General features: G+C 48.2%; 54 protein-coding genes (1 of these 54 running past the window's edge). 37 read left to right on the top strand and 17 right to left on the bottom strand.

Annotated features, from left to right (window positions below):
- The 5 genes from C504_RS0106455 to C504_RS0106435 form a co-directional block, all read left to right on the top strand.
- Positions 1-29: the 3' portion of an acetyl/propionyl/methylcrotonyl-CoA carboxylase subunit alpha gene (locus C504_RS0106455; protein WP_018688501.1), read on the top strand. Its footprint begins 1,942 nt before the window's first position; only the last 29 of its 1,971 coding nucleotides appear in the window; the start codon falls outside the window, past its left edge; the stop codon is at positions 27-29.
- The gene (locus C504_RS0106450) at positions 26-889 is read left to right on the top strand and encodes a hydroxymethylglutaryl-CoA lyase (protein ID WP_018688500.1); all 864 of its coding nucleotides are present in this window, start codon (positions 26-28) and stop codon (positions 887-889) included. The genes C504_RS0106455 and C504_RS0106450 overlap by 4 nt, the downstream gene beginning before the upstream one ends.
- Positions 879-1,664 (top strand): crotonase/enoyl-CoA hydratase family protein, encoded by a 786-nt coding sequence (locus C504_RS0106445; RefSeq protein WP_018688499.1) that lies wholly within the window; start codon positions 879-881, stop codon positions 1,662-1,664. The genes C504_RS0106450 and C504_RS0106445 overlap by 11 nt, the downstream gene beginning before the upstream one ends.
- A gap of 286 nt (positions 1,665-1,950) precedes the next feature.
- Positions 1,951-2,865 carry an MYG1 family protein gene (locus C504_RS0106440; RefSeq protein ID WP_018688498.1) on the top strand — a complete coding sequence of 305 codons (915 nt, stop codon included), beginning with the start codon at positions 1,951-1,953 and terminating at the stop codon, positions 2,863-2,865.
- A gap of 36 nt (positions 2,866-2,901) precedes the next feature.
- A complete protein-coding gene (locus C504_RS0106435; protein WP_018688497.1) occupies positions 2,902-3,651 on the top strand; it encodes a ZIP family metal transporter in 750 nt (249 codons plus the stop codon).
- Between the two features lie 15 nt (positions 3,652-3,666).
- On the opposite strand, the gene C504_RS0106430 is transcribed toward C504_RS0106435, so the two are convergent.
- The 3 genes from C504_RS0106430 to C504_RS0106420 form a co-directional block, all read right to left on the bottom strand.
- Positions 3,667-4,410, bottom strand: coding sequence for a sulfite exporter TauE/SafE family protein (locus C504_RS0106430; RefSeq protein WP_018688496.1), 744 nt, complete (start codon positions 4,408-4,410; stop codon positions 3,667-3,669).
- Positions 4,411-4,619: 209 nt separating this feature from the next.
- Positions 4,620-5,393: a siderophore-interacting protein gene (locus C504_RS0106425; RefSeq protein ID WP_018688495.1), complete on the bottom strand. Its 774-nt coding sequence runs from the start codon at positions 5,391-5,393 to the stop codon at positions 4,620-4,622.
- Positions 5,394-5,562: 169 nt separating this feature from the next.
- The gene (locus tag C504_RS0106420; RefSeq protein WP_018688494.1) at positions 5,563-6,579 is read right to left on the bottom strand and encodes an Ldh family oxidoreductase; all 1,017 of its coding nucleotides are present in this window, start codon (positions 6,577-6,579) and stop codon (positions 5,563-5,565) included.
- A gap of 112 nt (positions 6,580-6,691) precedes the next feature.
- Between C504_RS0106420 and C504_RS0106415 the strand changes: the two genes are divergently transcribed.
- The 23 genes from C504_RS0106415 (at position 6,692) to C504_RS0106305 (ending at position 33,996) form a co-directional block, all read left to right on the top strand.
- Positions 6,692-8,206 carry an aldehyde dehydrogenase (NADP(+)) gene (locus C504_RS0106415; RefSeq protein ID WP_026317275.1) on the top strand — a complete coding sequence of 505 codons (1,515 nt, stop codon included), beginning with the start codon at positions 6,692-6,694 and terminating at the stop codon, positions 8,204-8,206.
- A gap of 169 nt (positions 8,207-8,375) precedes the next feature.
- Positions 8,376-9,182: an ABC transporter substrate-binding protein gene (locus tag C504_RS0106410; protein WP_018688492.1), complete on the top strand. Its 807-nt coding sequence runs from the start codon at positions 8,376-8,378 to the stop codon at positions 9,180-9,182.
- Positions 9,183-9,254: 72 nt separating this feature from the next.
- Positions 9,255-9,920 (top strand): amino acid ABC transporter permease, encoded by a 666-nt coding sequence (locus C504_RS0106405; RefSeq protein WP_018688491.1) that lies wholly within the window; start codon positions 9,255-9,257, stop codon positions 9,918-9,920.
- Positions 9,921-9,931: 11 nt separating this feature from the next.
- Entirely contained in the window at positions 9,932-10,585 is a 654-nt protein-coding gene (locus tag C504_RS0106400) for an amino acid ABC transporter permease (RefSeq protein ID WP_018688490.1), read from the top strand.
- The gene (locus tag C504_RS0106395) at positions 10,578-11,300 is read left to right on the top strand and encodes an amino acid ABC transporter ATP-binding protein (protein ID WP_018688489.1); all 723 of its coding nucleotides are present in this window, start codon (positions 10,578-10,580) and stop codon (positions 11,298-11,300) included. The genes C504_RS0106400 and C504_RS0106395 overlap by 8 nt, the downstream gene beginning before the upstream one ends.
- A gap of 72 nt (positions 11,301-11,372) precedes the next feature.
- Positions 11,373-12,608 carry an NAD(P)/FAD-dependent oxidoreductase gene (locus C504_RS0106390; RefSeq protein ID WP_018688488.1) on the top strand — a complete coding sequence of 412 codons (1,236 nt, stop codon included), beginning with the start codon at positions 11,373-11,375 and terminating at the stop codon, positions 12,606-12,608.
- Positions 12,605-13,606 carry a 4-hydroxyproline epimerase gene (locus C504_RS0106385; RefSeq protein WP_026317274.1) on the top strand — a complete coding sequence of 334 codons (1,002 nt, stop codon included), beginning with the start codon at positions 12,605-12,607 and terminating at the stop codon, positions 13,604-13,606. Before C504_RS0106390 ends, C504_RS0106385 begins: the two co-directional genes overlap by 4 nt.
- The gene (gene lhpI / locus C504_RS0106380; RefSeq protein ID WP_018688486.1) at positions 13,603-15,285 is read left to right on the top strand and encodes a cis-3-hydroxy-L-proline dehydratase; all 1,683 of its coding nucleotides are present in this window, start codon (positions 13,603-13,605) and stop codon (positions 15,283-15,285) included. Before C504_RS0106385 ends, lhpI begins: the two co-directional genes overlap by 4 nt.
- Positions 15,286-15,421: 136 nt before the next feature.
- Entirely contained in the window at positions 15,422-16,483 is a 1,062-nt protein-coding gene (gene dctP / locus C504_RS0106375) for a TRAP transporter substrate-binding protein DctP (RefSeq protein WP_018688485.1), read from the top strand.
- A 17-nt stretch (positions 16,484-16,500) separates the two neighbouring features.
- Positions 16,501-17,022: a TRAP transporter small permease subunit gene (locus C504_RS0106370; RefSeq protein ID WP_018688484.1), complete on the top strand. Its 522-nt coding sequence runs from the start codon at positions 16,501-16,503 to the stop codon at positions 17,020-17,022.
- A 1-nt stretch (position 17,023) separates the two neighbouring features.
- Positions 17,024-18,337 carry a TRAP transporter large permease gene (locus C504_RS0106365; protein ID WP_018688483.1) on the top strand — a complete coding sequence of 438 codons (1,314 nt, stop codon included), beginning with the start codon at positions 17,024-17,026 and terminating at the stop codon, positions 18,335-18,337.
- Between the two features lie 18 nt (positions 18,338-18,355).
- The gene (locus tag C504_RS0106360; RefSeq protein ID WP_018688482.1) at positions 18,356-19,384 is read left to right on the top strand and encodes a trans-3-hydroxy-L-proline dehydratase; all 1,029 of its coding nucleotides are present in this window, start codon (positions 18,356-18,358) and stop codon (positions 19,382-19,384) included.
- A 69-nt stretch (positions 19,385-19,453) separates the two neighbouring features.
- Positions 19,454-20,158: a GntR family transcriptional regulator gene (locus tag C504_RS0106355; RefSeq protein ID WP_018688481.1), complete on the top strand. Its 705-nt coding sequence runs from the start codon at positions 19,454-19,456 to the stop codon at positions 20,156-20,158.
- A gap of 176 nt (positions 20,159-20,334) precedes the next feature.
- Positions 20,335-21,297 carry a dihydrodipicolinate synthase family protein gene (locus C504_RS0106350; RefSeq protein WP_018688480.1) on the top strand — a complete coding sequence of 321 codons (963 nt, stop codon included), beginning with the start codon at positions 20,335-20,337 and terminating at the stop codon, positions 21,295-21,297.
- Between the two features lie 232 nt (positions 21,298-21,529).
- Positions 21,530-22,420 (top strand): LysR family transcriptional regulator, encoded by an 891-nt coding sequence (locus C504_RS0106345; RefSeq protein WP_018688479.1) that lies wholly within the window; start codon positions 21,530-21,532, stop codon positions 22,418-22,420.
- A gap of 89 nt (positions 22,421-22,509) precedes the next feature.
- Positions 22,510-22,986, top strand: a complete 477-nt coding sequence (locus tag C504_RS0106340; protein ID WP_018688478.1) for a formate dehydrogenase subunit gamma — start codon at positions 22,510-22,512, stop codon at positions 22,984-22,986.
- Positions 22,983-24,500 (top strand): formate dehydrogenase beta subunit, encoded by a 1,518-nt coding sequence (locus C504_RS0106335; protein WP_018688477.1) that lies wholly within the window; start codon positions 22,983-22,985, stop codon positions 24,498-24,500. Before C504_RS0106340 ends, C504_RS0106335 begins: the two co-directional genes overlap by 4 nt.
- On the top strand, positions 24,497-27,418 hold the full coding sequence (gene fdhF, locus C504_RS0106330) for a formate dehydrogenase subunit alpha (protein WP_018688476.1): 2,922 nt from the start codon (positions 24,497-24,499) through the stop codon (positions 27,416-27,418). The genes C504_RS0106335 and fdhF overlap by 4 nt, the downstream gene beginning before the upstream one ends.
- 2 nt (positions 27,419-27,420) lie before the next feature.
- Positions 27,421-28,242, top strand: a complete 822-nt coding sequence (gene fdhD, locus C504_RS0106325; RefSeq protein WP_018688475.1) for a formate dehydrogenase accessory sulfurtransferase FdhD — start codon at positions 27,421-27,423, stop codon at positions 28,240-28,242.
- Positions 28,232-28,450 carry a formate dehydrogenase subunit delta gene (locus C504_RS0106320; protein WP_018688474.1) on the top strand — a complete coding sequence of 73 codons (219 nt, stop codon included), beginning with the start codon at positions 28,232-28,234 and terminating at the stop codon, positions 28,448-28,450. The genes fdhD and C504_RS0106320 overlap by 11 nt, the downstream gene beginning before the upstream one ends.
- 229 nt (positions 28,451-28,679) lie before the next feature.
- Positions 28,680-30,044 (top strand): sigma-54-dependent transcriptional regulator, encoded by a 1,365-nt coding sequence (locus C504_RS0106315; protein ID WP_018688473.1) that lies wholly within the window; start codon positions 28,680-28,682, stop codon positions 30,042-30,044.
- 3 nt (positions 30,045-30,047) lie between these two features.
- Positions 30,048-32,021, top strand: a complete 1,974-nt coding sequence (locus tag C504_RS0106310; protein ID WP_018688472.1) for a sensor histidine kinase — start codon at positions 30,048-30,050, stop codon at positions 32,019-32,021.
- Between the two features lie 244 nt (positions 32,022-32,265).
- Positions 32,266-33,996, top strand: a complete 1,731-nt coding sequence (locus C504_RS0106305; RefSeq protein ID WP_018688471.1) for an OFA family MFS transporter — start codon at positions 32,266-32,268, stop codon at positions 33,994-33,996.
- A 160-nt stretch (positions 33,997-34,156) separates the two neighbouring features.
- Here C504_RS0106305 and ccoS read toward each other — a convergent pair whose 3' ends face one another.
- The 8 genes from ccoS to ccoN all read right to left on the bottom strand — a co-directional run bounded on the left by ccoS (position 34,157) and on the right by ccoN (position 42,109).
- Complete coding sequence (gene ccoS, locus C504_RS0106300) at positions 34,157-34,297, bottom strand: cbb3-type cytochrome oxidase assembly protein CcoS (protein WP_018688470.1); 141 nt, start codon at positions 34,295-34,297, stop codon at positions 34,157-34,159.
- Positions 34,294-36,546, bottom strand: a complete 2,253-nt coding sequence (locus C504_RS0106295) for a heavy metal translocating P-type ATPase (RefSeq protein WP_018688469.1) — start codon at positions 36,544-36,546, stop codon at positions 34,294-34,296. The genes ccoS and C504_RS0106295 overlap by 4 nt, the downstream gene beginning before the upstream one ends.
- Before the next feature lie 2 nt (positions 36,547-36,548).
- Positions 36,549-37,049 (bottom strand): FixH family protein, encoded by a 501-nt coding sequence (locus tag C504_RS17345; RefSeq protein WP_018688468.1) that lies wholly within the window; start codon positions 37,047-37,049, stop codon positions 36,549-36,551.
- 4 nt (positions 37,050-37,053) lie between these two features.
- A complete protein-coding gene (ccoG, locus tag C504_RS0106285; protein ID WP_018688467.1) occupies positions 37,054-38,568 on the bottom strand; it encodes a cytochrome c oxidase accessory protein CcoG in 1,515 nt (504 codons plus the stop codon).
- A gap of 89 nt (positions 38,569-38,657) precedes the next feature.
- Positions 38,658-39,533 (bottom strand): cytochrome-c oxidase, cbb3-type subunit III, encoded by an 876-nt coding sequence (gene ccoP / locus C504_RS0106280; protein ID WP_018688466.1) that lies wholly within the window; start codon positions 39,531-39,533, stop codon positions 38,658-38,660.
- The gene (locus C504_RS0106275; protein WP_018688465.1) at positions 39,533-39,691 is read right to left on the bottom strand and encodes a cbb3-type cytochrome c oxidase subunit 3; all 159 of its coding nucleotides are present in this window, start codon (positions 39,689-39,691) and stop codon (positions 39,533-39,535) included. The genes ccoP and C504_RS0106275 overlap by 1 nt, the downstream gene beginning before the upstream one ends.
- 10 nt (positions 39,692-39,701) lie before the next feature.
- Positions 39,702-40,448, bottom strand: a complete 747-nt coding sequence (gene ccoO / locus C504_RS0106270) for a cytochrome-c oxidase, cbb3-type subunit II (protein ID WP_018688464.1) — start codon at positions 40,446-40,448, stop codon at positions 39,702-39,704.
- Positions 40,449-40,459: 11 nt separating this feature from the next.
- The gene (gene ccoN / locus C504_RS17340) at positions 40,460-42,109 is read right to left on the bottom strand and encodes a cytochrome-c oxidase, cbb3-type subunit I (protein ID WP_018688463.1); all 1,650 of its coding nucleotides are present in this window, start codon (positions 42,107-42,109) and stop codon (positions 40,460-40,462) included.
- 149 nt (positions 42,110-42,258) lie between these two features.
- Here ccoN and C504_RS17335 point away from each other — a divergent pair, with 149 nt between their 5' ends.
- Both C504_RS17335 and hemN read left to right on the top strand, forming a co-directional pair.
- Positions 42,259-42,723, top strand: coding sequence for a hemerythrin domain-containing protein (locus C504_RS17335; protein ID WP_018688462.1), 465 nt, complete (start codon positions 42,259-42,261; stop codon positions 42,721-42,723).
- Entirely contained in the window at positions 42,720-44,090 is a 1,371-nt protein-coding gene (hemN, locus tag C504_RS17330; RefSeq protein ID WP_018688461.1) for an oxygen-independent coproporphyrinogen III oxidase, read from the top strand. Before C504_RS17335 ends, hemN begins: the two co-directional genes overlap by 4 nt.
- A gap of 3 nt (positions 44,091-44,093) precedes the next feature.
- On the opposite strand, the gene C504_RS0106250 is transcribed toward hemN, so the two are convergent.
- Complete coding sequence (locus C504_RS0106250; RefSeq protein ID WP_018688460.1) at positions 44,094-44,825, bottom strand: Crp/Fnr family transcriptional regulator; 732 nt, start codon at positions 44,823-44,825, stop codon at positions 44,094-44,096.
- Positions 44,826-45,238: 413 nt separating this feature from the next.
- Between C504_RS0106250 and C504_RS17325 the strand changes: the two genes are divergently transcribed.
- On the top strand, positions 45,239-46,453 hold the full coding sequence (locus C504_RS17325; protein WP_018688459.1) for an efflux RND transporter periplasmic adaptor subunit: 1,215 nt from the start codon (positions 45,239-45,241) through the stop codon (positions 46,451-46,453).
- Positions 46,450-49,563 carry an efflux RND transporter permease subunit gene (locus tag C504_RS0106240; RefSeq protein ID WP_018688458.1) on the top strand — a complete coding sequence of 1,038 codons (3,114 nt, stop codon included), beginning with the start codon at positions 46,450-46,452 and terminating at the stop codon, positions 49,561-49,563. Before C504_RS17325 ends, C504_RS0106240 begins: the two co-directional genes overlap by 4 nt.
- A gap of 120 nt (positions 49,564-49,683) precedes the next feature.
- Here C504_RS0106240 and C504_RS0106235 read toward each other — a convergent pair whose 3' ends face one another.
- The 5 genes from C504_RS0106235 to C504_RS0106215 all read right to left on the bottom strand — a co-directional run bounded on the left by C504_RS0106235 (position 49,684) and on the right by C504_RS0106215 (position 52,972).
- The gene (locus C504_RS0106235; protein ID WP_245555132.1) at positions 49,684-49,893 is read right to left on the bottom strand and encodes a hypothetical protein; all 210 of its coding nucleotides are present in this window, start codon (positions 49,891-49,893) and stop codon (positions 49,684-49,686) included.
- Positions 49,890-50,198, bottom strand: a complete 309-nt coding sequence (locus tag C504_RS0106230) for a hypothetical protein (protein ID WP_018688456.1) — start codon at positions 50,196-50,198, stop codon at positions 49,890-49,892. Before C504_RS0106230 ends, C504_RS0106235 begins: the two co-directional genes overlap by 4 nt.
- 262 nt (positions 50,199-50,460) lie before the next feature.
- The gene (locus tag C504_RS18725; RefSeq protein WP_018688455.1) at positions 50,461-50,607 is read right to left on the bottom strand and encodes a hypothetical protein; all 147 of its coding nucleotides are present in this window, start codon (positions 50,605-50,607) and stop codon (positions 50,461-50,463) included.
- Positions 50,608-50,660: 53 nt separating this feature from the next.
- Positions 50,661-51,776 (bottom strand): alanine/ornithine racemase family PLP-dependent enzyme, encoded by a 1,116-nt coding sequence (locus tag C504_RS17320; protein WP_018688454.1) that lies wholly within the window; start codon positions 51,774-51,776, stop codon positions 50,661-50,663.
- On the bottom strand, positions 51,773-52,972 hold the full coding sequence (locus C504_RS0106215) for an N-acetyltransferase DgcN family protein (RefSeq protein WP_018688453.1): 1,200 nt from the start codon (positions 52,970-52,972) through the stop codon (positions 51,773-51,775). Before C504_RS0106215 ends, C504_RS17320 begins: the two co-directional genes overlap by 4 nt.
- 722 nt (positions 52,973-53,694) lie before the next feature.
- On the opposite strand from C504_RS0106215, the gene C504_RS0106210 reads away from it, so the two are divergent.
- The 5 genes from C504_RS0106210 to kduI all read left to right on the top strand — a co-directional run.
- Positions 53,695-54,675, top strand: a complete 981-nt coding sequence (locus C504_RS0106210; RefSeq protein WP_026317273.1) for a TRAP transporter substrate-binding protein — start codon at positions 53,695-53,697, stop codon at positions 54,673-54,675.
- A gap of 60 nt (positions 54,676-54,735) precedes the next feature.
- Positions 54,736-55,260: a TRAP transporter small permease gene (locus C504_RS0106205; protein WP_018688451.1), complete on the top strand. Its 525-nt coding sequence runs from the start codon at positions 54,736-54,738 to the stop codon at positions 55,258-55,260.
- A complete protein-coding gene (locus tag C504_RS0106200; protein ID WP_018688450.1) occupies positions 55,261-56,541 on the top strand; it encodes a TRAP transporter large permease in 1,281 nt (426 codons plus the stop codon).
- A gap of 9 nt (positions 56,542-56,550) precedes the next feature.
- Positions 56,551-56,868 carry a cupin domain-containing protein gene (locus C504_RS0106195; RefSeq protein ID WP_018688449.1) on the top strand — a complete coding sequence of 106 codons (318 nt, stop codon included), beginning with the start codon at positions 56,551-56,553 and terminating at the stop codon, positions 56,866-56,868.
- A 15-nt stretch (positions 56,869-56,883) separates the two neighbouring features.
- The coding region (kduI, locus tag C504_RS0106190) for a 5-dehydro-4-deoxy-D-glucuronate isomerase (RefSeq protein WP_018688448.1) at positions 56,884-57,671 on the top strand (788 nt) is incomplete at its 3' end.

Raw genomic sequence — 57,671 nt, 5'->3', positions numbered from 1 at the left:
TTCTTCTTCAGCTTGAAGAGGATGAATGATGGAGAATGTTCGCATCTATGAAGTCGGTCCGCGCGATGGCTTGCAGAACGAAAAAGCAATCGTTCCTACGCAAACCAAGATCGCTCTTATTGATCTTCTGTCCCAAGCTGGTTTTTCCCATATCGAAGCAACGTCATTTGTGCCTGCCAAATGGGTGCCGCAAATGGCAGATGCAACCGAAGTCTTGAACGGCATCAATCGGGCGCAAGGCGTATCCTATGCTGCACTAACACCGAATATTATCGGTTATGAAAAAGCACTTGCTGCCAAGGCGGATGAGGTTGCGATCTTTGGTGCGGCATCCGAGACTTTTAGTCAGAAGAATATCAATTGCACAATCGCTGAAAGTATTGAGCGTTTTATCCCTATCGTAGAACGCGCTCGCGCAGATGGTGTTCCCGTCAGAGGCTATGTGTCATGCGTTGTCGGCTGTCCCTATGAAGGCGATATTGCGCCGGAAGCGGTGGCACAAATTGCCGCAAAGCTGTTTGAGCTTGGTTGCTATGAAATCTCGCTTGGCGATACCATTGGCGCAGGCACACCGGAAAAAATTATCGCTATGCTGAACGCGGTAAAACAACATGTGCCTGTTGATAAACTGGCAGGTCATTATCATGATACAAATGGCAATGCGCTCGATAATGTAAAGGCAAGTCTAAATGAAGGTTTGCGCAATTTCGACAGTGCCATTGGCGGCCTTGGCGGATGTCCTTATGCGCCAGGCGCAAAGGGCAACGTATCGACCGTGAAGCTTGCCCATATGCTTGAGCGAGAACACTATCACACTGGCTTGAATTTTGATGTTTTGGCGAAAGCTGAAGCGCTTATATCTATGCTTGGAGAAAACCATGACCGATAGCACTCTAGCGACTTATGAAACCTTGGCGTTGACATTAGATCCACGTGGTATCGCGCATCTGGTCCTCAATAGACCCGAAAAGCATAATGCGATGGATGCGCAGATGATTGACGAGCTGCATGATGCTGCCAAACTTCTAGGTGATGATGAGCGCGTGCGGGCTGTTATCTTATCTGCCAATGGAAAGACATTTTGTGCAGGCGGCGATTTGGGCTGGATGCAAGATCAAGCTAAAAAAGATCGTGCGGGAAAAATTGCTGGTGCACGCAAACTGGCCGACATGTTGTTTGCTCTAAACATATTGCCAAAACCATTGATTGCTAAAGTACACAGCAACGCTTTTGGCGGCGGCGTTGGCTTGATGGCCGTGTGCGATATTACCATCGTCGCTGAAGGGGCAAAATTTGGTCTAACGGAAACTAAGTTGGGATTGATACCTGCCACCATTGGGCCGTTTGTTGTTGATCGAATGGGCTCTGCATTTGCACGGCAAGTGTTTTTTACAGCCAAAAGTTTTGATACGGATTTTGCTTTGCGTTCGGGCCTAGCGTCGAAAATTTCAAACAATTTGGATGATGATATAGAAGCCGAATTATCGGCAATCTTGCAAACCAAATCTGGCGCTGTTGCCAGTGCAAAAGCTCTTTGCCAAAAACTATCCGGCAGCATCACGCAAGAGACTATAGAAGAAACAATTGAGGCTCTAGCGGACCGCTGGGAAAGCGAAGAAGCACGCGATGGCATCGCCGCTTTTTTTGAAAGAAGAGCCAATTAACATAGTTTTAGAAAGCCTTTTTGCTTGGTTTGCAGCGAGAGAAATCAATTAAAATTCATGATTATACTTATATTTTCCTGTAATTACTTAGAGTAGAGAATCTATACTTAAGTTTAATTGTTTTGTTTGTTTAAGGTTTACCTTTGTTGACGGTAAGGCCGGATGAGTATTTGTTTTACTTAAAAAATGTTGATCTAAGTGTCATTTGCTGTGAATACGCGTTTGAAACATTTTTGAATAACCGTACAACTGCGCATTATGACGTGTACGATACTTGGAGCCTCCCATGACAATTACCCATCTTGTAACGCATTCTGGCGGTTTCCATGCCGATGAGTTGTTGTCCTCTGTTGTGCTCACGCGGCTTTATCCGAAGGCTGAATTGTTGCGTAGTCGTGATCGTGAGCTGCTAACACCTGCACCGAGTAAAATTATTTATGATGTAGGCGGCCACTATGATGCTGAAGCGCAGATATTTGATCACCATCAACGGCCAAGCCCTTTACGTGAAGACGGGCAGCCGTTTAGTTCTTTTGGTTTAATCTGGCATCATTATGGGCGGGAATATCTTGCTGCCCTGAATGTGCCAGCAGACGATATCGAAACAATCCACGTAGCTATTGATATAAAATTTGTGCTGCCGATAGATCTTTTGGACAATGGCGCAATAGAACCATCTGTCGCGGGGCCGCTCTCAGGTTTAACATTGCCTGCATTGTTGGAGAGCATGAAGCCGGTGTTTGACGATATGTCGCCAACGGCAAATGATGATGCGTTTTTTGAAAGTCTAACCATTGCGCGTAGCTTCGTGGAAGCGGCTGTTCGTAATAGAGCGGCTAAAGCGCGTTCGCAAAGTCTTGCTCTTGACGCTATCGCCAAAGCAGGTGCTTCTCCAATTCTCGAACTGCCTATGGGCATGCCTTATCGTTCTGCATTAGATAAAATGGAAGCTGACCACATCTTGTTTGTGGTCAATCCGCGCGGAGGTGATTGGACGCTTAATGGCATCAAGCTGTCCAATGACACATTTGAACAGCGCGCTGATTTGCCAGCCGCTTGGGCAGGGCTGACAGATAAAGCATTGGAAGAGGCGAGCGGTGTTAAAGGCGCTAAGTTTTGTCATAATGCGCGTTTTATAGCGGTTGCAGACTCACGCGAAGCCATTATGCAAATGGCTGAACTTGCAGTGAAGGCAGTTTAGCCACACAGTTGAATTGGTTAGAGCCAAGGGTAACAGATGGAATATTTATCACTTCCAGTCCAAGCAGCACTTTGGGGCTTTGTCGCTGGCGGAGCGCTGCTTCTTGGTGCGGCTATGGGCTACTTTCTAAACCTATCCAAAATGGTTAGCTCATCAATCATGGCATTCGGGATTGGCGTCCTGATTTCTGCTCTTGCTTTTAATTTAATGGACGAGGCCTTTAAAACCGCAGGAAGCATAGCCGCGACTGTTGGGTTTGTTTTTGGTGCGACACTTTATGGTTTGGCCAATGCTTTTTTGTCTCGGTCTGGCGCAGCTGGGCGCAAACAATCCAGTGCTGTTACTGCTGGCGCGGCTGCATCCATTGCTATCGCGATTGGTTCGCTTCTGGATGGTATTCCGGAATCGGCAGCTATCGGCATTTCGCTTCTTGATGGTGAAGGCGTAGCTTTTGTAACGCTGCTAGCGATTTTTATCTCCAACGTGCCCGAAGGTCTTTCAAGTTCAGTCGGCATGAAGGCCGCAGGAAAATCCGCTTCATATGTGTTTTCCATTTGGGGAAGCATTGCCGTGACATGCTCAGTTTCAGCTTTGCTTGGCTATCTGATTATTGGTCAACTCGGTCCGTTTTACATTGGTGCTGCGATTGCCTGCGCGGCTGGAGCAATATTCGTGATGCTGATTGACACGATGATACCAGAGGCCTTTGACGACATTCATGCACTGTCAGGACCAATCGCTGCGGCTGGCTTCTTATTTGCTTTTGTCGCGAGCCATGCCTTTTAATTGAAAGCTTGATAATCAAAACAGCCGATAAAAGAATATGGCGCTCATTGTAAAGCCAACGAGAGCAATAATCATACGGACGATTTTCTTTGGCAATGCACGTGCAATTGGCGCGCCAGCATAGCCGCCTAATGTTGAGGCCAGCATCATCGCCAGTGCATAGTGCCATTCAATCAAACCGCCTATTGCAAAAACGACAACAGATATTGCGGATAAAACGAATGACAGCCCGCTTTTCAAGCCGTTCATTTCATGAATGTTCGTCATCCCCCAGAGGGCGAAAAGCGCCAGCAGAACAATGCCAAGTCCGCCATTAAAATAGCCACCATAGATACTGGCGAGTAACAGCCCGACTGCGCCGAACGGCGTGACTGCCTTGTCTTTCTTTGCTGCCCAATTGCGGATTTTTTCGCCATACAAAAAAGCCAGCGTTGCCCCGAACAACAAGAACGGCACGATGAGCGAGAAAGCTTTATTGGATGAGAACAGTAATAATAGTGAACCAATTAAACCGCCGACCAGCGTTATAATAATCAGTCTGATTATTTGTTTGCGATCGAACTTACCCAGTTCATCACGAAACCCTAACGCGCCGCCTAAATAGCCTGGAAAAACGGCGACAGCGCTAGTTGCATTCGCCATTACAGGCGGAACGCCAATGAATACCAATGCGGGAAAGGTCAAGAATGTACCGCCGCCAGCAATCGTGTTTAAAATTCCTGCGAGAAAAGCAGCAATAAGAATAATTGTTATTTCCATCGTCTGCTTTCAACGGACAGGTTGATCAATTTGAGCGCAAGCAAAATGTGTCGCGAAATTAGAACCCATTGTTATAAGCATAAGATTAAGTGAGCAAGTTACGCGCGCGGCTTACGGTAATTATTAGTCAATTCCACTGAGCCAACATCTGATCTAAATCAGAGTTGGCCGCGAAGTTTTGAACGTTTCGAAGAGCTTGAAAAGCACGTTCATTCGTTGCGTTTTTCAATTTGATGCTCATCCTCGATCAGACCGATTTTCCAATAGCCAGATATATAGGCGTTTTCCTTCGGTACTTGTTTCTCGTTGACGAGGTAAACGCGGAGCGCGCGGATCACGGAGCTCTCACCAGCAATGCACGTTTGAATAGTGCCTAATGGTAAATCCAAGCCACGAATGAAATTCTCTTGAAGTGGTGAAGCTTGGTGTGGATCAGGCGAAATGAGCCAATGAATTTCAATGCCCTCTGGTGCTTGTATCGTTTGTTTATCGGCTTCAGATAGGATTTCGAAAACCGCAACACCTTTCGCATCTTCAGGCATTGCTTCAAGTGCGGCGCAGGCAACAGGCAGCGCCGTCATATCAGCGGCAATCAAATAATAATCGACATAAAATTCGGTGAGTTTCGGCATGCTTGGGCCAGCAAAACCACAAAAGTCGCCAGGCTTTGCGCGGGTTGCCCAGCGTGCAGCAGGTCCCGTGTCACCATGGGCGACAAAGTCGACATCCATTTCCAGAGGGTCTTCGCGAAATGAGCGTACCGTATAGGTGCGCGTTACCGGCTTGGGACCATTTTCCAATTGCTCAGCAAAATCTTGGCGTGATTGACCTTCGGCGGGCAGTAAAATTTTGCAATTTCCACCCGCGCGATCAGTCGGTATGCCGGCAAGTTCATCACCGGCAAAAGTGATGCGCACCATATTGGGGGTGATGTATTGCGCGCGCTCGACTGTAAGCAAGCGTCTTGATGGTCGTTTTTCCATGCGTCGAATCCTATAAGTGCAGGCTAATCGGCCTGCCAGCAATTGATGGCTTGGCCGATAATAGTCTGGTTTTTAGGCGTAAGTCGCATACATGACAAAAATACTCAAGTTTAAATTACGCTTGAGTATTTTCGTGTCAATATGAGGAAATCGACGGCAGTATCAGGGCTTATGATAAAAACGATTGCAGAGATTGCATCTCGTCGCTTGTCAGCGTTACGCCCTCACGCATAGTTTTATCGCGCATTGCAAAGCGACGTTGTGATGGCAAACGTGCGCCTTGACCCAAAATAGCATCGAAAAGCGTTTCCGCGCGATCAAACGGATTGCCGGGCCGTCCGGCGGAGAATTTTTCTGGGCTAAATGCAATGATGAGTTCGCCGTGATGCGGCGAAAGTGTTGTGTTGCCGAGGTTTTCTAAGGCTTCAGGGCTGGTCATGTCGCCAATCATCACACCCGATAAAAGCTCTATCATCGTTGATATCGCCGACCCTTTATGTGCGCCGAATGGCAACATGGCACCTGCAAGAGCTTCTTCTGGATCAATTGTTGGCTCACCATTAACATCCATTGCCCAGCCTTCTGGAATTTGTGTTCCAGCGCGGCGGTGCAATTCAATCTCGCCGCGAGCCGCAATTGATGTAGCAAAATCAAAAACATAAGGGTGCTTGGCAGGGCGTGGCCAGCCAAATGCCAGTGGGTTAGTGCCCAATAAAGGTTCTTTGCCGCCGTGCGGCGCAACACTTGCGTAGCTCGGGCAGATGGCAAGTGCAGCCAATCCCATATCCGTTAGCGTTTCAATTTCTGGCCAAAGAGCTGAAAAATGAGTGCATGAATTAATAACGAGTGTTGCAACACCCAATTCGCGTGCGCGTTCAGCAAGAGCAGGAGCGCCGAGCGCAAAGGCTGCTGGTGAAAAAGCGCCTTTGGCGTCTACACGTAAAACGGCAGATCCGTCATCTGTAAGTTCTGGCTCTGCACGTGGTTCAACTTTGCCAGCTGCAATTGTGCGAAGGCAGCCCTCGATGCGGTAAATACCATGTGACTTACAGCCGTCGCGCTCTCCAGAAACAATGACTTTAGCCGTGGCCTGAGCCTGTTGATCTGACATGCCTGCCTGTGTGAAAATCTTAACGACCAGCGCGCTCAATTCGTCGATGGATAGCGTGTTTGTTTCTTGCGTCATTTTTGGTCCCTTCTTGCCGCATGTCTGGTTGCGATATCTGTATACATAATGTATGCAAAAAGAGAAGTTCTTTTTCTTATCCCAAAAGTTCAAATATTTATTAGGAATTATAATGACTTTTACACCCCATGGAAAACATTTAATCGCCGGCGAATGGGTCAGTGGAACAGATACGTTTATGTCTGAACCTGCGCATGGGTCTGCTCATAGTTTTAGTGTGGGCACTGTTGATTTGGTTGACCGTGCGGCACAAGGCGCAGAAGAAGCTTTTTGGCAATATGGCTATTCTAGCCGCGAAACACGGGCCGCATTTTTGGATGCTATCGCTGATGAGATTGAGGCGCGCGCCGATGCCATTACGCAAATCGGCAGCCAAGAGACAGGCCTGCCAGAAGCACGCCTTCAAGGTGAGCGCGGCCGCACAACCGGTCAGCTTCGCCTATTTGCTGATCATATCCGCAAGGGTGATTATTTAGATAAGCGCATTGATGAAGCACAGCCAGAGCGCAAGCCTGCTGCTCGGCCAGAAATCCGTATGATTGAACGGCCAATTGGCCCTGTCGCTGTGTTCGGCGCATCTAATTTCCCGCTCGCATTTTCAACAGCGGGCGGTGATACGGCAGCAGCGCTGGCGGCTGGTTGTCCTGTGGTTGTTAAAGGCCATTCGGCTCACCCGGGAACAGGCGAAATCATTGCTGAAGCCGTTTTAGCTGCAATCGAAAAGACTGGCATGCCGCGCGGTGTGTTTAGCCTTATTCAAGGTGGCAAACGTGATGTAGGGCAAGGGCTAGTGCAGCATCCACTCATTAAGGCTGTCGGGTTTACCGGTAGTTTAGCTGGCGGAAGAGCGTTGTTTGATCTTTGTGCTGCTAGATCTGAACCTATCCCTTTCTTTGGCGAACTTGGCAGCGTAAACCCGATGTTTGTTCTTGCTGAAAGCGTTAAAGAACGGGCTGAAGAGATGGGACGTGGATGGGCCGGATCGCTTCTCATGGGCGCAGGCCAATTCTGTACCAATCCGGGTATCGCAGTTGTGCTAGATGGCGCAGATGCTGACCGGTTCGTTTCAGCTGCAAAAGCATCATTGGAAGAGGCTGCGCCTCAAACAATGCTGACAGATGGTATTGCAAAAGCCTATCGCGATGGTTGCGAGCGCTTTATGGATAGCGATGCAGCTAAGCCCGTTTATACAACAGAATCCAGCGGCCGATCTGCCTCTCCAAACATATTTGAAGTCAGTGCAGAAGAGTTTCTCAAGGCGCATGATTTGGGAGAAGAAGTGTTTGGTCCGCTCGGCCTTGTGGTTCGGGCAAGTTCAATGGATGAAATGTTGAAATTGGCAAAGGGTCTTGAGGGGCAGCTTACCATTACATTGCATATGGATAATGGCGATCTATCTGAAGCGAAAATGCTGGCACCTGTTCTGGAGCGCAAAGCAGGGCGTTTGTTGGTCAATGGTTTTCCAACAGGCGTAGAAGTTGTAGACTCAATGGTTCATGGTGGGCCGTACCCTGCTTCAACCAATTTTGGTGCGACATCGGTGGGAACATTGTCTATCCGACGTTTCGTGCGCCCTGTCAGCTATCAGAACTTCCCGATTGAATTGTTGCCTGAAGATCTGCGCTAAATTACTCGTGTTTACTCCCATCCCAGCATGCTGTGAACGCATATAAGGGGTGGGAGTACAACTTCTGTATACTTTTTGTATTTTTAATTTGATTTTCTCTTTTTCTAGTGGAATAAATATCAAGTGAGATCGGTTCAGAAGGCCGTGACACTCAAGGGAGAATTTAAAAATGAAAACCAAATTTTCTGTTTTGGCTTTAGCTGCCACTGCACTTATGACGTTACCTGCCTCTGCCGATAAGCTCGATGACATTATTTCATCTGGTACACTGCGTTGTGCGGTTGTGCTTGACTTCCCGCCAATGGGATCGCGCGATGCGGATAACAATCCAGTCGGTTTTGACGTTGATTATTGTAATGACTTGGCAAAGGCACTTGGTGTTGACGCTGAAATCGTTGAGACGCCGTTTCCTGAGCGTATTCCTGCTCTAATGTCTGGCCGTGTTGATGTTGGTGTTGCGTCAACGTCTGATACACTAGAGCGTGCAAAAACTGTCGGAATGTCCATCCCTTACTTTGCTTTTGAGATGGCGGTTACTGCAAATGATGAAGCTGGTATTAAGTCATATGAAGACTTGAACGGTAAAGTCGTGGGCGCTGTTGCTGGTACTTTCGAAGGTATCGCACTTGAAAACCAAGTTAAAGAGTGGGGACAAGGCGAATACCGGCCTTACCAAACTCAAGCCGATGTTTTCCTTGCGCTTAGCCAAGGCCAGATTGATGCTACTGTATCGACGTCGACTGTTGCGCAAGCCAATGTTAAATCAGGCAAATTCCCAGGCATTTCTGTTGCTGGAAAAGCGCCATTTGATATCGATTATGTTGCTTTGTTCACCAATCGCGAAGAGTATGGTTTCCTCAATTACTTGAACTTGTTCGTCAATCAGCAGGTTCGCACTGGACGTTATGCTGAATTGTACGAAAAATATGTTGGCGGTGATCTGCCCGATTTGACAGTTTCAAACGTCTATCGCTGATCAACAAGATAAAAACATAGAATTGCCGGTGCGGTTTACGCGCCGGCAGACTGTAATCAGGGTGGCGGATTGATGTTTAACTACACGTTCCATTGGAACCAAGCGCTAAGATCTTTACCGCAATTGCTCGAAGGGGCCCTTGTCACACTGGAAATTGCAGTGCTTTCAATGGTTATCGGAATGGTAATTGCAGTGTTCTTTACACTGTTCCGTTTGTCGGGGAACCGATACTTGAACGCATTTGCAGTGTCATGGATCGAAATAGCACGAAACACCCCCGCACTCTTTCAAATCTATATGGCGCATTTTGGCTTAGGTAGCTTCGGAATTCACTTGAGCCCATATGCCGCTTTACTCGCCGGTATTGCCTTTAACAATGCCGGTTATTTGTCTGAAAATTTCCGCGGAGCGCTCAAAGCGATACCGGACACGCAGTCGCGAGCAGGACGTTCGCTCGGTATGACATGGTTGCAGTCTTTTAGGCTGATCGTCATGCCTCAAATGTTCCGTGTCGCTTTCTTGCCGATGACCAACCAAATGGTTTGGGCCATTCTCATGACGTCGCTTGGTGTGACGGTAGGTATGAGCACGGACCTGGCCGGTATAACACAGGCGCTCAATGCGCGCTCGTTCCGTACCTTTGAATTTTTCGCCATCGCTGCGGTGATCTACTACATCATTGCAAAAATCGTAACACTTGGCGCACGGCTACTCGCTGCTCGCATGTTCCGTTACTAGAGGAGGTTGCTATGTTTGATACTGCATTGACAACGAGTGACCTTATGTTCCTTGCCAAAGGCGCAGGAATGACGCTCGCAATTACTGGCGTTTCTGTCGCGGTAGGCACGCTTTTAGGCATTATATTCGGTGTCATTCGCGTGCAGATTGGACCTATTTGGTCTGCGCCGTTGACATTTATACTCGATATTTTCCGCTCAGTTCCGCTGTTGATTCAGTTGGTTCTCGGCAATGCTTTCCAAGCGATCGTGCAATTTGGCTGGGAGCCATTCACCACATCCTGTGTGATCCTCTCGCTTTACACTGCTGCTTACTGCACTGAGATTGTTCGCGGCGCCATTGATGCTGTGCCGCCAACCACGCGCCGTGCCGCCCGATCACTTGGGCTAAACTGGACGCAGGATATGGGCTATATCGTAGCGCCATTGGCAGCCCGTATAGCCTTGCCGTCATGGATTGGATTGACGCTTGGCGTGCTGAAAGATTCCTCTCTGGTATTATGGTTGGGTATGATCGAACTATTGCGCGCGTCGCAAATCTTGATCACTCGGCTACAAGAACCGCTCTTTATTTTGATGATCTGCGGTTTGATTTACTTCGTACTAAGCTTCCCAATTGCCCGACTTGGTGGGTATCTGGAAAAACGGTGGTCACCTAATGATTGAAATTGAAAATGTTCGCAAATCCTTTGGTCCTTTGGAAGTACTTAAAGGTATCGACCTTACGGTAGAAAAAGGCGAAGTGCTCACTGTCATCGGTGGTTCTGGTTCCGGTAAGTCGACCCTTCTGACGTGTATCAACGGGCTTGAGCCTATTGATACTGGTCGTATCTTGGTCGATGGAACTCATGTTCACGCCAAGAGCACAGATATCAATAAACTACGTTGTAAAATCGGCATCGTGTTTCAGCAGTTCAATGCGTTTCCACATCTGACTGTTTTGGAAAACGTAACCCTCGCACCGCGTAAGGTGAAAAAGATGGGACGTGCCGAAGCCGAAGAAATTGCAATAAAGCAATTGAACCATGTTGGACTAGGCGAAAAGCGCGACGTTTACCCAAGCCGATTATCGGGTGGTCAGCAGCAGCGTATGGCTATTGCGCGCGCGCTTGCAATGTCGCCGGACTATATGTTGTTCGATGAGGTTACTTCAGCGCTTGATCCGCAATTGGTTGGTGAAGTTCTCGATACGTTAAAAATGCTTGCTGATGATGGCATGACGATGATCTTGGTAACGCATGAGATGAGCTTTGCTAGAGATGTGTCGGACCGTGTCGCGTTTTTCCATAAAGGTGTGATGGCTGAAATTGGCCCGCCAGAGCAGATATTTGGGGATCCGCAAAATGAAGAAACACGTCAATTCCTTTCAAATGTCCGCTAGATATTATTGCTCAAGCAATAATCTGGACATGCTGTGCGCATTTGCGTTCAAGAGTGTTAAAGATCTAAACTTATGAGCAATACTCAAGTCATCGTTGTTGGGGCTGGCGTTGTCGGCCTTTCAAGCGCGTTGGAATTGCAAGCCAAAGGCATGTCGGTGCGCGTGATCGATAAGGTTGGACCAGCTGGTGGTGCTTCTGCAGGAAATGCTGGTGCATTTGCCTTTAGCGAAATTTTGCCCTTGGCATCGCCCAAGACGATTATGCAATCGCCTAAATGGCTTTTTGATCCACTGGGACCGCTCAGCATTCCGCCCAGCTATGCGCCGAAAATCGCGCCTTGGATGTTACGCTTCTTGGGCGCGAGCCGTCCTGCTCAGGTGAAAAAATCCACGCATGCACAAGCAGAGATGATGCGTCACGCGAAGAAGACGCTTGAACCATTTCTTCTTCGTGCTGGCCTGACACATATGCTGCGCAATGAAGGCCAATTACAGGTCTATGAGGGCGAAAAGCAGTTTCAAGCTACCTTGCTAGGCTATGCAAGTTTGGAGGCTGAGAATGTTCCATTCACGCATCTTAAGGGTGATAGCATAGCTGACTATCAACCGGGCCTTTCGCCTCGTTTTACGCATGCTACCTTTACACCAGCATATGCGACAATTGACGATCCTAAACTTTACACCATCACCTTGGCTGAAAAATTTGTTGCCAATGGCGGAGAGCTTTTAATTGGCGAAGTAAAGTCGCTAACTTCGGATGGCGTTCATACGAGCCTAGGTGATTTTAAGGGCAGGGTTGTGCTGGCCGCGGGTGCATATTCGCACCACCTTGCGCGGACAGCAGGCGTTAAAATTCCGCTTGAAACTGAGCGTGGATATAACACCACATTGCCCAACAATGCGTTTAATCTAAAACAGCATTTGACCTTCGGTGGCCACGGCTTTGTAATTTCCAAATTACGCTCAGGTCTGCGGGTTGGCGGTTCTGTCGAGCTCGGCGGGCTTAATCTTCCGCCAAACTTTGCTCGCGCGCAAGCAATGCTGAACAAAGCAAAAGAATTTCTTCCGGGCTTGAAAACCGAAGGCGGAATTCAGTGGATGGGGTTCCGTCCATCACTGCCAGATTCATTACCTGCTATAGGCGCATTGCCTAGCAATGATAATGTTATCTGTGCCTTTGGTCATGGCCATTTGGGGCTGACACAATCGACAGCAACAGCAGCGCTTGTGGCCGATATTGTTACCGCCACGAAACCAGCTATCGACATTAAACCATTTTCCCCAAGCCGTTTTGCGAGTTGGCTATAATGCAACACACTTTTTCATGTATTGATGGACATACCTGCGGTAATCCAGTGCGTCTTGTCTCTGGTGGCGGGCCGCGCCTTGAAGGTGCGACCATGCTGGAAAAACGCGCCCATTTCCTTCGCGAATATGACTGGATACGTACCGGACTTATGTTTGAACCGCGCGGTCATGATATGATGTCTGGTTCTATTCTATACCCGCCAACGCGCTCTGATTGTGATGTTGGCGTATTATTTATTGAAACGTCAGGGTGCCTGCCGATGTGTGGTCACGGCACAATTGGAACCGTGACAATGGCGATTGAAAACGGTTTGATACAGCCACGTGAGCCGGGTCAACTATCTATCGACACACCAGCTGGCAAGGTTGATATTTCATACAGGCAAGAAGGCCGATTTGTTGAAGAAGTGCGCCTGACTAATGTTCCCGGTTTCTTGTATAAAGAAGGCTTGAGCGCCCATGTTGATGGCCTTGGCGAAATCGTCGTGGATGTGGCCTATGGCGGCAATTTCTATGCAATTGTCGAGGCGCAGAAAAACTTCCGCGATATGGCCGATTTTACGGCAGGTGAATTGATTGGCTGGTCGCCGAAATTACGTGCGGCGCTGAATGAAAAATATGAATTCGTTCATCCTGATCATCCAGACATCAATGGGCTTTCTCATATCTTGTGGACTGGCGCACCGACCGTTGAAGGTGCGCATGCACGCAATGCAGTTTTTTACGGTGATAAAGCCATCGACCGTTCGCCGTGCGGCACGGGTACCTCTGCGCGCATGGCTCAATTGGCAGCCAAGGGTACATTAAAGTGCGGTGATGAGTTTTGGCACGAGTCTATTATAGGTTCGATTTTCAAAGGCCGTGTCGAAGCTGAAACGACAGTCGCAGGAAAACCTGCTATTATTCCTTCCGTTGCAGGATGGGCAAGAATGACAGGTTACAACACCATTTTCATTGATGATCGTGATCCTTTCGCACATGGGTTTGTTGTTAAATGACCGGCGCAAGCGCACTTAGAATTGTATCTGGTATTGCTGAAGGTAACGTTTTAGCCAGCGCCATGGGGTTGAGTTTTTGGGGTGGTGTTGATCCAGTATCAGCCTGCGTTATTGATGCGCATCATCCTTTGCAGGGCAAGAGTGTTGCCGGTGCAGTGTTGATGATGCCGACAAGCCGAGGTTCCTGTTCTGGTTCTGGCGTGATGCTTGATTTAGCGCTTAATGGCAAAGCGCCCGCAGCAATGATTTTTTCCGAAGCCGAGGATATTTTAACGCTCGGTGCGCTGATCGCCGGAGAGCTATTTGAGTGCGGGTTTCCTGTTTTGCAGGTTTCAAACAATTTGTTTGAAACACTGGCGAAGCAATCACATTTGAAAATTGAAGAAGATGTGATTATCGGCGACGAGCTGCGTGTGCAGATCACAAGCGCAGCTTCAACGCACCTAGCTTTGAGCGATGAAGATCAGGCGATTCTTAACGGCCGTGATGGACCTGCTGCGGCACTATCAATGGAAATTATTTGTACCGTTGCCCGCCAACAAGGCGCAACGCAGCTTACAGATATAAAGCGCGGCCATATTGATGGCTGTATCTATGCACATCCAGCTAATCTGATCTTTGCTGAAAAGATGGACGAGATGGGCGCGAAGGTTCGCGTGCCAACCACGATCAACGCGATTTCAGTAGATCGCGTGAATTGGCAAACACAGGGTGTTCCAACCGATTTTGGTTCTTCTGCATCGCGTCTTGCTGATGCTTATGTGCGAATGGGGTGCGAGCCGACTTTTACCTGCGCACCATATTTGCTGAATGATCGCCCGCAGCTTGATGAGGCTATCGCTTGGGCAGAATCCAACGCTGTCATCTATGCAAATAGTGTGCTGGGTGCGCGCACGCCCAAACATCCCGATTATCTGGATTTGTGCATTGCTGTCACGGGAAGAGCGCCGCTATCGGGTGTATATTTAGACGTGGAACGCCGAGCAAAATGTGTGCTGGACATAGAAGTCCCACAAGGTGCGAGTGATGCGATATGGCCGCTTATCGGCTATATTGCTGGTCTAAAGTCACCTGACCGGATACCGCTTTTGCGCGGGCTGGCGGCATTTGAACCACATGACGATGATTTAAAAGCGCTATGCGCTGCCTTTGGCACAACATCAGCAGCACCGATGTTGCATGTTGAAGATGTAACGCCTGAAGCTGCTGGAGCAGCGTTAGACGATGCCGAGATTATTAAAGTCACGCATGATGATTTCGTGCAGGCTTGGCGCCAACTCAACGATGGTCCTGAAGCTGTCGATTTGATTGCGATCGGCAGCCCCCATGCGTCTTTGAGGGAGTGTCAGATGCTTGCCAAAGCGCTTAATGGCCAAAAGATTAGCATTACGACGATTGTGACCGCCGGACGCGGCGTTATCGCGCTGGCGAAAGCTGATGGTACTTGGAAAATACTAACGGATGCAGGGGTGCAGATTATTCCTGATCTATGTTGGTGTTCAATCACTGAGCCAATCTTTCCGCCCAAAACTCGGGCCGTCATGACGAACTCAGGTAAGTATGCGCATTATGGTCCTGGCCTTTCAGGGCGCGCGATGCGTTTTGGTAGCACAAATGATTGTGCCGCCGCCGCGATAAGCGGGACTCTTTCAACAGATTTGCCCGGCTGGTTAAAATAACCGCTCATCACGAGTGTTTCACCAACTCGCTGATACTAAAGGATTATTCCTACAAAAAATTTTATTTGAAAAAGTTGTCGACAAATAAAATACATTATGTACTCTTGAATTTGTAATTTGAAACAAGGAGTTCAATATGAAGCAATTTTTTCTCAAAGCGGGATTGTTGGCAGGGCTGTCCGCGCTTTCCTTTGCAGCTAATGCGCAGGAAGTGACGTGGCGTGTCCCTACTTCCGTTCCGGAAGGTTCACCGTTCTATGTGAACTTTCTCGAACGGTTTGCGGATAATGTTGAAACATTGACCGATGGCGCAGTTGAGATTCAACCATTCGGTGCTGGTATTTTGGTTCCTGCGTTGCAGGTTTATGATGGTGTAAGCGATGGCATCGTTGAAGCTGGCCATTCAACACCTTGCTTCAGTGTCAACAAAGATCCGATGAACGCAGTTTTTTGCGGCTTTCCGGGCGGAATGGGTCCAGAAGCACATGCAACTTGGATGTATGAAGGCGGCGGCAAAGAAAAGCTTGAAGAGATGCGTGCAGCAGAAGGCTTCAAGTCGCTTGTTGTTGGCATTGGTTCATCAGAAGTTATGGCGCATGCCAACAAACCGATCCGCAGTGCTGAGGACTTGAAGGGTCTTAAGTATCGTACAGCAGGCCCATGGGCTGAAGTGACGCGCGATTACTTTGGTGCCGTTCCAACAGTTGTGCCACCAGGTGAGATTTACACTTTGCTTGAGCGTAAAGGCGTTGACGCAATTGAGTGGGCACCACCTTCAGCCAACCTTCCAGAAGGGTTTCATGAAGTTGCCCCTTACATCATTACACCTGGTGTGCATCAGCCAACATTCGTGTGGGAAGTTGTTGTTAAGCAGGAAAGATGGGACGCGCTTGATGACAAGCTAAAGGCTAAAATGGAAGCCGCAGCTGAACTGACAACATTTCAATCACTATACAACTTTTATGACAATGACATGAAAGCAATGGAAGTGTTTGCAGGCAGCAAGGCAGAAGTCATCACGCTCGATCAGTCGTTCATCGACGAGCTTAATGCAGCTGGCGTCGATTGGATCAAGAAGAAAGCTGAAGCCGAAAAAGAAGCTGGCAAAGGCCAGATGGCAGAAACTCTTGCTGAGTACTTAGCTTATCAGGCGCGTTGGACTGCACAAAGCGGCTATTTGATCCGTAACGGCAACTAACAAACAAGGAGGCAATCATGAAAAGAACTCTATTCGCAGCCGTGGACACTATTTCCGCCATTTTGGGATATGCATCACAGGCTATGGTTCTGATCTTGATTGGCTCCATGTTGTATGAAGTTGTGGCGCGCTATGCATTTGGCGCGCCAACACTTTGGGCCTTTGATATTGCATACATGAGCACTGGCGCTCTGTTCATTTTAGGGGCTGCTCAAGCACTTCGCGAAGACGCCCATGTACGCATAGATTTTCTCTCGTCTAAGCTTCCAGCTCGCATACGCGGTGCAATTGACGGGATTGTTTTTCTGTTGGTGCTAACGCCGATTTTTGGATTACTGACCTATGTCGCAAGTTATAGAACTTGGCGGGCATGGATGACCGGAGAGGTGGAGCATGTAAGCCCTTGGGCACCGCTGATGTGGCCGTTTTACAGCGCACTAGCAATCGGATTGGCAGCCTTAACGCTACAATTAGCCATCGAGGGAATGCGAGCATTCTCTGCGACTAAAACACAAAATTCATATAAGATTGAGACGTGATATGCTAACTGCAGCACTGATGTTCCCCGCGCTGTTTGCGCTTATTCTTCTTGGTATTCCAGTTGCTTTTTCTCTCACTATCGTCGCGGTTGGCGCAGGCTTAATGGCCTTTGGTGATGTAGCATTTAACCAGATTTATGGTTCGTTTTATTCAGCTTCAACAAACTTTATTTTATCTGCTGTTCCCATGTTTATCCTTATGGGCGCTTTGTTAGAGCGGTCAGGAATTGCAGAGCGGCTATTTATTGTATTGAACATGTGGCTGAAAAAATTGCCGAGCGGTCTTGCGCTTGCGACCATTATCATGGGCGCAATTTTTGCCGCAGCTGCAGGTGTCGTCGGTGCTGTCGAAGTTATGATAGGCATGATGGCAATTCCTGCTATGCAACGCGCGCGATATGATAACAGTCTAATCGCTGGTACCATTTGTGCCGGAGGATCGCTTGGCACCATGATACCGCCGTCAGTAATCGCGGTGATGTATGCCTCTTTGGCGCAAATGTCAGTGGGCAAATTACTGGCTGGTATGCTGTTGCCGGGTCTTCTTATGGTGGTCCTGTTTCTGGCCTATATTGCCATTCATGGTTTGATTTACCCTGTCGAGCCGCATGTCGATGACGAAGCTGAACCTGACGTTTCGTTTGGTGAAAAAATACGCGCGACCATTGTGACATTGGTGCCTGTGTTCTTGCTCATTTTTGCTGTGTTGGGCTCCATTCTTGGCGGCATTGCTTCTCCAACAGAAGCTGCAGCCGTTGGCGCAGCAGGTGCGTTGCTATTATGCGTGGCCAACCGCCGCTTTAGTTGGAACGTACTGTCTGAGTCTCTCAGCATTACAGTGCGTATTTCCGCTATGATTTTGTTGATTGTTGCAGCGGGCACAATGTTCATGGGAGTCTTTGCGGCCAATGGTGGTGCTAGTCTGATAAGAGACTTTATTGACAGTGCAGGGCTCGGCACGACCGGCATGATTGTGTTCTTCCTACTGGTTGTGTTTGTTCTTGGCTTTGTTCTTGATTGGACGGCGAATGTTCTGATCTGTGTGCCGTTGTTCACACCGTTTATACGCAGCGCGGGCGTTGACCCAGTCTGGTTTGCAACATTGGTGCTCATCGTTATTCAGACGGGCTATTTGACGCCGCCGATGGCCTCTTCGATTTTCTACTTGAAATCTATTGCGCCCGCGAACATGACTTATGGGCAAATGTGTAAAGGCGTTTTACCGTTTATCGCTTTACAATTATTGACATTGGCTTTGATTGTTATTTTCCCAGCGCTTGCAACTTGGTTGCCGGACCGTCTTGTCGGGTTTTAAAATAAGTGAGAATTCATCATGCGCAGCTGTAAAACCGTTCATGTCATTTCTGCCCATGCAGAAGGTGAAGTTGGTGATGTCATTGTCGGCGGTGTATTGCCGCCGCCCGGCGATACGGTTTGGGAACAAAGCCGCTGGATTGCGCGCGATGAAACTTTGCGCAACTTTGTTTTGAACGAACCGCGCGGCGGCGTGTTTCGGCATGTTAATTTGTTGGTGCCACCGCGCCACCCAGAAGCAGATGCAGCTTTTATCATTATGGAGCCAGAAGACACGCCGCCGATGTCGGGTTCAAATTCGATTTGTGTTGCAACCGTGTTGCTTGATGGCGGATTAATTCCAATGCAAGAACCTGAAACCCATCTGGTGCTGGAAGCGCCAGGCGGGCTGGTTCGTGTTCGCGCAGAATGTCGCGGCGGTAAAGCAGAGCGTATTTTCGTTCAAAACTTGCCAAGCTTTGCAGGGCCGCTTAATCAAAAGCTTGAAGTCGAAGGACTGCCGACATTAACAGTCGATACCGCTTTTGGTGGTGATAGCTTTGTAATTGTTGATGCTGCGGCGATGGGCCTTAATCTTAAACCAGACGAAGCCCATGACATTGCGCGTTTGGGCGTTAAAATCACCAATGCTGCTAATGAGGCATTGGAATTTAAGCATCCGACGATGCCTGATTGGCGGCATTTTTCATTCTGTCTTTTTGCCGGGCCGTTAGAGCGGGGACCGGATGGTCTTCGTGCTGGGGCAGCTGTTGCGATACAGCCGGGCAAAGTTGATCGCTCTCCAACAGGTACGGCATTGTCAGCGCGAATGGCAGTTTTGCATGCACGTGGACAAATGGCTGTTGGCGAAAACCTAACCGCCGTATCTGTTCTTGGCTCAACATTTAATGGACGCATATTAGAGACAACAAAGGTTGGCGATACGGCTGCAATTATTCCTGAAATTTCAGGGCGCGGTTGGATAAGCGGTATTCATCAACATATGTTAGACCCAAGTGACCCTTGGCCTGAAGGCTACCGACTGTCTGATAGTTGGGGTGCAAGATGATTGCAGCCATGCTCTTCCATTTTTTCTAAACTGCTGCCATAGACGTTTATGCAGAATGAGGGTGTGAGAATGGATAATAATCTAATGCGTCCAGTGCCAGAAAGAAAACGCGGACAAGGCGTCAAATTCGTCTATGAGATTTTGCGTGATGATATTTTGGATTTGGTATTGCCGCCGGGCAGTCCGATTGATGAAATCCAATTGGCTGAACGCCTATCCATGTCCCGCACACCCATTCGTGAAGCGCTTGTTAAACTGGCCAGTGAAGGTTTGGTGACAACACTTCCGAATCGTTCAACCATGGTTTCAAATATTGATTTTTTGAATCTGCATACATTCTTTGATGCTTTGAGCTTGATGTATCGTGTGACAACCAGGTTGGCTGCAGAAAACAGAACCGAAGAAGATCTTGAGATTATTCGTAATCTACAGATTAAGTTCACAAAGGCAGTTCAGGCACAGGATGCTCTGACTATGATTGCCACGAACCGTGATTTCCATGCGGCAATCGCTGAAGCAGGAAAAAACCCTTACTATACCGGCCTCTTTTTCCGCTTGCTGGATGAAGGTCGGCGAATCTTACGTATCTATTACTCATCTTTTGATGACCAATTGCCAAAGCGATATGTGGCTGAACATGATGATATGATTGCTGCGATTGAAGCGCATGATGTTGCATCCGCTGATAAGCTGGCAGCTCAGCATGCGGATCAGATCGTCATACAGATTCAGCAATTCATGGCCCGTGACCGCAGACGGCCAATCGACCTCTAGGGTTTACCTTACGTCACAAAGATAGTGTGTTGCATCCGAAAATGATGCGAAAATCTTTGCGACCTCTAATATTCTTGTCGACAAATAAAATACAAGTGATATTATGATGATCAAACATATTGATTTTATTGCACTAAGCAGGGGGAAGCCTTGCACTTTAAGCATAAGGAAACCAAATGGACGCGAAGATTTTTTCCGGCTGCATGCCAGCACTGATGACACCTTGCAAAGACGACCGCACACCAGATTTTGATGCGTTGGTACGTAAAGGTAAGGAATTGATTGCTGTAGGCATGTCTGCGGTTGTTTATTGTGGCTCAATGGGTGACTGGCCATTGATCTCGGATGAGGAGCGGATGGAAGGCGTTGAGCGCTTGGTTAAAGCTGGCGTTCCTGTCGTTGTTGGAACTGGAGCAATGAATACTGCTGCAGCGGTCGCACATGCTGCGCACGCGCAAAAAGTAGGCGCAAATGGTCTCATGGTTATACCGCGTGTTATGTCGCGTGGTTCATCGACTGCGGCTCAGAAAAATCATTTCAAGGCAATTCTTGGCGCTGCGCCAGACTTGCCAGCTGTTATTTACAATAGCCCTTATTATGGGTTCGCTACACGTGCCGATCTGTTCTTCGCATTGCGCGCAGAACATTCAAACCTTGTTGGTTTCAAGGAATTTGGCGGCGCTGATGACATGACCTATGCGGCGGAAAACATTACAAGCCGTGATGATGAAGTCGTGCTCATGATTGGCGTGGATACATGTGTGTTCCATGGTTTTGTTAATTGTGGTGCCGTGGGCGCGATCACTGGCATTGGCTGTGTTTTGCCAAAGCAAGTGCTGCATCTTGCATCGCTTAGCCAGCTTGCTGCGAAGGGTGACGTTTATGCCCGCCGCCTCGCGCTGGAACTTGAAGGTGCACTCGCTGCTCTTTCGGCTTTTGATGAAGGACCGGATCTTGTTTTGTACTTCAAACACATGATGGTGTTGAAGGGCGACAAAGAATATACTTTGCATTTCAATGAAACAGATGAGTTAAGCGAAAGCCAACGCGGCTATGCTGAAGCACAGTTAAAACTGTTTGAGACATGGTATGCTGGGTGGTCAAAAAGCTTGGAAGCCGAATACCGGCAAGCTGCTTAAGCTTCAACGTTACTGAATGAAATATTATGACCGGTAATGCCGGTCATAATTGTTTTGAGGGGTAAATATATGAGGCGGTTTTAGCGCGGCTCTGAATTTTTATCCGTCATTTTGCGCACCCTTATTCTCGTAAGCCCCATTATAGGGCTCTTAAAGTTTGCGATTATCAATTGAGGTTTTCTATCAACCTCTTATAAGTTGATTGTAATAGCGAACTTTGGGGGAGGCGTTTATGCTTGATAAGCTAGAAATGTTTATTGCTCTTGCGAAAGCGGAGCATTTTGGCAAAGCGGCTGACAGTTTGGGCATTACTCAACCCACACTATCTACAGGTATTAAGAACCTTGAAGAGCAACTTGGAATTAAGCTGGTTTTCCGTGGTTCGCGGTTTGGTGGCCTGACGCCAGAAGGGCAAAGCGCGCTTGTTTGGGCGCGCCGCATCGTTAGCGATGCTCGGCAACTAAAAGATGAAATGCGTTATAAGAAGCACGGCCTTGCGGGACAGTTGCGTGTTGCCGTCATCCCGACAGCTTTGACTTGGGCCGCAAAATTAAGCGCAAGTTTTAGCCAAAAGCACCCGAAAGTACGGTTCACAGTTCTGTCGCGAACCTCAATTGACATCTTGTCAATGATGGACAATCTCGATGTGGATGCAGGCATAACTTACCTTGATAATGAACCTACGGGACGCGTGAGCACAGAGCCGCTTTACCGTGAAAGCTATATGCTGATTTGCAGTAAAAATTCCCAGTTTGCGAACCGATCATCTGTTGGCTGGAAAGAACTTGAAGGTGAAAAACTGTGCCTTTTAACGCCGGATAATCAGAATCGGCGGATCATTAATCGGCACTTTCGCGATGCTGGTGCAACGGCCGATGCATGGCTTGAGTCTAACTCAACCGTCGTTTTGGTGGCCAATGTTGAAGATAATAACTGGCTGACAGTGCTTCCTATTGAGCTTGCAAAGTTTTTGACCCGTGGAAAACCTCTAAATCTCATCCCCATGTCAGGCACTACACTCAGCCCTAGTGTGGGGTTGGTTGCGCCTTATCATGAGCCACATACCCCTATTTTGCAGGCGTTGTTGAGTGAAGCGCGGCAAATATCAATTCTGAACGATTGAGAAATTCAATCGGCTAACGGGAAACCAATATTGATTTAAGATAATGTGACACCATACAAACGAAGTGAGGAAACTTCTTAGGTGCCACTATGAAAAACTTGCAATCCGCTCCCGCGGATAACGAAATAGGTGTGTTGATTGATCAGCACCTTGAATCGGAAGGGCCGATGTTGCCGATCCTTCATTCGATTCAATCTGCTTTTGGGTATGTTCCAGAAGATGCTGTTCCGCTTATTGCTGATGCATTGAATATCTCAAAAGCCGAGGTGCACGGGGTCATATCATTTTACCATGATTTTCGTGAGGCACCTGCAGGTCGTCATGTTGTCAAAATTTGCCGTGCGGAAGCTTGCCAAGCAATGGGCGCTAATACCCTTGCCGATGAGACCTTGGCTAAGCTGGGTTTGGATTGGCACGGCACAACGATCAACGGCGCTGTGACGATTGAGCCTGTTTATTGCTTGGGACTTTGTGCCTGCGCACCAGCCGCAATGGTTGATGACAAAGTCGTTGGCCGTGTTGATACGGCAAAAATGGCAACACTTCTCAAAGAGGCTGGCGCATGAAAATTTATGTTCCATTAGACAGTGCTGCAAAAGCACTTGGCGCCGATGAGGTTGCCGAAACAATTCGCCAAGAAGCAGCGCAACGCGGCCTTACGATTGAACTTATCCGCAATGGTTCGCGTGGTATGATTTGGCTTGAGCCATTGGTGGAAATTGATGCCGGTGAAGGACGCAAAGCTTTTGGTAATGTAACACCAGAAAATGTGTCTGCACTGCTGGATGGAACGCTTGAGGGGCTGGGCGCGGTTGAAGATATCCCGTTCTTCGCGCGTCAGACACGGCTGACTTTTGCACGCTGCGGTATTATCGATCCACTTGATTTGGATGATTATGAAGCGCATGGCGGCCTTGCCGGATTGCGCAAGGCGCTTAGCATGACGGGTGAAGAAATCATCAGTCAAGTAACCGATAGCGGCCTGCGGGGTCGCGGTGGTGCAGGGTTTCCAACCGGCATCAAGTGGAACACTGTCCTTGGCGCTGCCGCCGAACAAAAATATATCGTATGCAATGCCGATGAAGGTGACAGTGGTACCTTTGCTGACCGTATGATCATGGAAGGTGATCCCTTCACTTTGATTGAAGGCATGATCATCGCTGGCGTTGGTGTGGGTGCAACCAAAGGCTATGTTTATTTGCGCTCAGAATATCCAGACGCCATCAATATTATGAACAAGGCCGTCAATATTGCGCAGCAAAAAGGATTGCTCGGTGATGATGTTTTAGGCTCTGGCAAAGCCTTTGATATGGAAATCCGCGTTGGTGCGGGTGCTTATGTGTGCGGCGAAGAAACCTCGCTGCTCAATTCTTTGGAAGGTAAACGCGGCGTCGTGCGTGCCAAGCCACCATTGCCAGCATTGGAAGGTTTTTTAGGCAAGCCAACCGTTGTCAACAACGTCATAAGCTTGGCGACCGTGCCTGTAATTTTTGAAAAGGGCGCGCAGCATTACGCCAATTTTGGTCTTGGACGCTCGAAAGGCACAATGCCTATTCAGATTGCAGGCAATGTGAAACATGGCGGTCTATTTGAGACAGCTTTTGGCATGCCGCTGGGCGAATTGGTTAACGAAATTGCTGGCGGCACTGCGTCTGGCCGGCCCGTAAAAGCAGTTCAAGTTGGCGGGCCACTTGGCGCTTATATGCCGCTCTCAAAATTTGATACGCCATTTGGCTATGAAGAGTTCGACGGTCAGGGTGGGCTAATCGGTCACGCTGGGATCGTGGTGTTTGATGACACGACAGATATGTTGAAAATGGCACGTTTTGCGATGGAATTTTGTGCTGTGGAAAGCTGCGGAAAGTGCACGCCGTGCCGTATCGGCTCTGTGCGCGGTGTGGAAACTATCGACCGCATTGAGCGCGGTGATAGTTCTGCAATTCCAATCCTGACCGATCTTTGTGAAACAATGAAAGACGGCTCGCTATGCGCGCTGGGTGGCTTCACGCCTTTCCCAGTTATGTCGGCATTGACACATTTCCCCAATGATTTCGCGACCATCAAAGAGGCAGCAGAATGACACAATCTTTCATCCACGATGACCGCGATATGGGCACACCTGCAAAAGAGGGTGCACCGGTTACATTGACGATTGATGGCTTTGACGTGACGGTGCCGGAAGGCACATCTGTGATGCGTGCCGCATCTGAGGCTGGACTAAAAATTCCGAAATTATGCGCCACAGACAGCGTTGAAGCCTTTGGATCATGCCGTCTTTGTGTTGTCGAAATTGACGGGCGGCGCGGCACACCTGCCTCTTGTACCACTCCTGTTGCAGAAGGCATGCAGGTGCGCACCCAATCGAGCCGAGTGAAAGATATCCGGCGCGGTGTGATGGAGCTTTATATCTCGGATCACCCATTGGATTGCTTAACGTGCGGTGCCAATAATGACTGCGAATTACAAGATATGGCTGGCATGGTTGGCCTGCGCGATGTGCGTTATAAATCGGGCAAAAACCATTATGATATTTCAGGCAACGGAACGCTGGCGCAGGGTGATGCCCGCGCACGAGCGCCAATGGGTGATTTAGGAAACCCGCAATATATTCCTAAAGATGAATCCAATCCTTATTTCACATATGATCCAGCCAAATGTATCGTCTGCTCACGCTGTGTACGTGCTTGCGAAGAAGTGCAGGGTACTTTCGCGCTAACAATTGAAGGGCGAGGTTTTGACAGCCGGGTATCCTTTGGCGCAAAAACAGACAACGCGATGGCATCTGATTGTGTGAGTTGCGGTGCGTGTGTGCAAGCTTGCCCAACAGCAACTTTGCAGGAAAAATCCGTTATTGAATTGGGAACACCAGAACGCTCGGTCATAACCACGTGCGCCTATTGCGGTGTTGGCTGTTCGTTCAAAGCCGAACTCAATGGCGACGAATTGGTTCGCATGACGCCTTACAAACACGGCAAGGCTAACCGTGGCCATTCCTGCGTTAAGGGGCGTTTCGCCTATGGCTATGCAACGCATAACGACCGTATTTTAAACCCGATGATCCGCGACAGCATTGATGAGCCATGGCAGGAGGTTAGCTGGGACGAAGCGCTTACTTTCGCCGCTAACCGAATGCGCGGCTTACAAGAAAAACATGGACGCCGCTCTATCGGTGTTATCACCTCTTCACGTTGTACGAATGAGGAAACCTTTCTGGTCCAAAAACTCGCGCGCGGTGTTTTTATGAACAATAACACCGACACCTGCGCGCGGGTTTGCCATTCACCCACTGGTTATGGTTTGGGCCAAACATTTGGCACGTCGGCTGGCACGCAAGATTTTGACAGTGTCGAACATACAGATGTCGTTATCGTTATTGGCGCTAACCCAACCGATGGTCATCCTGTTTTTGCCAGCCGTTTGAAAAAGCGCCTACGTGCCGGTGCCAAACTGATTGTTATCGACCCGCGCCGAATTGATCTGGTTAAATCCGCACATATTGATGCTGCGCACCACTTGCCGCTTCGCCCTGGCACAAACGTGGCTGTCGTATCTGCGCTGGCGCATGTGATTGTGACCGAAGGGTTGATGGATGAAGCCTATATTCGAGAGCGCTGTGACTGGGACGAGTTCCAAGAATATGCTGATTTTATTTCTAATGCGCGCCATAGCCCAGAGGCAAATGAACTGCTGACTGGCGTTGATCCTGCTGAACTGCGCGCAGCGGCGCGTTTGTTTGCAACAGGCGGCAATGGCGCGATCTATTACGGCCTTGGTGTGACTGAACACAGCCAAGGGTCGACCACTGTGATCGGCATTGCCAACCTTGCAATGCTCACCGGAAATGTGGGGCGCAAGGGTGTTGGCGTGAACCCGCTACGTGGGCAAAACAATGTTCAAGGTTCGTGCGATATGGGTTCTTTCCCGCATGAATTGCCAGGCTACCGCCATGTTAAAAACGAAGATGTACGCAATATCTTCGAGGATGCATGGGGCGTTAAAATCGACCCTGAACCGGGCTTGCGTATTCCTAACATGCTTGATGCCGCAGTCGAAGGCACCTTCAAAGGGCTTTACTGCCAAGGTGAGGATATTCTGCAATCAGACCCTGACACGAAGCATGTTGCTGCTGGTTTAGCCGCAATGGAATGTGTCATCGTGCATGATCTGTTTTTAAATGAAACGGCGAATTACGCACATGTGTTTTTGCCAGGCTCTACCTTCCTTGAAAAAGAAGGTACGTTCACCAATGCTGAGCGCCGCATCAACCGTGTTCGAAAAGTAATGGCACCGCGTAATGGTTACGCAGATTGGGAAGTAACTCAGCTTTTGGCCAATGCCATGGGAGCAAATTGGCAGTACACGCACCCGTCTCAGATTATGGAAGAAATTGCTGCGACAACGCCAAGCTTCGCAAATGTCACTTATGAGCTCTTAGATGAAAAAGGGTCAATCCAATGGCCGTGTAATGAGAGCACTCCGGAGGGCACGCCTTTAATGCATGTCGATGGGTTCGTGCGCGGCAAAGGACGCTTTATTGTAACTGAATATGTTGCAACCGAAGAAAAAACAGGACCACGTTTCCCGCTGCTTCTTACAACAGGACGTATCTTGTCGCAGTATAATGTGGGGGCGCAAACACGCCGCACAGCCAATGTGGCGTGGCACGATCAGGACGTTTTGGAAATTCATCCACACGATGCCGAATTGCGCGGCATTAATGATGGCGATTTTATCAAACTGGCTTCGAGGTCAGGCGAGACTGCATTACGCGCCAAAATAACGGACCGTGTGTCGCCGGGGGTTGTTTATACAACCTTCCATCATCCTGACACACAGGCCAATGTCATCACCACCGACTTTTCAGATTGGGCAACAAACTGCCCTGAATACAAGGTGACTGCTGTACAGGTTTCTCAGTCAAATGGTCCTACGGATTGGCAGGAAGAGTATAACGCGCAAGCTGAGCAATCACGGCGTATTCTACCGGCGGCAGAATAGCCATGGCTGTGAGTGCCACACAAAGCATGGTGGGCCTTTCTATTCAGCATGAGGGTGCGCATGATGTTGCGCGAAATCTGCCTGAAGAAACGCCCGTGGCCATTGTGTTCAACGGTACAACTGCAGCGGTAATGATGGCGACGCCCGCTGATTTGAAAGACTTTGCCTTTGGTTTTGCATTAACCGAAGGCTTCATTGAACGGCTAGATCAAGTCGAGAGCTTTGAGATCGTGCCGCATGAATCTGGTCTTGAGGCACGGTTTCAGTTGGCGGACGACCGTGTCAAAGCAATGCAGGCACGGCGGCGTAATATGCTTGGCCCTGTCGGGTGCGGGCTGTGCGGTATTGATAGCCTTGAACAAGCGATCAGACCTCTGCCAGTGCTCGAGCGCACTGGACCGAGATTGTCTAAAAGTGAAGTCGCTTGCGCAACCTCTGCCTTGCGCGATCATCAACCGCTACACGATCAAACGCATGCGGTGCATGCCGCAGGATTTATGCTGCCAAGTCAAGGCATGTTGCTTGTGCGCGAAGATGTTGGCAGGCACAATGCATTGGACAAGTTGATCGGCGCATTGGCGCAAAACAATATTGATGCTTCGCAAGGAGCCATTGTTTTAACATCGCGTGTATCGGTGGAAATGGTCCAAAAAACAGTCATTGCAAGTTGCCCTGTTCTTATCGCTGTTTCTGCACCCACTGCTCACGCATTGCGAATTGCAAGAGGTGCTCAACTCACCCTCGCAGCCTTTGCGCGCGGCGGCGGGTTTGATGTCTATTCACACCCTGAACGAATTTTAATCGGAGCCTCTGATGCAGCCTGAAAAAATGGTCTCAATGGCCAATCAAATAGCCACTTTTTTTGAAACACAGCCCGGTACGGGGCAGGCTAAAAAAGTTGCTGATCACATTAATGATTTCTGGGAACCTCGCATGCGCATACAATTGTTTGAGCATGTGGACGCGGGCGGAAAAGGCCTTTCACCGCTTGCCTTGGATGCCTGCTCATATGTTAGGATGCCCGCAGACTGACGTCGAAGTGGCGCCACAGGAAAATTTGTGACAATCTATGCCCGACTGGAAGCATATGGGAAATTCCCAAAGTCTAAAGCCGATAGTGGTTGGACTTTTTTACAGGAGGCAAAATGGTTTTGTTCGTCGCCAAAGCATCGATAAGACTGTTCTGTAATGGGAGAAGTCATTCTTATAAAATATCTGAACACATTACTTGTTTAGCTGCAGGGCTCAGACTTTAGTGAAAATGAGCGAAGATATTCAGACGGTTGGCCTGACCGAAAAGCTAAAACAGGCAAGTATTCTAGTCGTCGATGACGAACCTGGTATGCGCAATTTCATGGTCAAGACACTAAGCCCTTATTGCAAATTTGTGGCTGAAGCCAAAGACGTGGCCAGTGCCAGCGCTTTGCTCACGCAGAACCATTTTGACGTGATGATTCTCGATAATATGATGCCGGACAAAAAGGGCATTGATTGGCTTGCCGAGCAGCGTGCGCAAGGCGGGTTTACCGATACAATTATGGTCACGGCTTATGCTGATCTTGAAACAGCAATTCAAGCTATTCGCGCAGGTGCGGCTGACTTTGTGCTCAAGCCGTTTCGCTCAAATCAAATACTCAATGCGGTGCGGCGCTGCATCCAGATGGCACAGCTAAGACGCGAGAATATGTTGCTGCTACGTGAGCTTGATACCGCCGATATTGGACGCAAAAGACGTAGCCAACTTATCGGTAAATCTAAGACGATTGCAGCAGTGCGTGATACCCTCGATAGGGTCAAAAATGTTGCCACTCCAGTATTGATAACTGGCGCATCTGGCTCTGGCAAAGAAGTGGCCGCGCGTCATATGCATGTATCTTCGTCGCGTGCTGACATGCCATTTGTGGCAATCAACTGCGCGACAATACCAGCCGATATGATCGAGATTGAATTGTTCGGCCATGTCGCGGCAGCATTTCCGGGCGCTGTATCTGCCCGTGAAGGATTATTGCCGTCAGCACGCGGCGGGACAGTCTTTCTTGATGAAGTGTCGGCGCTAAGCTTATCGGCGCAATCAGCTTTGCTACGTGTGTTGGAAGATGGAATGGTGCGTCCGGTCGGAACAGAACGCGATATACAATTGGACTTACGGTTTGTGCTAGCAACCAGTGCCTCATTGTCTGAAGAGGTGGCCAAAGGACACTTTCGCGAAGATTTGCTGTTTCGTATCAACATACTTGAAATTGTTATGCCGCCGCTTAACCAACGCGAAACAGATGTCATCGTTCTGGCGGAACTATTCCTTGATGATATTTCCTCCCGCTTGAGCTTGCCTCCATTAGAAATTGATCCGGCAACCCGTGCAGCTATGTTGCGGCACACGTGGCCCGGCAATATCCGTGAGCTGCGAAATTTTATCGAACGCTCGTTGATTTACGGCCACTTTCCTCACGAAACTTTGTCGCCTCCAGCAAAAGGCCAAGAGCAAATCGAAACGTTGGAACACGTGGAACGCGAGAAAATTTTGCAGGCTTTAGAATTAGTCGGTGGCAACCGTTCTGAAGCAGCGCGCCGTCTCGGCGTGTCACGTAAAACGATTGATCGCAAATGCGCGACATGGGGACTTTAAGCGATGACGGCCCTGATGCGCATCTTGCGCTCTGTTCGGGTGCGGTTGCTTGTTATCGCACTTCTGCCAATGCTTGTTCTAATGCCGATTATGCTTGGCAGTACAATGGCTCGCTGGGCTGGAAAAATCGACGATCTTTTGATTACAAAGGTCAATGGTGATCTGACAATTGCGGACCAGTATTTAGCGCGTCTACTTGAAAATTCAGGTGAGCGGCTAGACGCAATTGCCCAGTCTGTATCCCTGCAAAATGCTTTTTTAAAACCAGAAGATACGGCTAAATTTCTTGAGCAAGTCCAACAGGAATTAGGGCTAGATTTCCTCTATTTGACAGAGGGCAATGTTGGGCCAGATGGGGTTGATGTATCCAAATGGCCTGTCGTTCAAAATGCGATTAATGGAACTTGGCAAAGTGCTGTCGATATTTTTACGCCGGAAGAATTAGATATTCTCAATTCCAGTCTTACTGAGCGTGCCACAATTGCGTTAGTGACGACACAAGCAGCGGTTCCAACAGCGCGGACGGTTGAAGATCGAGGGATGGTGATCCATACAGCTGCACCTGTGACACTTAATGGTGGCAGAAAAGCTGCGTTGGTCGGCGGACTTCTACTCAACCGAAATCTTGATTTTATTGATACGATCAATGCGCTGGTTTATCAGAAAAACAGCCTTCCCGAGGGCAGTGAAGGTACGGCGACACTGTTTCTGGAAGATGTGCGAATTTCAACCAATGTGCGCTTGTTTGAAAACGTGCGTGCACTTGGTACGCGCGTTTCGGCGCAAGTGCGCAACCGTGTTCTTGATGAAGGACAAACTTGGTTGGACCGCGCCTTTGTGGTCAATGATTGGTACATCTCAGCGTATGAGCCAATTACTGATAGCCGCGGCAAAGCCGTGGGCATGCTTTATGTCGGTTTTCTCGAAGCGCCGTTTCGGCAGGCTAAAGTCAATTCAGCACTGCTTGTGGTTTTTCTGTTTTTGCTGATTACGGCCGTATCAGTTCCGATTTTCTTGCGTTGGGCAGGGCGTATCTTTCTGCCCTTGGAACGCATGACCCAAACAATGTTACGTGTTGAGGCCGGTGATCTGGAAGCGCGCAACATGCCGCAAGATGATGACAACGAGATTGCACAAGTTGCTGGCCATCTCGATGATCTATTAGACCAGGTGCAGGAACGCGACCGGCAATTGCGCCAATGGGGTGAACAACTCAATTTGAAGGTTGAGGAGCGCACGCGCGATTTGCTCGAAAGCAACCGCAGGCTTGAGCAGACAACAGAGCGACTGATCATATCTGAAAAGCTTGCCGCTGTGGGTGAAATCACGGCAGGCGTTGCACATGAAATCAATAATCCCATTGCAGTCATTCAAGGTAATTTGGATGTGGCACGCACATTGCTGGGGTCGCATGTTGATGTTGCAAAAACAGAGTTTAAGCTGATTGACGATCAAGTATATAGAATCGGCTCTATTGTATCCAAGCTTTTGCAATTTGCGCGGCCAGAAGAATATTCAGGCGACGCTAATATCATTTTTCCAGCTGAAGTTGTCAGCGATTGCTTGGTGCTTACGGCTCATCAGATCGAAGCTCAAGAAATCGAAGTTCGTAAAGAATTAGATCAAGAGCTTTGCGTTTTAATGTCGCGAACAGAACTGCAACAAGTCATTGTAAATCTCATACTCAATGCTGTTCAGGCCATGCCAGAGGGCGGCACCTTGTCTTTGTGTGTGGCCTCCAACGATCAAGAAGTAGAGATTTCTGTCAAGGATACGGGGGCAGGCATTCCGCCTGACAAAGTGAAACGTATTTTCGATGCGTTTTTCACAACCAAGTACGGGCAGGGCACAGGACTTGGCCTTTCAATTAGCCAAACCCTTGTGAGTCGGGCTAATGGTCAGATATCAGTACGGTCAAAATTCGGTGCCGGCAGCCGTTTCACAATAAATCTTCCTGCGGCTAAATTTGGCGATTAAGGACAAAATGTCCCATTCGATACGCCTATCAGCGGGCATCTCAGACAAGATGACTAATAACGCTGAGTCGTAGAGATTTCTTAAGACAAATTTTCCACCTAACATATTGATATGTAATAATAAATTTGTTGACAATCAAGACGTTCCTCCTAAGTTTCCGTAACGCTAAAAACTGCGTTAAGTGTCGAATGCTGTGGTGGGAGATTGCAGCTTGTCGACGGGATTTAAATGGGAGGAGAATTCCATGAGTAATGCTAATTCCGGCGGCGCTTTGAGTTTCTTGATGAAAGAAAACATTGTCGCGAAGCCCGGTTTCAACCGCTGGTTAGTGCCGCCTGCGTCCATCGCTATTCATTTGTGTATTGGTTCGGTATACGCTTGGTCTGTTTTTAACCCGCCTCTAACCAGAGAGCTGGGTGTTGTTGCTTCTGCGGCGAATGACTGGAGCCTCAGCTCCGTTGTTTGGATTTTCTCCGTTGCCATCGTTTTCTTAGGACTGGCAGCTGCATTTGCGGGTAAATGGCTAGAAAAAGTAGGACCGCGCATGGTCGGTCTTGTCGCTGCATTCTTGTGGGGCGGCGGCTTTATCATTGGGTCATTTGGCATTGCAAGCCATCAACTTTGGCTCATTTATCTTGGCTATGGTGTTCTTGGCGGCTGCGGTCTTGGTCTGGGCTACGTCTCGCCTGTCTCAACTCTAATTCGCTGGTTTCCTGACCGCCGCGGCATGGCAACTGGCATGGCGATTATGGGCTTTGGCGGCGGCGCGATGATCGCAGCGCCGGTCAAAGGCTGGCTGTTGTCAGTTTTCTCCAAAGCGCCGGAATATCTTGGTGCAAGCGATACTGTAGCGACCGTGACAGAAGCTGGACGGCTTTTTGTAGAATCTGCCGCTGGTAAGGTAGAAGTTGTCATCGCATCTGCAGCACAGGCAGCTAGCTTGCCAGGTGGCGGAGAAGCGGGCGTCTATGTCGTGGGCACAGGCAATACTGGCGCTGCATCAACATTCATGACGCTTGGTATTGTATATTTCATTGTTATGGTGATTGCAGCGTTCAGCTTCCGCGTTCCTGCTGCAGACTGGAAACCTGAAGGCTGGGAACCAAAACCTGCCGCATCAGGTATGATCACAAAAGACAATGTGCATATCGATCAAGCGCTAAAAACACCTCAATTTTGGCAAATGTGGGTTATGCTTTGCTTTAACGTGACCGCCGGTATCGGTGTGATCGGTGTTGCAAAAACAATGATGTCTGAAATTTATGGCACCACAATGCCGCTCATTGTGACAGCTTCTTTTGCATCAACTTATGTATTGATGATTTCAGTCTTTAACATGGGTGGACGGTTTTTCTGGGCATCAACGTCAGATTACATCGGACGCAAAAACACCTATCATTGCTTCTTTGTGCTGGGCACGTTGCTTTACTTGTCTATTCCGTATTTTGCGACTGCCGGCGCTGCTGGTGGATCAACAATCTACCTCATTGGTTTTTATGTTGCGACGATGATTATCTTCTCAATGTATGGCGGTGGGTTTGCGACAATTCCTGCTTACTTGGCAGATATGTTCGGTACGATGCATGTTGGCGGCATCCACGGGCGCTTGCTGACCGCATGGTCAACTGCAGGTGTGCTTGGGCCTTTGGCAATCACATCGCTACGCGAAATGTCTGTTAATCGGGCGATTAGCGATCTGGCATCAAAAGTTGATGCGTCTGCGTTTGCTGAAAAATTCGGCGCACCGCTCGCTCAACTTGATCAATTGGCCGCAGCAAAAACCGTGACGATTGCAAGGCTCATGGAGATAGCTCCACAAGGCACAATTGATCCAACACCAAGCCTGTATAATACGACCATGTATTGCATGGCTGCATTGTTGGTCATTGGGTTCTTTGCGAATTTGTTTATTCGGCCAGTTAAGGCGCATCACAATTATGTGGAGCCTAAAGCGGTTGCTGAACCTGCAGAGTAATTCATTTTAAATAATGATATTCGGGGCGCCTTTGGCGCCCCTTTTTGTTTTAGCCTTTGTGTCCACATTGGCTGAAAATACTTTTCCTACGCCAGTAACAAAATCAGCGAAAACTAAACTCGCAGGGTGTCTAGGAACACGTGGAGAGATGCAGTTTACCCTATTCATCATCCTGCAAAATTCTTTCCGCAGCGCCTTCTGGATCGTCGAACTGGCCGTGCTTGATGCACCACATAAAGGCCGCGAGGCCTATGCCGCCCAGAAAAAGTGCAACTGGAATAAGAAATAGAAGCTGGTTCATGCTGCTAATTCTTCGGTTGGAGAGAGGGTCGTTGTCGTTATCACTTGCTTGTCGATAACCATGTTCTCACCCCTTAATAGGCGCAGTGAATTGCTTATCACGATGATCGAAGAAAGTGACATTGCAATGGCTGCAATCAGCGGCGTCACAAATCCTAAAATTGCGAGCGGTACAGCAATGCAATTATAAACAAGCGCGAGTGCAAAATTTTGCCGCACAACACGGTTTGTCCTTACCGCGATGTTCCGTGCAAATGTAATCGCCGTAAGGTCGTCGCGTGTTAAGATAAAGTCTGCAGTTTGGCGGCCGATATCAGTCGCACTTGAAGGGGCAAACGAAACATGCGCTGCTGCCAGAGCAGGGGCATCGTTGATACCATCTCCAACCATAATTGTTTTGAGCCCAGACTCTGCGTGCAGGCCTTCAAGGAATTTCAGTTTTGCTTGTGGTGTGTGTTCACTTAGCACTTGTTCAAACGGCATATCACGGGCAATGCGTTCCACAGTGGCTTGTGTATCGCCTGAAAGAAGCGTGCTTCCAATTCCTAAAGAACGAAGATCTTTGATCGTTTGATAAGCGGATGAGCGCACATTTTCGCGGTAGTCAAAAGTCACCAGATTGCCGCCTTGTATTGCGAACGCGGTAGACTTTTCTGCCTCGTTTAAGTTTTGCCGATTTGCAATCTCAAGCACCCATTCCATTTGGCCAAGACGTATTTCTTTGCCGTTCCATATGGCTTTAATGCCCTTGCCCGGCAGCTCCTCAATATCGGATAGCAGAACGCTTCCGCTGCCTTTTAGAAAATCGCTGATGCCTTTGGCAGAAGGATGGGTCGAGCAATTGGCCAAAGATGCAATCATTGGCTTTTCTTTTGCGCCCATACCATCACTGCCGATGACCATTTTTACGCCATCAGTAAGCGTTCCGGTTTTGTCGAATACGGCAAAGTCCGCTTCTGCTAGACGCTCAAGTGCAGAGCCATCACGCATCAAAATACCGTTGCGCACCAGCCTTGATGCGGCCACGACATGCGCCACAGGGACCGCTAATCCTAAGGCGCAAGGACATGTTACAATCAAAACAGCAATCGCCACGAGAAGTGAGTGTTCCCAGTCTCCGTGCGTCGTGATCATCCAGCTTGCAAAAGCGAGAAATGCAAACGCATGAACAGCGGGTGTGTAAATGCGCGCCATACGGTCAGCAATACGCACATAATTGCCTTTGCCGTGTTCCGCAGCATCCAACATACGTGTTATTTCAGCGAGAAAAGACTTGTCGGCAACCTCAATCGCCTCGACGTCCAGCACACCAGTCAAATTTAAGGCACCAGCTTCGATTTGCATGTTTGGTGATAGCGCGACCGCTTCGCTTTCACCGGTTACCATGGAGCGGTCAACATCAGAGGAGCCGGATATGATTTTACAGTCCACGGGAAACCGTGCGCCAGCAAATATACGCAGACGCATTTTTTTTGTAATGTCACCGACTGCGACTAAGCGTGTGTCACCGGATGGCAAAACTTCCACTGCCTCACGCGTAGCGTATTTGCCAAGCGAGATGACTGAGCTTTTGGCACGTGAGCGCATTCGCTGATCAAGATAGCGGCCGATCAAAAGAAAGAAGAGCAACATCGCTGCCGCATCGAAATAAGCCTCCGGTTTGCTGGTAAGTGTTTGAAAAATACTCATGCCGAGCGCCAGCAAAACAGCCAGCGAAATCGGTACATCCATATTCACATGTCCAGCGCGTAGAGCGCCCAGAGCCGAGCGGAAAAATGGTTGCCCTGCATAAGCAACGACAGGAACCGCAATGACTGCGGAGATTAAATGGAAAAGGTCGCGGGTTGCATCTGTCGCACCAGACCACGCCGAAACGGACAGCAGCATAATATTGGCCGCACCAAATCCAGCCACGGCAAGCGCTCGGAGCAAACGTTTCGAACGCGTATCTTCTTCACTTTCGGTGCGGTCATTTTCTTCAATTCGAAATGCTGTGAAAGAGTTTTCTTTAAGCAGATCAATAAGCTTCTGGCAGTCTACGGTTTCATCCGTTTCGACAACCAAACGTTTCAAAGTAAGGTTTGCGCGAGCTTGATAAACGCCTTTTAAACGGCGCATTGAGTTTTCTATTTTAGATATGCAAGCACCGCACGACATGTCCGGCACAGAAAGCACATAGTGTTGAGAGTTTTGACGTTCAACGCTTTCATCAACGACATATTCGGCAAGACCGCCACACATGTTGCACATAGCTAATTTCCCACGCCATTGGTGATAGTAAAGCGCTTGGTCTCAACAAAAGTCAGCCCCTTACTATCAATGATCTGTAGCTGTATTTGCCAGAGGCCATCTGACAAGCTGACTTCGGAAACATATGCGCCGTTTGCTTCGCCAAATATGATCGTTTGATCGTCATGTTCGTGAACAGGCTTACCAAGATAGCCAGAAACAACGGCGCTCTTAATGAATGTGTCGGTGTTGTCATGTGCCGATATTTTCAATTGATCAGAATTATAGGAAATTGCGATCTTCCAGCCCAAAGGTTTGTGCGCGTTTAGATCAGCAACCCTGCTATTGAAATTCTGGCTCTCAATGTAAGTGTTTTTCACGACCAGTCCGGTCCATGTGCCTGCTGCATTAAACGCCAGCACAATGTTGATCGATATGATTGTCCCAAAGAACAACGCAATGACACCAAACATATGCCAGCCGGAAAACACTCGAGGTGCGAATATATTTTTCAAAGTATTCATCTGCTTACTCCGGTGCATCGAAAACGGTGCTGTAGGTATCAACCTCATTGGACTGCTGATCTGTGGCAATAAATGAGAACGGCGTTTGCCCTGACTTTATATTTTCAGGTGATTGACGGACAAAGACACGCAGAGAGCGTACTTGGTCAGGATCGACAGGAACTGTTGCAAAACTTGCAGGCGCTCCTTCAATGCCGCTGACTGTCATGACTGCACCTTCAAGTCCTTCAACCGATAGATGGATCAGACGTTTTTCCGGTATCATGTTCAAAATTTTCACATTGTAACCATTGCGGATGGAACCATCCTTCAATGTTACAAATACCGGATTACGGTCGTGCTGAATGCTGATGGTCATGCGGTCACGTTGACTAAGCGCAAACAGCAAAGCGAGGCCCAAACTCACCCAAATGAAAAAATATAGAAGCGTACGAGGCCTTAAGAATATGCGCCAATCAAAGTGCTTAATCGCATCAACAAACTTACCATCTTTATCGCGCACCAGATCAGGGTTTAGTGTGGCGCTCTCTGGATCTGTTGCCAGTGCCATATTGGCGTTATAGTCGTTAAGGGTCGAATATGAGATTAGCCCCGTTGGGCGGCCGATCTTACCCATAATGTCATCACATGCGTCGATACAAAGAGCGCATGTTATACATTCCATCTGCTGGCCGTCGCGAATATCAATTCCCGCAGGACAAACCACAACGCAAGCATTGCAATCAATGCAGTCACCATGCGCTTCGCCACTGGCTTCTGCCTTTTTGGTGCCGTGAGTGCGCGGTTCACCTCGCCAATCATTGTAAGTAACTACAAGTGAATCTTCATCCAACATAGCGGCTTGAATGCGCGGCCACGGGCACATGTAATTGCAAACTTGCTCACGCATATGCCCGCCAAAAACATAGGTCGTTGTCGTCAATACGGCGACAGTGGCATAGGCAACATAATGGGCCTGACCTGTAACCAGATCACGAAGAAGAGTAGGGGCATCGGCAAAATAAAATATCCATGCACCGCCGGTTGCAACTGCTATTATAAGCCAAGTAGTATGTTTGAGAACACGTTTCCTTAGCTTATCAAAACTCCAAGGGTCCTTATCAAGTTTGATACGCGCATTGCGGTCTCCCTCAAAGTAGCGCTCGACCACGAGGAATAAATCAGTCCAAACTGTTTGCGGGCAAGTATATCCACACCAAGCACGGCCAACCACTGAGGTGACGAGGAACAGGCCTATGCCTGCCATGACGAGCATGCCTGCAACGAAGTAAAATTCTTGCGGCCAAATCTCGATAAAAAAAGCGTAAAAGCGGCGATTAGCAATATCGATCAACACAGCTTGATCGGGTGCGAATTCACCGCGGTCCCATCTGAGCCACGGTGTTATATAATAAATCGCAAGTGTGATCGCCATGACGATCCATTTAAAGCGCCGAAACGAGCCCGTTGCCCGCTTGGGATGAATTTTCTTACGGGCTTCGTAGAGCTGTATCGGTTCTTTAGCTATTCCATCAGACATGAGACTACTTTCAACGTTGATGGTGCATCTTTGGCATTAATATGCGTAATGAGCTTTGACCCAGATCAAAGTGATCTTGGGTCTAGGCATTATTTTTCGCCGCCGCCAAGTCTGTGAACGTAAAGTGAGAGCTGACGAATTGTGGCTTCAGACAATCGATCACCCCAAGCTGGCATAACGCCCTGCTTTGGTTTGGAAATTTGCGCAACGATTTCTTCATGCGATCCACCGTAAAGCCAGATAGCATCATTAAGTGCAGGCGCACCTAAATCGTGCATGCCTTCGCCGCTATCGCCGTGGCAGGCTGCACAATTATCTTGGTAAACTATCGCACCACGTTCAGCTGCTTCGAGGTCCGCTTCCTGCCCAGAAATGCTACGAACATACCAAGCCGCGTCCTTGATCGCATCGCGTTCGAGAATACCATCAGCACCAAAATTTGGCATTTGTGAATAACGGGTATCTTCGTCCGCTTCATAGCGGATGCCATGTTTGAGCGTAAGATAAATATCATCAACGGTGCCGCCCCAAATCCAGTCATCGTCTACCAGATTAGGGTAAATGCCGCCGCCGGCCGCACCCGCACCATGACACTGTGAACAATAGACTTTGAAGGCAGAGTTACCGCCCGCAAGTGCAAATTGCATAAGGTCAGGATTGCCTGAAATTTTGTTGAGATCTGTCGCAACAAGATCTTGGCCAAGTGACTCGCGTCCCTGTTCTAAAGCTGCAATGTCATTTGCAACATTTTGGCGACTTGACCATCCGAGCAAACCAGCCGTCGAGGAGTTGATAAGCGGCAAAGCTGGATAGGCAATGACATAGCCGATAGAAAAGACAATCGTTCCATAAAGGCCCCAGAGCCATGAGCGCGGAAGAGGGTTGTTGAGTTCTTTGATGCCGTCCCATTCGTGACCCGTGGTCTCAACGCCTGTGATATCGTCAGTTTCATTGTTCTCGGACATCAATTGTCCTCCTTAAAAGGTATTTGGGCAGCATCATCATTCATCGGTTTAGAGCTTGGTCTGAATGTCCAAAAAACGACGAAGCAAAATATAATAAACATGTAGAGAAGGCCCCAGCTGTCAGCGAAGGTTCTCATGGTTTGGTAAGAAAGTTCCATGCTTAGGCTCCTAGCGGGATGATAGGTCAGGTTCGTAAGTGGAGAAATCCACAAGCGTACCCACCATTTGCAAATAGGCGACAAGAGCATCCATTTCGGTCAAACGTTTTGGATCACCGTCAAAGTCACCGACAACAGCTTTCGGATAGCGTGCCAATAGGTCATCCCAATCACCATCAATCTCTGCTTGAACCTTCATATCGGCGCTTGCGTTCTCAATCATGTCATCGGTGTAGGGAACACTTACGCGCCGGTTGGCAATGAGATGCGCTGCAGGGTCACGAACATCCAACGCTTGCTCAGTAAGAAATCCATATTTTGGCATGATTGATTCAGGCACAACAGATTGCGGATCAGTCAAATGTTGGACATGCCACTCATTTGAGTAACGCCCACCCACACGTGCTAGATCTGGACCTGTACGTTTTGATCCCCATTGAAATGGACGGTCATACATGCTTTCGGCAGCAAGCGAGTAATTGCCATAGCGCTCCACTTCATCACGGAACGGACGGATCATCTGGCTATGACAGACATAGCATCCCTCACGCACATAAATGTTCCGACCAGCCAATTCGAGAGGAGAGTAGGGCCGCATGCCTTTAACTTTCTCAATTGTATTTTCGAGATAGAAAAGCGGTGCGATTTCTACAATGCCGCCAACAAGCACGGCGAGAAGTGAGAATACGAAAAGCAAGCTCACATTGCGCTCTAGCTTTTTGTGTTTCTCTAGAAAACGATGGGTTAGGTTAGCCATCAGTAGTTCTCCTATTGCGCGGGCTGAGCCACGACGGGCTTATCGTTGATTGGGGCTGGTGAATTGCGAAGTGGCGCTTCGATTCTCTGCTTTCCGCGAATGGTCATGAAAAGGTTGAATGCCATGATGAGTGCGCCAGACAGGTAGAGCAGGCCAGCAAATACACGCATCACATAGTAAGGGTGCAGAGCAGCAACGCTTTCAGCAAATGAATAGACGAGATAGCCTTGTGCATCATATTCGCGCCACATTAGCCCCTGCGTGATACCGGAAACCCACATCACTGCTGCGTAAATGACGATGCCGAGTGTCGCCAACCAGAAGTGCCAGTTGACCATGCGCAATGAGTACAGGCGTTCACGGTTCCAAAGACGCGGTGTCAAAAAGTAAAGTGCCGCGAAGGTGATCATTCCATTCCAGCCAAGAGCGCCAGAATGCACATGACCTATTGTCCAGTCAGTATAGTGAGACAGTGAGTTGACTGTCTTAATAGACATTACAGGGCCTTCGAAAGTCGACATGCCATAGAAAGCCAAGCTGATAACCATCATCCGCAAGATCGGATCAGTACGCACTTTGTCCCATGCACCTTGTAAGGTTAGCAGGCCATTGATCATGCCGCCCCATGAAGGCATCCAGAGCATAATTGAGAAAACCATGCCAAGTGTTTGTGCCCAGTCAGGCAGTGCCGTGAAGTGGAGGTGGTGCGGTCCAGCCCAGATATAGAGGAAGATGAGACCCCAGAAGTGGATGATTGAAAGGCGGTAAGAATAAATTGGGCGGTCGGCTTGTTTCGGAACGAAGTAATACATCATTCCTAGAAATCCGGCTGTCAGGAAGAAGCCAACGGCATTGTGGCCATACCACCACTGTGTCAACGCATCCTGTACACCGCCAAATGCTGAATAACTTTTTGATCCGAGCAATGACACAGGCATTGAAAGCCCATTGACGATATGCAGCATTGCGATAGTCACAATGAACGATAAAAAGAACCAGTTGGCGACATAGATATGTGGCTCATTCCGCTTAACGATTGTGCCTACATAAACCATCAGAAACGCCACCCATACGATGGTCAGCCAAAGATCAACATACCATTCAGGCTCTGCGTATTCTTTGGATTGTGTAATGCCGAGCAAATATCCCGTTGCAGCCATTACAATGAAAAGCTGGTAACCCCAGAATACAAACCAAGCTAGATTGCCGCCCCAAAGCCGTGCGCGGCAGGTGCGCTGCACGACATAAAATGCTGTCGTAATGAGCGCAGATCCGCAAAAGGCAAAGACAACCGCCGATGTGTGTAACGGTCTTAGGCGTCCAAAATTCAAATAAGGTTGGATGTTGAGCTCAGGCCAAGCAAGTTGCGCAGCGGCAATAACACCAACCAAAAATCCAACGACACCCCAGAAGGCGGTTGCAATAACGCCCCACCGTATAACGTCATCCATATAGACGCTGCGGGCAGCTTCTTCTCGGCGCTGAATTTGTGCAGGCGAAGAAAACTGAAATCTCTTAAGCAAAATGACCGTCGCTATTGTCAATATGATCGCAAGAATTGCCATATGTTGCGCAAAGAAAGCGTCCTTGGCAAAGGCTGAGGCCAACAGCCCGATAAAGGCTCCTGCACCGGTCAATATTATGGGGGTGGCGGTTAGCATATTTCCTTGCTCCATCAGTATCAGCATTTACTCGCTTACTTATTGGAGCGTTGTTGCCATGAAATTCCGGATACCACTTTGATCTAGATCAATGTCAGCGAACTGAATCGGCCAATATATGGATAAGCTATGCAGCACGGAGAATGCAGATGGCAGAGCCGTTTCAAAATCACAGTCGCGAGATGATCCACCTTTACGAAAAGCTTAATCTCCATTTGAACGCGCAAACGCTATTGTGTAATCAACTGGAGACTATTGCCGACGAGCTGCCCAGACGCGTCGATAATCAGCAATGTCTACTCGCTGCTCAAAAAGTATATCCGGTTGTGATGGCCGCACATTCATTTGAAGAAAATGAATTGTTTCCTGCCCTCATGAAAGCCGACCCGTCGAATGCACATTTAGCAACGACGATTGAGCGCCTTCATGGCGAGCATTGGGAAGATGAAAGTTTCGCGCATGAGATTTCAGATACGTTGAAGAGCTTTGTCGCGGGGCGCGAAAAGAACATTGATAAGCTGAGCTATATGTTGCGTGGCTTTTTTGAAGGCTTGCGGCGTCATATCGCCTTTGAAAAGGAGATGCTTTCTTCTCTTACAGGGGAAGCAACATGATAGAGCTGCAAAACATTGATCCCGCAAAAGTTTTTGATTTTTATCCGAATGCACTTCCACGTTATACAAGCTATCCCACAGCGCCCCAGTTCAAATCTGGCGTGGGCTCTTCAGTATTAGAAACGACGCTGGAAAATTTAACAGAAGAAGAGCCCGTCTCTATCTATTTGCACATTCCCTTTTGTGACCGTCTTTGCTGGTTCTGTGGTTGCCATACAAAACATACAAATAAATATGAACCGATAAAGAACTACATCGATAGTCTATGTGACGAAATCAACTTGTTAGGGCGCAAGCTAAACAAAACAGTGACAGTCAGTCACTTACATTTCGGTGGCGGCTCGCCAAGCTTAATTCAGTCGAAGGAAATGCGCCTTATTAAGCAAAGCCTTGAGCGCTATTTTGCTTTTGATGAGGAAACAGAGATCAGTGTGGAAATCGACCCCTCTGATGCAACCGATGATTTTTATAAAGCAATTGAAGCGCTGGGTGTTACGCGTGCCAGCATTGGTGTGCAAGATTTTGACCCTGAAGTGCAGCGATTAATCAATCGAACGCAGAGCTTTGAACTGACTGAGATAGTTGTCAAAGAACTAAGGGCCATTGGAATTAAATCAATCAATATTGACGCTCTTTATGGGCTTCCAAAACAAACAAATGAACGCGTTGAAAGCACCGTCCAGCAGTGTATTTCTTTAAAACCGGACCGCATGGCAATGTTTGGCTATGCGCATGTTCCTTGGTTCAAACCGCATCAGATTATGATTAAGGAAGAAGATCTTCCGGGACAAAATGAACGTTTTGAACAAATGCAAAATGCGTCTCGATTGCTCGTGCAATCTGGATATACCAGTATCGGTATAGATCATTTTGCGCTTCCAAATGACAGCCTTTCTGTAGCGCAGAAAAAGGGTGTGTTAAGGCGTAATTTCCAAGGTTATACGACCGACAGCGCCGATGTCATGCTCGGACTTGGTGCATCGTCTATCGGTCGCTCACCAAACGGCTTCATGCAAAATACAGTTGCAACAAACCTTTATCAAAAGCGTATTTCAGATGGACTGCTAGCATCTGACAAGGGGTATAAGCTGCAGCCAGTCGATTTATATTACGGCGCTCTGATTGAGCGTTTGATGTGTGATTTTCATGTTGATTTTGCGAGCTTGCCTTTCGCTTCGGATGAGCGCGTGAGCGAAAGTGTCCAACTGGCAAACAAATTTTCTGCCGCAGACCCGTTTCAGTTGGTGAAGGTGAGCGGAACGTCATTGCACATACCACCGCAAGCAAAACCCTTTACGCGCATTGTGGCATCGCAATTCGATCAATATTTGAAACGGAGCACGGTTCGGTTTTCAAAGGTGGTTTGACGTTTAAAAATTGCCAGCTATAGCGCTTAAACGCGATATATCTGGCACGTTAATGGTGCGGTTGTTTTCAATGTCGATGACACCTGCTTTTCTAAGCTTGGTCATCTGGCGGCTGACAGTTTCGATCGTCAGGCCAAGAAAATCTGCAATGTCGGCACGTTTGAGCGGTAAATCAAACCGAATGCTGTTGCTATCATCGTCTTGTTCAGGGTCGAGATGCTTTACAAGAAGCATCAAAAAAGTCGCGACTTTTTCAACTGCTGTCATGCGCCCTAGCATCAGCATCATATCCCGTGCTTCGTCGAGTTCACGAAGCGCCTGTTCATGCAATCTATGCTCAAGCTCTGGCGATTCTTTGACAAGCTTCTCAAGAATGTTTTTCGGAAACGAGCACAGCGAAACAGGGCCTGCAGCCTCAGCCGATACACCGGTCTCACGCCTAAAGGGACGCCCAAGAAAGTCTGGCGAAAACTGAAGTCCAACAATTTGCTGTCTGCCATCTGGCATCAATTTGGTCAGTTTAACAGTACCGAAAATGATGTTGGAATAATTCTCAATTTTACTGTCAGCAACAATCAGTTCAGTGTCCGGCTGAACAGCGCCCTTATGGGTATGCTTACTCAAATAGATCAGTTGATCACTGTTTAAAGCGCCACAAACACCGCGGTGGCGCGCTTCACAGGATTTGCATAAAACAGGAATGCTTGAATTATGAATGTCTTGCCGCTCGGTCATTATTAATCCGTTTCAGCTTTCATAATCGGAAAATAAGCTGGGTGTTTCAATGCAGTTTTGCATCCGATTGATGGTGTCTATTGTTACCTAATAAAATTCAATATTTAAAGCGTATTAAGCTTGTATAATAAATTGATTAATTCCTCACTGGACAGTTCCTTCGGTTTTGAATTTTCATATGGCCTACATTCAATAACTTAGTTCAGCTCGCTTCGTTGGTCTTCGTAACCAAGCTTCCGCTAAAATAACTAATTTGTAATTTTTCAAATCGTTTCAATGTGGTAGTTTTAGTTGCCGAAATTCATGTTTTGATGCGTTCGGTGTGAATTTATGGATGAGAGGGTAGGCGCTTTCTGTTCTGTCAAAATTCACTCCTTTGAAATAAACGCCCTAGAAATAGAAGGTTATTCTCGTTGTCCCGCCTCTTGTCATTTGTTCTAGGGCTTGCAGTCCTATCTATCTCCTATTTTTACACGTTCGGCATTCCATCATGGTTTCCCCTAGGAACGGGTTCAGAAGTTGAGGAAAGCGCAGCTGGTGCCAAAGGCGGCGGGGCGGGAAGAGCAGGAGGTCGTTCCCGCGGCGGCGCAACAGTCGTTACCGTTGGCGAAATCGAATATGCGTCCTTTAATGACACCTTGCGCGCAATTGGCACCAGTGAAGCAATCAATCATGTTGATGTGGTTTCAGATGTTGCGGGCCAGGTTGAGGAAATATCTCTGACATCAAACACGCCTGTGAAAGCTGGCGATGTTTTATTGAAGTTGGACAATCGCACCCAGTCAATCAATCTGGAGATAGCCAAAGCGAGCCTAAAACAAGCGCAAGAACAAGTAAGTCGTTATGAGAAACTAGGAACGGGCAATGCGTCTGTAGTTTCTGCGGTAACTGTTGCCGATGCAAAAACGGCTCTTTCACAAGCGCAGTTACAAGTCAGTTTGGCAGAGAACGCCTTGGAAGAGAGAACAATTCGCGCCCCTATTGACGGTATTCTTGGGTTGAGCCGGATTAAAACGGGCGCAAACCTTGCCAATGGCACAACCATTGTAACCATAGATGATATTGAACAATTGCTCGTCGAGTTTGAATTGCCCGAACGCGCCCTAGGCCTATTGGCTTTGCAAAAGGAAGTTCTTCTATCAACCCCCGTTTTTGCCGGTAAAGTTTTCAAAGGCGAAGTGTACGCATATGACAACCGCATAGATAGCACGACGCGCACGATTACCGTTCAGGCACGGGTCGATAATGACGATCATTCACTGCTACCAGGTATGAGTTTTAGCGTTCGACTAATCAATGAAAGTGAACCCGGCGCGTTCGTTCCCACCAATGCAATCAGCTGGACGCGCAATGGTTCGCAGATTTGGACAGTTGAAGACGGGGTAGCGAAGGCTGTTCCTGTATCAATTGTGATGCGCCAGCAGGATAATGTCTGGATTGATACCAAACTGCCTGCAGGAACACAGATTGTGACTGACGGCACGCAGAAGCTACGCGATGGCACAAAAATAACTGCTTCAAACGCCGCCCCAACGCGGGAGAGGTCAAAGGAGAGAAAACCTAAGACAGAAGGCGAGCCTATCGCGCGTCGCCAACCATCATCAGGTGAAGCAGGTGCTGCACAATGAGCGATGTTTCCTCTGAACCAAAGAAAAAAAGCATATCGGGCCTAACCGGAACATTCGTCGCACGACCGATATTGGCGCTGGTCCTGAATTTACTTATCATTATTGCTGGCCTTGCCGCGCTCAATTCGGTTGATGTCCGCGAAATGCCCGATGTGGATAGGCCGGTGCTGTCTGTTCGTACCAGTTATACTGGTGCCTCGGCTAAAACTGTTGACCAAGAGGTGACAAAAGTTCTTGAGGATGCGCTGGGTGGCCTTGATGGATTAAGCTACATTTCCTCAACCTCAGAAAACGGCAGCAGCCGCATAACGATTGATCTGAGCGATGGCACAGATGTTAATGTTGCCGCCAACGAAGCGCGCGAAATCGTATCGCAAACAACACGGCAATTGCCCGATGATATTGATGATCCTGTCGTGCGTAAAAGCGATACGAATTCCGATCCAATTGTTCGGCTCGCTGTCGTGGGTAATGCCTCAATTCCGGAATTGACGGAAATTGCGGAAGGTACAATTTACGATCGTTTGTCCCTCATTGATGGCATTGCAGAAGTAACAGTGACCGGCAGTCAGGCGCTTGAGTTTCGTGTGACACTTAATATGCCGTCTTTACTCAGCCGCGGCCTTTCAATTTTTGATGTATCGACCGCTTTGCAAAGCTTACGTGATGACACACCGCTTGGCTCAATTGAAACGGCTTCCCAAGAACTCACCCTGCGCTCAAGCACGCCTGAAGTAACAGAGCAGATGGTGAACGATGTTCTGATTAATGCCTCAACGCGCCTTTCAGACATTGCCTTTGTTCAGCTTGTTCCAGAAGACAACGCCGCATCGTCTCGCCTTAATGGAAATACGGCTATCGGCATTGATATCGTGCGCCAATCCGTAGGCAACACGCTTACGATTTCGAAGAATGTCCGTGCAGCAGTAGCTGAACTGCAAAACGAATTGCCCGATGGCATAGAACTCACTGTGACATCTGATGATGGTATTTTCATCGAAGGCTCAATCAACGAAGTGACAACATCAATCATGATTGCAACTGGCATCGTGATTGCCGTTATCTTTCTTTTTCTCAGGTCATGGCGTGCAACGATAATACCTGCGGTTACAATTCCTGTGGCACTTATTGGCACGATTGCGGCAATCTGGATTACAGGGTTCTCCGTCAATACAATAAGCCTTTTAGCGCTTGTTCTCGCAACCGGCATGGTTGTTGATGATGCCATCGTTGTGGTTGAAAACATCGTGCGCAAGCGCAGCGAGGGTATGGGCGCTTTTGCTGCTGCGGTAGCGGGAACCAATGAGGTTTTCTTCGCGGTTATTTCCACTACTGCAACACTTGCCGCAGTGTTTATTCCAATATCATTTTTGCCGGGTCAAGCTGGAGGCATCTTCAGCGAGTTTGGCTTCGTTCTAGCATTCAGCGTGACTTTGTCATCAATCGCAGCCTTAACTTTAGCGCCTATGATGGCTTCCGTCCTCGATCCAGGCAAAAGCAATGCTTCAGAAACAAACGAGGAAAGCCGCAAGCCTTCATTTATGCTGCGTACATTTGATACGGTCATGGATAAGGCGATCAAAGCGCCATTTCTGGTGATCGCTACTGCCGCTGCTTTTGTGATTTTTTCGGCCGGAGCAATGAGCAATTTAAGTTCAGAAGTAACGCCGTCAGAAGACCGCGCATTCTTTCTTATTCCTGCTCGCGGCGCGACAGGGGCAACATTAGAATATGTTGAAAATCAAGTTGAGCAAATTGAAGCAATTCTGCAGCCTTATGTTGATAAGGGCGAAGTCAAGATCGTTCAAACCTTGCTTGGTCGGGGCGGCGGTTCATCTGCTTTTATCATCGTAAGGCTCGCCGATTGGGCAGAACGTGAGCGCAGCCAGCAAGAGATTTTGGTCCAGCTTAACCGCGAACTTGCGCAAGTGCCGGGCCTCACTGTTTCAGCCCGTTCAGGCAACAGTTTAGGTATTCGCGGCGCGGGTAGGGGCGTTCAATTTGCCGTAACGGGCAATAATTTGGAACTGCTCGCCGATGCGGCAAGTGAAATGGTTGCAGCCATGCGGCAAGATGAAACCTTTGCTAACCCGCAACTTTCAGCTGATAATGTGGAGCCATTACTGGAATTAAGCGTGGATGGTGACTTAGTAAAAGATCTAGGTCTATCGCCGCAACTTGTCTCTTCCACCATTAATGCAATGTTGCAGGGTGAAGTTGCGACTTCTGTTTTCGTTGATGATACAGAAGTTGACATTCGCCTCGTGCCGGGTGGACCACCTTTGGATAATCCGAGCGATGTGGAATCCATTTTTGTTCAAACAGCTGATAAAGTCTATGTACCCGTTTCCGCGATGGCAAAGCTGGAGCAAGTCGTAAGTGCATCTCAAATTGTGCGAGAAGGCGGCTCGCTTTCTGTTTCACTTCAAGCAAATTTGGGTGACGGCATCGACTTAGGCACTGCGGCTGCTCGTGTCAGTGAGGTAGCACAAGAAATATTGCCGGATGGAGCCAGTATTGTCTTTCTTGGCGAGGCCGCTGAATTAGAAAGCAGCCAGTCGGGGCTCTACCTCATCTTCGGCGTTGCCTTTACTGTTGTGTTTCTTGTTCTTGCGGCACAGTTTGAAAGCTTTGCCAGTGCGTTTGTAATTATGCTGACCGTGCCCTTCGGCTTAGCTGCAGCACTGCTCGCTATTTCACTTTCAGGTGGAACGTTGAATTATTACAGTCAGATCGGTTTGGTCATGCTAATAGGCGTCATGGCTAAGAATGGTATTTTGATCGTGGAATTTGCCAATCAGTTGCGTGAACAAGGGCAAGACATTGATAGCGCTATTCGCAATGCACTCCACTTGCGTATACGCCCTGTCATGATGACGATGGTGTCTACGGTTTTTGGTGGACTGCCACTCATCTTAACATCAGGTGCAGGTGCAGAAGCACGTATCGCTGTTGGCTCTGTCATTGTTGGTGGTCTTGGCTTTGCCACGATCTTCACCTTGTTCCTAACACCTGTATTCTACAGATTAATTGCTGGATGGGGAGCCGCGCCCGGTGCTTCACAGAGGCGCCTAGAGAACGAAATAAAGTTGGTGGAAGCTGAAGTTTAAATATCAGGCAATGGCGAAGAACGCTGCCGCGATCTTCGCCATTCCATAGATAAATATTCTCTGTTTGCGTAAGGCAAAAGGGGAAATAAAGATTGGTGATTTTAAGCTCTGGAAGCCAGATCAGTTTGCGTTTTCAGCCACAACAAGGTTGCTTCCAAGCTCCACACGCTCGTGGTTTTGCTCGTCGTTTTTAATTCTATATTGAGAGGCACCAGCAGTATCGGGGAGCCTGTTTTCTACCCTGAAAAGTTTTGGCGTTGCTGGCGAAAGATGATCTCTATGTAGCAGTGAAACCATTTGCCCAGATTTAAAGACTTGAATTTTCATCATTGTTCACTCGGATGTGTTGCAGAATTCGCTAAAGTTGCTTGGGCCTGTAAACACGCATCATCTTCTATAATAGCGGTTAACTCATCATGATCGATCTTGAGCATCTGGCTGGACATTTTCGTTCTTCCAATTGCTGGCACTTCGATAAATGTCGCGACACGTCTATAGGCGAGCCACGATATGCCTTCGATCAATTCTTCATCTTCAGAAATTGCATATTCTCCGGGCGGTAATATCCCGTCGAAGCTAGAAATTGAAAATTCCCTAGCTAAACGGATTGTCGATTTTTGGGTCCGGCCAAGCATTTGCTTTCCTTATCGCGCGAGGAACGACTGCTTACCTATGGCGCGCCATAAATACTCAGGGCAAATTGAAGCGAGAACGGCATTTTAATGCATCTGCCGGCATGATGCTTGTTAATGGAAACCTCGAGCCAAGGAGCGTCTTCATATCCATTAACTTTGTAATATTGTGAAGATGGGCGTCAATTACGGTTTAACCAAGACCAGATACCTTCCATCTCGTTGGCTGTATTTGGTGCTTAGTGATGATAACAAGACCTTATAATCAGGCTTTTTTGCCTGCTGACGCATTGGCTTTTCCAGAAGCGAGGCCTTGATTGTACTTTTCTTTAGCTGCGGCCTTTGCTTTTGCCGCCGCATCGCTTTCTTCTTTTTGCTTTGGCGTTTCGAATTTTTTTCCAAACTTTATCATGTGTCAATGTCCTTTTGATTGAATAGTTATGTGGATTTTAAATGCTGCCACGATTATGCCGCGGCCGGTAAGAAATGCAGGTCGGGATTTGGCCTTAAAATGGCACTGCTTCCGGTGAAGTTTTTAGACACATAGGGCGATGTCATCGCGCTCAAAAGCGCACTGTAATTGAGCTGAAACGAGACCTCTTCGCCAACACGCAATTTACTCTTACCAGTGTCTAAAATTGTATGATCACTGCTGGCAGCAAGGACTGTAACGCCCTTGGGCGCTTGCAATCCTTCAGGGTCCGTATCTTGCCTGCCGATTGCTAAAATCGCTTGATTGATATTACCCGTTGCAACCGAATTTCGTGCGCCTTTAAATGCTGATTGAGCGATAGTGCCCCATGCTTTGGTCGGCTTAATTTTACTCTCTATTACTTCTGCAACAAGTTTTGTAGCGTCGGTAAATAGACCCGGTATGGCTTTTCGCTGCAACGGTTCTCTACCAAGTAAAATTGATTCACCAAGCCGTAAATTATTGATCTTACCTATTTTTCCGCCGCCAAAAATCCAATTGAGATTACTGGAGTTTCCGCCCGAAACGATTGTAGCATTCACTGAGTTCGCCGCATAAAGCTGCCTAACAGCCGCAGACAATTTGGCCATATTCTCATTGTCCGGTGATATGCCATTGCGGCACGCTAAATTGGTACCAAGCCCCATCAACTTGATATTGGGCAAAAGAGCTACTTGCTGAACAAACTCACTGATATCGTCGGGCATAATGCCTTCACGAAGATCGCCAAGCTCAACCATGAGTAAAACGTCATGGACCTTGCCAATCCTTAGCGCTGCGACGGAAAGGGCGCAAAGGACATCTAGCTCTGTGTTTACGCTCATATCGGCAGAGGCCACAACACGATCGACCTGACTTATCATGGGGGAGCGTATGAGCACCATGCGCGCTAAAATGCCTGCATGGCGCATACGCTCAATATTACTAATGCGGGAATCGCCCAGCGATGTAACACCCGCTTTCAGCATTATGCGTGCAATCTGCGGCGCACCAAGAAACGCCTTAGTAACACCGGTGACCGAGATGCCATCCTCTTTTAAGCGTTTCACCAACACAGATGCGTTATGTAAAATCTTATCGAGATTGATATCTAGTCGAGGCGTGTTCATTGCACGCTACGACCGGATTTCTCAGCCAGTTTTGGGAAATTCATGAGCACCATATCAACAAGCATTTCAGATGGCCGAGACAATGCGTCGGTTACCGGAATGTTGAGTTGATTGCTGAATGTTGTAATGCTTTCGCTAACCTCTTCATCACTCATATTTTCGTGGTTTATTGTTAGTCCAATAACTTGCGTGTCCGCAAAAGCTTCAATGAGTTTGATTTCCGATTGCGCAGAAGGCATTTCCATTTGGTCAAAGTCACAGCGATATTCGCGCTTTGGCGCATGCTGCAAGATAACTGCCTGTGGCGCGCTGCCACGCAGAATAAATGCCGAGGTGCAAAATGCAGGGTGGCTCAGTGCACCTTGACCTTCAATGATGATGACATCGGGAGCATCGCCCTTATAGGCTTCTACGATCGTTGCTTCCAATTCACCGCAACAAAACTGGGATGGCACAGCATCAAGAGCAACGCCGTAACGTGATCCTTGGATCATTCCCGTTTGTCCTGTGGTGACCAAGACTGCATTGATGCCCCGTTCGGCAAGTGCCTTGGTTAGAATGTTTGCAGTTGTTCTTTTGCCAATGGCGCAATCTGTGCCAAGAACCGCAATGCGCGGGCAGGCGACTTTATGAATATCGCCCGTAAATAAGCGCAATTCGTTTTTCGGCCGCGGCTTTCTAATATCTGTAATTTTAACATTGTGTTCGAGACATGCTGCAATGAATTCGGGATCATCATTTAAAAACTCATGCAGACCATTGATCACATTCATGCCAAGCCGCATTGCTTCAAGCATAATTGTACGCTCTTGCAGCGATAGCATGCCAGCGGCAGGCGCCATCCCATATATGAAATAGTCTGGCTTGTTTGGTGCGCTGGCAAATGCTTCAGCTAGATTTGCAAAAATTGGCACTGCATTTGATTTCTGGTCCAACACATTGCCAGCGTCTGCGCCCGCATGAAGGCTATCGATCACGGAGAGTATTTTATATTTCTCAGAATGGCGCACCAACCCATTGGCGGTTTTGCCGTCAATTTTCCCAAAGTTTCCTTCGCAATATACAAGCGCTGTCGCTGTCTTGGGCGTGAAGGCTTGCACCGCCTCAATATCTGTTGAAATTGGTTTGTGGGAAATTATTGATGTAAGATTAGCTCTCTTTGAACGGGTGATTTCTTTAAATGGAATTATGGACATGGGCGCTCCTGCAAGCCAAAAACCAGTCCGCATAAGACGTGCTAGCTTGGCGCCTCGACGCCTGTATAGGGCCACGCAAAGGTTAGTATTAAAGGTTCAGATCGTTAGCTAATGATCAAACTCGTCGCACCGGGCTTAAGCACCGCGCAAAGTTCGCATTACGATAATTGTTTAGATTACGGAGTTCTAACGCCGCTGATGGTAGCTCATACGCAATACCGTATGACTAGTTCGTCATTCATACGCTTGTTGCTGATCATTGTAAAACGCCAAATTTATTACGGTTCATCATCGGTGTTCTTGGGCGCCGATAAGAACTGTTCTGTGGCTTCATTCAAAACCAACAAATTGTAACTTGACAGATTTTAAACTGACATATTAGTATATCAGTTGTGAGAGCTAATGATCTTTTGATGGGGATCGCAGGGAAAAACAGACATATCATGTTCGATGGGAGAGGCAGCTTATGCCGCTTATCCTTATTGTCACGGATAAGAAGCAAGACACATGAATGGGGTGGGGGCGCTTAGGTAGTAACCGATCTCATGTGTTTTGAAGTCAGTGATTTCCAAGATGGCGGCGAAAGTCGTTTCAATAATTCTCATATTAATTCGATCGATCACTACTGGTGTTCGTTCGGTGTACCGAGGTCAATTTGACTTTATGAAATGGCTTGCAGTGCAGGCTTTGGGCTTTGATTAGCCAAATGGGAGAGAGAAATAATGAAATCTTTGAGAGTAATGTTGAGTGCATTCGCAGCAAGCGTTGCATTTGCAGGTGTAGCTTCTGCATGTGAGGTGACTTTAAAGTCATCAGATACACATCCAGATGGTTACCCAACAGTGGCAGCTGTACAATATATGGGCGAGTTGCTCAAAGAAAGCACTGGCGGACGCATTTGTGTGGAAGTGTTCCATTCAGCTCAGCTTGGTGAAGAAAAAGACACGATTGAGCAAACACAGCTTGGCGTGATCGACATGAACCGCGTTAGCCTTGGGCCCTTCAACAATCTAATCGAAGAAACCAAAGTATTCTCATTGCCATATATTTTCCGTTCAACGGATCACATGCATAATGTGGTTGATGGCGAAATTGGCGAAGAAGTTTTGAGCGCTTTCCAAGACCACAATCTTGTTGGGCTTGCCTATTATGATTCAGGCTCGCGCTCTTTCTACAACAAACAACGCCCGATCAAATCTATTGCAGATGTGGACGGCTTGAAGTTCCGCGTTATGCAGTCTGACATTTTCGTTGATATGGTGGATGCGATTGGCGGTAACGCAACACCGATGCCTTATGGTGAAGTTTATTCATCAATTCAAACTGGTGTTATCGACGGCGCAGAAAACAACTGGCCATCATTCGAAAGCTCAGGCCACTTTGAAGTTGCTGGCTACTACACGCTCGATCAACACTTGATCGTTCCTGAAGTTCTGGTGATGTCAAAATCAAGTTTCGAAAAGCTATCTGCTGAAGATCAGGCAGCTGTGCGTGACGCAGCTAAAAAGTCTGTCAGCAAAATGCGTGAACTTTGGGAAGCGAGTGAAAAAGCTTCTGAAGAAAAAGTACGTGCAGCAGGTGTTGAAGTCATCACGGATATCGACAAGCAACCGTTCATCGACAGCATGAAACCTGTTTATGAAAAGCATGTCACATCTGATGCTCTGAAAAATCTTGTGAGCCGTATTCAGGCTGTGAAGTAATTACTCCTGAAAATGCAACATGCCCGGCGCAGTGCGCCGGGCTAATTTATGGCGATCCACATGCAAAAAACTATGCTTACGGTCAGCGATATTCTCGACCGTGTGACCCGAATTTGTATTTGGGCGGCTGGAACAGGCCTCGTATTAATGACTGCTTTTATTGCTTGGCAGGTTTTCGGTCGTTACGTACTCAACAACACACCGACTTGGACCGAGAGCATATCAGTCATGATTATGGGCTGGTTCATTTTTCTAGGTGCAGCGGTTGGCATTCGCGAAGGCTATCATCTTAGTTTTGATGTGGTGCTTTATTTTCTACCACGCAAAGCTCAACTCATTTTGTTTTCAATTTCAGACATTGTCGTGGCCGCATTTTCGTTCGGCATGATGATTTATGGTTGGCAGCTCATGATGAATGCATGGAATTCCACAATACCAAATATCGGCATTTCAGGCGGAACGGTCTTCGTCGCTCTGACAATGGGCGGTGCTTTGATTTTTCTATTCTCGCTTGAACGACTTGTGCGCCGCATGGCTGGCTTGCCAACACGTCGTTTTGGTGACGCTACCGACGAGGAAATATAAATGGAACTCTACGTCCTTTTCGGCACGTTTACGATTCTCTTGCTTATCGGCACACCCGTTGCATTCTGCCTTGGTGTGTCATCCTTTGCGACGATAATGTATTTGGGCCTGCCGCCAGCAGTTGTATTCCAGCGTCTCAACTCAGGTGTTTCAGTCTTCGCATTGATGGCTATTCCGTTCTTTATCTATGCTGGCGAATTAATGGTACGCGGTGACATCGCTCGAAGATTGGTTGCGCTTGCTGGTGCACTCGTTGGCCACTTTCGCGGAGGCTTGGGGCAGGTAAACATTCTGACTTCCGTTCTATTTGGTGGTATCTCTGGCTCCGCAGCAGCTGATGCGTCTGCTGTTGGTGGCATCATGGTGCCACAAATGAAAGCGCGCGGTTATGATGCTGACTACGCTGTCAATGTTACGGTCGTGTCTTCCATCATCGCTCTTATGTTGCCGCCCTCTCATAATCTGATCATCTATTCGATTGCAGGTGGCGGACGCATATCAATTGCAGACCTTTTCACTGCAGGCATTATTCCGGGCATGATACTCGCGTTTTCGCTAATGGTGGCCGCATGGTTTGTTGCGCGTAAGCGTGGCTATCCAACCGAAGCCTTTCCGGGTCTGAGAGCAATTGTTGCATTATTCATCGCGGCTTTCCCAGGGTTGATATTGGCCGCAATTATCTTCTTCGGCGTTCGCTCTGGTGTTTTCACAGCGTCGGAATCTTCCGGTATTGCCGTTGTCTATGCGCTTGGGGTTACAATACTCGTTTACAGAACACTCGACTGGAAGAATTTTGTCGAGGCGACAATGGGCGCTGTGCGTACAACGGCTATGGTGCTTCTCGTTATCGGTTGCGCATCGGCATTTGGTTGGCTGCTGGCTTTTTTAAGAGTGCCAGCACAGTTGGTCACCTTCATGCAAACCTTCTCTGATAACCCGATCTTGATCTTGCTGATGATCAATATACTGCTGCTGTTTCTCGGCACGTTCATGGACATGTCGCCGTTGATCGTAATCACAACGCCGATCTTCTTGCCTGTCGCCATGGCGTTTGGTGTCGATCCTGTGCATTTTGGCATCATTCTCGTTCTAAACTTAGGTATTGGGCTTTGTACACCGCCCGTTGGTGCGGTGCTGTTTGTGGGCTGCGCGGTTGGCAATATTGCGATCTGGGATGTCGTGCGTTCCATCTGGCCGTTTTATATTGCAGCGATCATAACCCTTGTTTTGGTAACGTACATTCCGTCACTTTCACTTTGGCTTCCATCCCTTTTTCGATGAGTAATTAATATGACTTATGTTTCAAATTTTCCGTCCGTCGATGTCGGTAATGGCGTTATCCGGCAAGTTCTTTCGCACAATGACGCGCTGATGGTCGTGTCTTTCGACTTTGAAATTGGCGGTGAAGGATCGTTACACAATCATCCGCATGTTCAATCGACCTATGTGGAATCGGGCTATTTTACCTTCACGATCGATGGCGAAAGCTTTGATGTTAAAGCCGGAGATAGCTTCGTTATTCCTTCCAACGCAGTTCACGGTTGCAAATGCCACAGTGCAGGCAAACTGATTGATACCTTCACGCCGCGCCGCGACGATTTTTTATAACTTATGAGGACTAAAATGCAGATTTCCGAAACGCGCTATGCGATTGATCCACCAACGGCCAAAACCCTCGACACAGATGGCTTGCGCAAGCACTTCCATGTTGATGGACTGTTTGCTGCTGGCGAGATTAAACTTGTTTACAGTCACTATGATCGCATGATCGTTGGCAGTGCTGTGCCAAATGGCAAAACACTTACGCTTGACCATGATGATGCAACAGGAACAGCGGGTTTTCTTGATCGCCGTGAGCTCGGCATTTTAAACATTGGCGAAGATGCAGACATATCCGTGCAAGGCACGACCTACCGTGTTGCCAAGGGCGAGGTGCTCTATGTTGGCAAGGGTGCTGGCCCTGTTGAGATGAGCGGTAATGGTCGCTTCTATCTACTTTCGACACCTGCACATCACGAACACCCCACCAAGCTTATTACGCTCAAAGATGCGCGCCGCGTAGAAATGGGCTCACGCGAAACTGCCAATGAACGCGTTATCATCCAGTTCCTGCATCCAGAAGTTCACGAAACTTGTCAGCTATTGATGGGCTATACGCAATTTTCAGCCGGTTCCGTGTGGAACACAATGCCCGCCCATGTTCATGATCGCCGCATGGAAGCCTATCTCTATTATGATCTTGATGCGGATCAACGCGTTTTCCATTTTATGGGTAAACCCGATGAAACCCGTCATATTGTTATGGCCAATGAAGAGGCCGTCATTTCACCGCCTTGGTCAATTCACAGCGGCGTAGGCACAGGTTCATACACGTTCTGTTGGGCGATGGCCGGTGACAATGTCGACTTCAC

Source organism: Ahrensia kielensis DSM 5890, assembly GCF_000374465.1.
Classification (GTDB): domain Bacteria; phylum Pseudomonadota; class Alphaproteobacteria; order Rhizobiales; family Rhizobiaceae; genus Ahrensia; species Ahrensia kielensis.
Note: the sequence above shows the minus strand (reverse complement) of the source record. Positions and strands in the feature narration are given on the sequence as shown.

Excerpts from the sequence above, each read along its gene's own strand:
- C504_RS0106450 (WP_018688500.1), top strand. The coding sequence starts at position 26 with ATGATGGAGAATGTTCGCATCTATGAAGTCGGTCCGCGCGATGGCTTG.
- C504_RS0106445 (WP_018688499.1), top strand. The coding sequence starts at position 879 with ATGACCGATAGCACTCTAGCGACTTATGAAACCTTGGCGTTGACATTA.
- C504_RS0106440 (WP_018688498.1), top strand. The coding sequence starts at position 1,951 with ATGACAATTACCCATCTTGTAACGCATTCTGGCGGTTTCCATGCCGAT.
- C504_RS0106435 (WP_018688497.1), top strand. The coding sequence starts at position 2,902 with ATGGAATATTTATCACTTCCAGTCCAAGCAGCACTTTGGGGCTTTGTC.
- C504_RS0106430 (WP_018688496.1), bottom strand. The coding sequence starts at position 4,410 with ATGGAAATAACAATTATTCTTATTGCTGCTTTTCTCGCAGGAATTTTA.
- C504_RS0106425 (WP_018688495.1), bottom strand. The coding sequence starts at position 5,393 with ATGGAAAAACGACCATCAAGACGCTTGCTTACAGTCGAGCGCGCGCAA.
- C504_RS0106420 (WP_018688494.1), bottom strand. The coding sequence starts at position 6,579 with ATGACGCAAGAAACAAACACGCTATCCATCGACGAATTGAGCGCGCTG.
- C504_RS0106415 (WP_026317275.1), top strand. The coding sequence starts at position 6,692 with ATGACTTTTACACCCCATGGAAAACATTTAATCGCCGGCGAATGGGTC.
- C504_RS0106410 (WP_018688492.1), top strand. The coding sequence starts at position 8,376 with ATGAAAACCAAATTTTCTGTTTTGGCTTTAGCTGCCACTGCACTTATG.
- C504_RS0106405 (WP_018688491.1), top strand. The coding sequence starts at position 9,255 with ATGTTTAACTACACGTTCCATTGGAACCAAGCGCTAAGATCTTTACCG.
- C504_RS0106400 (WP_018688490.1), top strand. The coding sequence starts at position 9,932 with ATGTTTGATACTGCATTGACAACGAGTGACCTTATGTTCCTTGCCAAA.
- C504_RS0106395 (WP_018688489.1), top strand. The coding sequence starts at position 10,578 with ATGATTGAAATTGAAAATGTTCGCAAATCCTTTGGTCCTTTGGAAGTA.
- C504_RS0106390 (WP_018688488.1), top strand. The coding sequence starts at position 11,373 with ATGAGCAATACTCAAGTCATCGTTGTTGGGGCTGGCGTTGTCGGCCTT.
- lhpI (WP_018688486.1), top strand. The coding sequence starts at position 13,603 with ATGACCGGCGCAAGCGCACTTAGAATTGTATCTGGTATTGCTGAAGGT.
- dctP (WP_018688485.1), top strand. The coding sequence starts at position 15,422 with ATGAAGCAATTTTTTCTCAAAGCGGGATTGTTGGCAGGGCTGTCCGCG.
- C504_RS0106370 (WP_018688484.1), top strand. The coding sequence starts at position 16,501 with ATGAAAAGAACTCTATTCGCAGCCGTGGACACTATTTCCGCCATTTTG.
- C504_RS0106365 (WP_018688483.1), top strand. The coding sequence starts at position 17,024 with ATGCTAACTGCAGCACTGATGTTCCCCGCGCTGTTTGCGCTTATTCTT.
- C504_RS0106360 (WP_018688482.1), top strand. The coding sequence starts at position 18,356 with ATGCGCAGCTGTAAAACCGTTCATGTCATTTCTGCCCATGCAGAAGGT.
- C504_RS0106355 (WP_018688481.1), top strand. The coding sequence starts at position 19,454 with ATGGATAATAATCTAATGCGTCCAGTGCCAGAAAGAAAACGCGGACAA.
- C504_RS0106350 (WP_018688480.1), top strand. The coding sequence starts at position 20,335 with ATGGACGCGAAGATTTTTTCCGGCTGCATGCCAGCACTGATGACACCT.
- C504_RS0106345 (WP_018688479.1), top strand. The coding sequence starts at position 21,530 with ATGCTTGATAAGCTAGAAATGTTTATTGCTCTTGCGAAAGCGGAGCAT.
- C504_RS0106340 (WP_018688478.1), top strand. The coding sequence starts at position 22,510 with ATGAAAAACTTGCAATCCGCTCCCGCGGATAACGAAATAGGTGTGTTG.
- C504_RS0106335 (WP_018688477.1), top strand. The coding sequence starts at position 22,983 with ATGAAAATTTATGTTCCATTAGACAGTGCTGCAAAAGCACTTGGCGCC.
- fdhF (WP_018688476.1), top strand. The coding sequence starts at position 24,497 with ATGACACAATCTTTCATCCACGATGACCGCGATATGGGCACACCTGCA.
- fdhD (WP_018688475.1), top strand. The coding sequence starts at position 27,421 with ATGGCTGTGAGTGCCACACAAAGCATGGTGGGCCTTTCTATTCAGCAT.
- C504_RS0106320 (WP_018688474.1), top strand. The coding sequence starts at position 28,232 with ATGCAGCCTGAAAAAATGGTCTCAATGGCCAATCAAATAGCCACTTTT.
- C504_RS0106315 (WP_018688473.1), top strand. The coding sequence starts at position 28,680 with ATGAGCGAAGATATTCAGACGGTTGGCCTGACCGAAAAGCTAAAACAG.
- C504_RS0106310 (WP_018688472.1), top strand. The coding sequence starts at position 30,048 with ATGACGGCCCTGATGCGCATCTTGCGCTCTGTTCGGGTGCGGTTGCTT.
- C504_RS0106305 (WP_018688471.1), top strand. The coding sequence starts at position 32,266 with ATGAGTAATGCTAATTCCGGCGGCGCTTTGAGTTTCTTGATGAAAGAA.
- ccoS (WP_018688470.1), bottom strand. The coding sequence starts at position 34,297 with ATGAACCAGCTTCTATTTCTTATTCCAGTTGCACTTTTTCTGGGCGGC.
- C504_RS0106295 (WP_018688469.1), bottom strand. The coding sequence starts at position 36,546 with ATGTGCAACATGTGTGGCGGTCTTGCCGAATATGTCGTTGATGAAAGC.
- C504_RS17345 (WP_018688468.1), bottom strand. The coding sequence starts at position 37,049 with ATGAATACTTTGAAAAATATATTCGCACCTCGAGTGTTTTCCGGCTGG.
- ccoG (WP_018688467.1), bottom strand. The coding sequence starts at position 38,568 with ATGTCTGATGGAATAGCTAAAGAACCGATACAGCTCTACGAAGCCCGT.
- ccoP (WP_018688466.1), bottom strand. The coding sequence starts at position 39,533 with ATGTCCGAGAACAATGAAACTGACGATATCACAGGCGTTGAGACCACG.
- C504_RS0106275 (WP_018688465.1), bottom strand. The coding sequence starts at position 39,691 with ATGGAACTTTCTTACCAAACCATGAGAACCTTCGCTGACAGCTGGGGC.
- ccoO (WP_018688464.1), bottom strand. The coding sequence starts at position 40,448 with ATGGCTAACCTAACCCATCGTTTTCTAGAGAAACACAAAAAGCTAGAG.
- ccoN (WP_018688463.1), bottom strand. The coding sequence starts at position 42,109 with ATGCTAACCGCCACCCCCATAATATTGACCGGTGCAGGAGCCTTTATC.
- C504_RS17335 (WP_018688462.1), top strand. The coding sequence starts at position 42,259 with ATGGCAGAGCCGTTTCAAAATCACAGTCGCGAGATGATCCACCTTTAC.
- hemN (WP_018688461.1), top strand. The coding sequence starts at position 42,720 with ATGATAGAGCTGCAAAACATTGATCCCGCAAAAGTTTTTGATTTTTAT.
- C504_RS0106250 (WP_018688460.1), bottom strand. The coding sequence starts at position 44,825 with ATGACCGAGCGGCAAGACATTCATAATTCAAGCATTCCTGTTTTATGC.
- C504_RS0106240 (WP_018688458.1), top strand. The coding sequence starts at position 46,450 with ATGAGCGATGTTTCCTCTGAACCAAAGAAAAAAAGCATATCGGGCCTA.
- C504_RS0106235 (WP_245555132.1), bottom strand. The coding sequence starts at position 49,893 with ATGATGAAAATTCAAGTCTTTAAATCTGGGCAAATGGTTTCACTGCTA.
- C504_RS0106230 (WP_018688456.1), bottom strand. The coding sequence starts at position 50,198 with ATGCTTGGCCGGACCCAAAAATCGACAATCCGTTTAGCTAGGGAATTT.
- C504_RS18725 (WP_018688455.1), bottom strand. The coding sequence starts at position 50,607 with ATGATAAAGTTTGGAAAAAAATTCGAAACGCCAAAGCAAAAAGAAGAA.
- C504_RS17320 (WP_018688454.1), bottom strand. The coding sequence starts at position 51,776 with ATGAACACGCCTCGACTAGATATCAATCTCGATAAGATTTTACATAAC.
- C504_RS0106215 (WP_018688453.1), bottom strand. The coding sequence starts at position 52,972 with ATGTCCATAATTCCATTTAAAGAAATCACCCGTTCAAAGAGAGCTAAT.
- C504_RS0106210 (WP_026317273.1), top strand. The coding sequence starts at position 53,695 with ATGAAATCTTTGAGAGTAATGTTGAGTGCATTCGCAGCAAGCGTTGCA.
- C504_RS0106205 (WP_018688451.1), top strand. The coding sequence starts at position 54,736 with ATGCAAAAAACTATGCTTACGGTCAGCGATATTCTCGACCGTGTGACC.
- C504_RS0106200 (WP_018688450.1), top strand. The coding sequence starts at position 55,261 with ATGGAACTCTACGTCCTTTTCGGCACGTTTACGATTCTCTTGCTTATC.
- C504_RS0106195 (WP_018688449.1), top strand. The coding sequence starts at position 56,551 with ATGACTTATGTTTCAAATTTTCCGTCCGTCGATGTCGGTAATGGCGTT.